This window comes from Paenibacillus sp. GCM10023250 (assembly GCF_042653205.1).
Classification (GTDB): domain Bacteria; phylum Bacillota; class Bacilli; order Paenibacillales; family Paenibacillaceae; genus Paenibacillus_Z.
In genome coordinates, this window is the sequence record NZ_JBHSHY010000008.1 from 1 (window position 1) to 57,671 (window position 57,671).

The window sequence follows — 57,671 nt, forward strand, 5'->3', positions numbered from 1 at the left end:
GGCGCGGACGCGCCCGCGGCGGCGGCAGTGCCCGCCGCCGCCGAGGCGCTCGCGCCGCAGCGCGAGGCCGCGGAGCGGCTGAGCCGTGCCGCCGCGCTGTTGGCGCCGCATCCGGCGCTGGCCGCGACAGTGGCCGGCATGCGCGAGAAGGCGGAGCGCCTGCGCAGCAGCCGCTTCACGATCGCGCTGTTCGGCGCGTTCAGCGCGGGCAAGTCGTCGCTCGCCAACGCCCTGCTCGGCGAGCCGGTCCTGCCGGTGTCGCCGAATCCGACGACCGCCGCGGTTAACCGGATCGTGCCGCCGGCGGCGGACCGTCCGCATGGCACGGCCAGCGTCGTGATGAAGGCGCGCGAGGCCATGCTGGACGATCTGCGCTATTCGCTCGGCCTGCTCGGCGAAGAAACCGGGAAGCTGAGCGAAGACGGGCTGCTGCAGGCGATCCGCAAGCTGTCCCCGGACGGCGTGCATGCCGGCGGGCGTCCGCACTACAGCTTCCTGAAGGCGGCGGCCAAAGGCTGGGCGGAGCATGCATCGCTGCTCGGTCAGCGGTTCGCCGTGTCCGGCGAAGACTACCGCCGCTACGTGGCGGAGGAATCGCGTTCCTGCTTCGTCAGCGAGATCGAGCTGCATCACGCGAATCCGCTGACCGCGCAGGGCATCGTGCTCGTCGACACGCCGGGCGCCGATTCCGTCAACGCGCGCCATACGGGCGTTGCGTTCAATTACATCAAGAACGCGGACGCGATCTTGTTCGTCACCTACTACAACCATGCCTTCTCGCAGGCGGACCGGCAGTTCCTGATGCAGCTCGGCCGCGTGAAGGATCAATTCGAGCTCGATAAAATGTTCTTCCTCGTCAACGCCGCCGACCTGGCCGCGAGCCGGGAAGAGCTGGAGGGGGTGCTCGCGCATGTCGAGCGCAACCTGCAGCAGCACGGCATCCGCTTCCCGCGGATGTTCCCCGTCTCGAGCCTGCAGGCGCTGGACGGCAAGCGCACGGGCGTCGCGCGGCTGGTCGAGGAATCGGGCATCGCCGCGTTCGAGGAGGCGTTCCTCGGCTTCACGCGCGGCGATCTCGGCAACCTGGCCGTCGCCTCGGCCGAGCAGGAGCTGGAGCGCGCACGCCGGACGATCGCGAACTGGCTGGAGGCCGCGTCCGGCGACGAAGCGACTCGCGCCCGTGCCCGCGAAGCGCTGACCGCGAGCAAGGAGCGGGCGTTCCGGATCGCCGCGGCGCTGGCGGAGCCGAAGCCGCACGCGCAGCTGCAGCAGGAGCTGAAGGAGCTGGTCTTCTACGTGCTGCAGCGGGTGCAGTTCCGATTCGGCGACCATTACAATTTCGCCTTCAACCCGGCCGCGCTGCAGGATGACGGCAGAGACATGAAGAAAGCGATGTGGACGTCGTGGCTGGAGCTGCAGCGCCTGCTGCAGATCGAGCTGGCCCAGGAGCTCGAGGCGACGTCGCTCCGTCTCGACAACACGCTCAACCGGCTCGCCGCGAAGCTGTACGCGGACGCCGCGGAGGAAGCCGCCGGCGCGCTGGAGGGCTTCGCGCCGTCGCCGTATAAACCGGCGGAGCTGCCGACGCCGGAGGAACGGACGGCCTGGACGGCGCCGGACGTCGACCTGAAGCTGCTGTGGGGCAAGTTCAAATCGCCGAAGCATTTCTTCGAAGGCGATGGTAAGGCCGCGCTGCGCGCGGTGCTGGAGAAGGAGATCGCGGCACCGCTGCAGGACTGGATCCGGGAAGCGGAGCTGGAATGGAGCGGCCGGTACGACGGCTTCATGCGGCTGGCGTCCGCGGGCGCGGCCGAGTCGCTGCGGGACGAGATCGCGGCGTTTGCCGAAGGCAAGCTGGCTTCGTTGTCCGGCGGCGCGGATCTCGCCGGGCTGCAGCGGCTGCAGGCGGAGCTGAACGCGATTTAGCCCTCTGACGCTGACGCAGGTCGCGGCGATCCGGCATTCATTTTTCCGCGCATATACGACCCGAAGAAGCTTGCCGGGCGCCTCGCCAGAGGCGTTCGGCAAGCTTCTTCGCCGTGCTCGGAAATCAGGCTCGTCCGAGGCCGGGGCGTCCTACCGCGAACGGCTGGAAAGCCGCGCCGCTGCGGGCTTTTTTGGAAGCCCTTACAGCGTGTAAGAAATAAATCATGCAAAAATGGAGGCAAATGTGCAAAAACGGAGGAATATGGCCCTATATGCCACGATTTCCGACGATTTCGAAGAAACCCCCCTTACTTTCGGGCCAGAAGGAAGCGCAAGCGAATATTGTCAATAATATGCCCTCGCACTCTGTTTGCCGTGCCGCAATCATGCTGTTAATATTCAGTCATATCTAGAAGAAACGGCCGAAAGCGCCTGCTGCGGCGCGGCTTGTTTCATCGGATGACGCCTTGCGGCGGCCGGATGGGACCGATGCCCGTACCTGGACGCAAGGCCGATAAACAAAAAAAAGCGTCACAAAACAGCACAGGGAGAGGGTTACCCAATTGGAAGTCTTCAGGCAGCTTAAACCGTTTTACTGGGTCGAACGCAAGAGTTTGTTTGCTTCGATCATCTTCATGATGTTCGCCACCGCGCTTGGCCTCGTTTATCCGAACCTGCTTCGCGTCCTCATCGACGATGTCATCGTTCCCAAAAATTTCACATGGGTGCCCGGGCTGTCGCTCGCCGTGGTCGGGGTCGTGTTCATTAAGGGCAGCATGTCGTTTCTGTCGGGCCTCTTCGGCGGCCGGCTGGGCAACCGGGTGGCGTTCCGCCTGCGCAACGCGTGTTACGAGAAGCTGCAGACGCTGTCGTTCCAGTATTACGACACCGCGAAGACCGGCGATCTCATGTCCCGTCTGACGGCGGACCTCGAGGCGGTCCGGAACTTCATTGGTTTCGGCTTCACGCAAATGCTGAACATGTTCTTGATGGTGATCTTCGGTGCGGCCATGATGTTCTCGATCCATTGGCAGCTGACGCTGATCACGCTGTGCACGATGCCGTTCCTGGCGTTCACTGCGATGCGCTTCGAGAAGAAGATCCACCCGGCGTTCCGTGAAATGCGCCAGGCGATGAGCAACCTGACCACGTCGGTGCAGGAGAACATCACCGGCGTGCGGACCGTCAAATCGTTCGCCCGCGAATCGTTCGAGATGGAGAAGTTCTCGGACCGCAGCGGCTTGTACAAAAACAATCAAATCAAGGCGTCGGGCCTCTGGGGCCGGTACTTCCCGGTCATGGAGCTTCTCGGCAGCCTGTGCGTCGTCATCTTGCTCGTCGCCGGCGGACGTCTGGTCATCAACCACTCCATCACGCTGGGACAGATGGTTGCCTTTTACTCCATGCTCTGGTACATTATCGGCCCGATGTGGAGCATCGGCTTCCAGATCAACAACTATACGCAGTCCAAGGCATCCGGCGAACGGCTCGTCGGCCTGCTGAACGAATACATTCACGTGAAGGACAACGACCATCCGGTCGACTTGGACGAACGGACCGCGCAAGGCCGTGTCGAGTTCCGGAACGTGACCTTCAATTACGCCGACAAATCGCCGGCTCTGACCAACGTCGACATCGACGCGAAGCCGGGCATGGTGATCGGGCTGCTCGGCGCGACGGGTGCCGGCAAATCGACGATCATCCAGCTGCTGATGCGCGCGTACAACGTCAAAACCGGCCAAATCCTGATCGACGGCATCGACATCCGCGACCTGTCGCTCGAAAGCCTGCGCCGGCAAATCGCGATCGTGTTCCAGGAAACGTTCCTGTTCTCCTGTTCCATCCGCGACAACATCGCGTACGGCATCGAGAATGTGACGATGGAACAGATCGTTCACGCCGCCAAACTGTCGAAGGCGCATGATTTCATCATGGAGCTGCCGGACGGCTACGACACGATCGTCGGCGAACGCGGCATGGGCCTCTCCGGCGGCCAGAAGCAGCGGATCGCCATCGCGCGGGCGCTCATCAAGAACCCGCGGATTCTCGTACTTGACGACGCAACGAGCGCCGTCGACATGGAGACCGAGCACGAGATTCAAGCCGGCTTCAAGGAAGTCATGGCCGGCCGCACGACTTTCGTCATCGCGCACCGCATCTCGTCCCTCCGCCATGCCGACGAAATCATCGTCCTGGAGGAAGGGCATGTCGCGCAGCGCGGCACGCACGATCAGCTGGTGAACGTTCCGGGACGTTACCGGGATACGTACGACATTCAATATGCCGACCGTCCTTTAACCGCTGACGAAATCATCGCAAGAGTGGAAAGAGGGGTCGTACAGTGAGCGAGCAAGAAACGAAGAAACCGCGCGGCGCGCACGAACGCTTCGTCTACAAGGACGACGACGCGATCGAGAAGCCGTTTAACTGGGCGCAGGTCCGGCGCCTGTTTACGTACATGAAGCCTTACCGCAGGCAGCTGTTGCCGGTCATCCTCGTGACGATGGTGCTCGGCACGGCGACGCGGCTGGCCATTCCCGCGCTGTTCATCCAGGCGATCGACGAAGCGATTCAGCCGAAGGACGGCGGCGCGCCGAGCCTGACGAAGCTGTACCTGTACGCCGCGGCGATGCTGGCCCTATATCTTATTCAGTGGGCCGCTAACACGTACCGGATCCGCTATACGAATATGATCGGCCAGCAGGTCATCTACGATCTGCGCCACGATTTGTTCCGTCACATCCAGAATCTGTCGTTCCGCTTCTTCGACAAACGGCCGGCGGGCTCCGTGCTCGTGCGGGTCACGAACGATGTCAATGCCCTGCAGGATTTGTTCACGAACGGCGTTGTCAACCTGCTGATGGACTGCATCCAGCTCGTCGGCATCGTGCTCATCCTGCTCATCTGGAACTTCCAGCTCGGCATTGCGATCATGATTACGGTGCCGCTCATGTTCGTCGTCTCGACGGCGCTGCGCCGCCGGATCCGCTTCGCCTGGCAGGACGTGCGGATGAAGCAGTCGCGGATTAACGCGCACTTGAACGAGAGCATCCAGGGGATGCGCGTGACGCAGTCGTATACGCAGGAGAAATCCAACTTCGCGTTCTTCCAAAGCGTCAATCAGACGAACATCAAAGCGTGGAACAAGGCATCCGCGCTGAACCAGGCGTTCGGCCCGATCATCGAGGTCACCTCCGCGATCGGCACGCTCATTCTGTTCTGGTTCGGCTCGCATCTGATCATGACCGGCGCGATCACCGTCGGCGTCCTCGTCGGCTTCGCCAACTACGTCGGCAATTTCTGGGATCCGATCAACCGGCTCGGCCAAATGTACGCGCAGCTGCTCATCGCGATGGCGTCCTCGGAGCGGATCTTCGAATTCATCGACGAGAAGCCCACGGTCGGCGAGCTGCAGGAGGCGCGCGAGCTGCCGCGCATCTTCGGCGACGTGCAGTTCGAGAACATCGTCTTCGAATACGAGAAGGGCCGTCCGGCGCTGAAGGGGATCGACCTGCACGTCCGGGCGGGAGAGACGATCGCGCTCGTCGGCCATACGGGCTCCGGCAAGAGCACGATCATGAACCTGCTCTGCCGGTTCTATGATCCCGTGCAGGGCGCCGTGAAGGTCGACGGCATCGACATCCGCACCGTCACGCTGGAGAGCCTTCGCTCCCAAGTCGGCGTCGTGCTGCAGGATACGTTCATCTTCTCGGGCACGATTCGCGAGAACATCCGCTTCGGCCGCCTGGACGCGACCGACGACGAGATCGTGAAGGCCGCGACCGCCGTCGACGCCCACGACTTCATCATGAACCTTCCGGACGGGTACGACACGGAGGTTCAAGAGCGGGGCAACATCCTGTCCATGGGTCAGCGGCAGCTGCTGTCGTTCGCCCGCGCGTTGCTGGCCGATCCGCGCGTCCTCATCCTCGACGAGGCGACGGCGAGCATCGACACCGAGACCGAGCTGAAGATCCAGGAAGCGCTCAAGAAGCTGCTTCAGGGCCGGACCTCGTTCATCGTCGCGCACCGGCTTTCGACGATCCGCAACGCCGACCGCATCGTCGTGCTCGACCACGGCGAGATCGTCGAAATCGGCAGCCACGACGAGCTTATCCGTCATAAGGGCACGTACAACGGCTTGATCGAAGCGCAGTACCGCTTTTTATCGGCATAATTCTTGCATTTTCGGCACGGAACCTCCACAATGGAAGAAAAAACGCGTCCGGCGGAACGGAAACCGTTCGTCTCCGCCTCCGCCGGCGCGATCTTCCCGGGAGGTTCTTTTTGTCTTATGTATGGATCGCCTTATTCCGCCAACGCCCGTAAAATCATGCTGCTCGGTTCCGGCGAGCTCGGCAAGGAGGTCGTCATCGAAGCCCAGCGCCTCGGCATCGAGACGATCGCCGTCGACCGTTATCCTAACGCGCCCGCGATGCAGGTCGCGCACCGGTCCTATGTGATCGACATGCTGGACGCCGACGCGCTCCGCGAGCTTATTCTGAAGGAGACGCCGGATCTCATCGTCCCCGAGATCGAAGCGATCGCGACGGGCGCGCTCGTCGAGCTGGAGCAGGAAGGCTGGGGCGTCATTCCGACGGCGCGCGCCGCGCTCCTGACGATGGACCGCGAAGGTATCCGCCGGCTGGCGGCGGAGACGCTCGGCTTACCGACGGCGCCGTACCGGTTCGCCGACACGCTCGAGGAGATGCGGGCGGCCGTGGCCGAGCTGGGCACGCCGTGCGTCGTCAAGCCGATCATGAGCTCCTCCGGCAAAGGCCAGAGCGTGTGCAAAACCGAGGCGGACGCCGAAGCCTGCTGGCACTACGCAATGGAAGGCGGCCGCGCGAAGAAGCAGCGCGTCATCGTCGAAGGCTTCATTACCTTCGAGTCCGAAATCACGCTGCTCACGGTCCGCTCCGCTTCCGGCACGTCGTTCTGCGCGCCGATCGGCCACGTGCAGAAGGACGGCGACTACATTGAGTCGTGGCAGCCGCACGAGATGTCGGCGCAGCAGATCGCGCAGGCCGAGGAGATCGCCCGCAAAGTGACGGACGAGCTCGGCGGCTACGGCATCTACGGCGTGGAGCTGTTTCTGACGAAGGACGGCGTGCTGTTCAGCGAAGTGTCCCCGCGTCCGCACGACACCGGCATGGTCACGATGGCGACGCAGGACCTGTCGGAATTCGCGCTGCACGCGCGCGCCGTTCTAAACTTCCCGATTCCGACCATACGGCTGCTGACGCCAGGCGCGACCTACACGCTGAAGGCAGACCGCGACGCCGAGTCGTTCCGGATCGACGGCCTGCAGCACGCGCTTGCCGTTCCGAACACGCAGGTGCGCGTATTCGGCAAGCCCGTCACGAAGCCGGGACGCCGCATGGCCGTCGCCCTCAGCACGGCGGCCGACGCGGAGCAGGCGCGAGCGCTTGCGAAGCAGGCCGCGCAGTCGCTCGTCATCCGATATGACGAATAATCCGCTTTGATTGTTATCCGCGCATGTCAATGCGCGGCCGTATCCCGGGAATCCGGACGATCGGCCGCGGACATGCACGGATTTTTTTATCGTCGGCCGCGCTTCGCCTTTCCTAGAAATGGGTGGAATTTGCAAATTGACTTCGAAAGCATTACTTTAAAAAGACTAAGCCTTTTGTGAAAGCCATTGATTTCAAACAATAGGAGAGACCACACAGATGAGACCGTTATCCTCCGGAAGCTTATGGAAAATCATCGGGATATCCGCCGTTTTGTCGACCCTGCTCCTGCTCGCGGGGTTCGCTTACGCCGTCAAGGACATGCTGTATCCGAAAGGCGAGGCGTTCGCGGGGAGCGCGAACGTGCCGGCTCTGCCGGCGGGAGGCAAGCTGAGCGAGGGCAAAGAGATCTCGATCACGGCCATCGGCGACTCGCTGACGAAAGGAACCGGCGACGGATCGGGTGAAGGCTACGTAAAGCAAGTCGTCGCGCTGCTGAAGAAGAAGTACCCGGACACGACCGTCCGGCTCAACAACAACTTGGCCGTCAACGGCTTGAAAGCCGACCGGCTCGAGCAGCTGCTCGACACGGACAAGGGCTACGGCTTCGCGCTCAGACAGGCGAACGTGATTCTCTTCACCATCGGCGGGAACGATCTGTTCCAGGTGGCCTCGGGCACGAGCCCGGACAAGGCGGCGGGCATGCTGAGCCTGGATAAGCTGAAGGCCGAGCTGCCGCAGGGCTTGAACCGGCTGGCGCAGGTCGTGAAGCGGCTGCATGCGATTAATCCCAACGCGCAGATCGTATACGTCGGCTTGTACAATCCGTTTTACGACATCCCGGAATACCGCGACGGCTCGCTGCAGATCCAGCAGTGGAACGACCGTGCGTACGAGCTGCTTCACCAGTACCCCAACATGACGATGATCCCGACGTTCGATCTGTTCGAGGACGCGATCGGCCGGTACCTATCGTCGGACCATTTTCATCCCAATCACGACGGGTACGCGCAGATCGCCGCCCGCATCATGCAGTCATTGGAATAGGAGGGAATGCGCATGCAACACGCGAGACAGGAGGCCGGGCGAACGGCTAATCGAGACGCCGTGCTGTCCGTCCGGAACGTCAAGAAGCACATCGGCGGCAAGCCGATCATCAAGGACGTCACGTTCGAAGTTAGGGCCGGCGAAATCTTCGGGTTTCTCGGGCCGAACGGCGCCGGCAAAACGACGACGATCCGCATGCTCGTCGACCTGATCAAGCCGTCTTCGGGCGAAATTCTGATCTGCGGCGAAGACATCCGCCGCCATCCGGAAGCCGCGCTGCGGCACGTCGGCTGCATCGTGGAAAATCCCGAAGCCTATACCTATTTGACGGGCTGGGAAAATCTCGAGTACTTCGCGCGGATGCAGCGTGGCATCGACGACGCGCGCATTCGCGAGGTCGCCGCCATCGTCGGCCTCGACGCGCGCATCCACGATAAGGTGAAAACCTATTCGCTCGGCATGCGGCAGCGGCTCGGCATCGCGCAGGCGCTGCTCGGCCGGCCGAAGCTGCTCATCCTGGACGAGCCGACGAACGGGCTCGATCCGAAGGGCATCAAGGAGCTGAGGGAATTCGTCCGCATGCTGGCGAACCAGGGCATGAGCCTGTTCATCTCGAGCCACCTGCTGAGCGAGATCCAGCTGATGTGCGACCGCGTCGCCATTATCAGCCGCGGGGAGGTGCTCGCCGTCGGCACGGTAGACGAGCTGATTCACGGCGCGGACAATTACGTCGTCTGGCAGTTCGAGCAGCCGGAGGCAGGACGGCGGCTGCTCGCGGACGAGCGCGGCGTCGAGCTCGTGCCGGAGCACGAGCACTGGATCGACGAGAGTTTGCTCGCGGGGATGAAGGAAGCGCTCATCACGGCGATGAATCCGGAGCGGATCTCGTCCTTGGTCGAGAAGGCGGTGCGCGCCGGCATCGGCATCGTCTCGGTGCAGAGCGTCGCGCCGACGCTGGAACAGTTATTTTTACGGATGACGGAAGGTGAAAGCATTGGATAGACTGCTCCCGCTCATACAAAACGAGACGCTCAAGATCTGGAAGAAGAAGCGGTTCTTCGTCATCGTGCTCGTGCTGGTGATCCTGATCCCGATCTTCACGTACGCGCAGCTCCGCATCGCCGAGACGAACAAGAAGAATTTCCAGGATTGGCGCAATCAGCTCGTGCAGCAAATCAGCGAATACCAAAACATGCTCTCGAGCGATCGGATCCCGGACGAGTGGAAGCGTTCGCGGCGGATCGCCGTGCAGCAGCTCCAATATTACCTCGATCACGACGTCAATCCGAACTCGCCGGACGGCGTCACGTTTACCCGCAGCTTCCTGTCGAACGCGGTCACGCTGTTCTTCCCGCTGCTCGTGCTCGCCCTCGCGTCTGATCTCGTGTCGGGCGAACGCACGTCGGGCACGATCAAGATGCTGCTGACGCGGCCCGTGCGCCGATGGAAAATCCTGTTTAGCAAACTCGTGGCGCTCAGCCTCTATGTGTCGTTGACCGTTGTGGTCAGCGCCGTTCTCTGTTATCTTATATCAGGCGCGGTATTCGGCTACAGCGGGTGGGACCTGCCGGTGTTTACGGGTTTTGTCATCAACGGTTCCTCGGTCGAAAGCGGCTTCGTCCACGCGATTCCGCAATGGCTCTATCTGCTCATGGAAGCCGGGCTGATCTGGATGTCGGCCATGACGGTGGCCCTGCTCGCGCTGATGGTGTCCGTCCTCGTGCGCAGCACGGCCGCGAGCATCGTGACGATGATGGCGGCCGTCATCTCCGGCACGATTTTATCGAACATGGCCTCTTCCTGGCATAGCGCGAAATTCATCTTCTCCGTCAATTTGCAGCTGACGGACTACTTGGCGGGCTCGCCGCCGCCGATCACGGGCATGACGCTCGGCTTCTCGCTTGTTGTTTTGGCCTGCTGGGGGATCGCTTCCCTGGCCGTTTCGTTCTCCGTCTTTACGAAACAGGACATCTTGAATTAGAATAGCTTGAAGCGAGCGGCGCGCGCGGTTGGCGCGCGATTTCGAAGCGAATCGCGGGAACGGAGCAGGATTATGCAGCTTCCCCGATGAAGTTATATCGCAATTGTTGCGGCGGCATCGCAATTAACTAAGCATAAGCTTTCGAAGCGAGTTAATTGCTCGCATGGAAGAAATACAAAGCAGTAATCGCAATTAACTAAGCATAAGCTTCCGAAGCAAGTTTTTTGCTCGCACGGAAGTGAATCATTGAAGTAACTGCAAAAAACTTAAGCATAAGCTTCCGAAGCAAGTTAATTGCTCACATGGAAGCAACGCAAAGCAGTATCGCAATTAACTTTTAGGAGGCTCTCTATGACTGATCAGCTGGATCTGTTCGCGGGCGGGAACAATACGGCAGCCGGCAGCTACGACGCGGATGACATTCAGGTGCTGGAAGGGTTGACCGCCGTCCGCAAACGCCCTGGGATGTATATCGGGAGCACGAGCACCTCGGGTTTGCATCATCTCGTCTGGGAGATCGTCGACAACGCGGTGGACGAGCATCTGGCGAAGTTTTGCAGCGCGATCGACGTCACGATCAACGGCGACGGCTCGGTCACGGTGCGGGACAACGGCCGGGGCATTCCGACCGGCATGCACAAGACCGGCATTCCGACGCCGCAGGTCGTCTTCACGATGCTGCACGCGGGGGGCAAGTTCGGCGGCGGGGGGTATAAGAAATCCGGCGGCCTGCACGGCGTCGGCGCGTCCGTCACGAACGCGCTGTCGGAATGGCTGGAGGTCGAGATCTTCCGGGACGGCAAAATACATAAGCAGCGCTTCGAATATTGGGTCGACAAGAACGGCAAGGAGCATGTCGGCGAACCGGTGACCGGCCTCGAGGTCATCGGCAACACGAACCGGACGGGTACGAAAATCACGTTCAAGCCCGATGGCCGCGTCTTCCACGGCAACACGTCGATCAACTACGAGACGCTGTCGGAGCGGCTGCAGGAGATCGCGTTTCTCAATTCCGGCCTGAAGGTGACCGTGAAGGACAACCGGAGCGGCAAGGAAGAGCAGTTTTATTACGAGGGCGGCGCGAGTCAGTTCGTGCAGTTTTTGAACGAGGGCAAGACGGTGCTGCACGACGTCATCCACTTCACCGGCGAGAAGGACGACATCGAGGTCGAAGTGGCGCTGCAGTACAACGACGGCTATACGGAAACGATGGCCTCGTTCGTCAACGCCATCCCGACGCGGGGCGGCGGTACGCACGAGACCGGCTTTAAAACGGCGTATACGCGCGTCATGAACGATTATGCCCGCAAGAACGGCCTGCTGAAGGAGAAAGACAAGAATCTCGACGGCAACGACTTGCGTGAAGGCATGATGGCCGTCATCAACATCAAAATGGCGGACGTCGAGTTCGTCGGCCAGACGAAGGACCAACTCGGCAGCTCGTCGGCCCGCAGCGCGGTCGACGCAATCGTGTCCGAGAAGATGCAAGTCTTCCTCGAAGAAAACCCGCAGGTCGCCCAGCTGCTGCTGAAGAAAGCGGTGCAGGCGGCCAAAGCTCGCGAGGCGGCGCGCAAGGCGCGCGACGAAATCCGCAGCGGCAAGAAAAAGAGCGAAAGCTCCAACTTGAACGGCAAGCTCTCGCCCGCGCAGTCGAAGGACGTGTCGCGGACCGAGCTGTTCATCGTGGAGGGCGATTCCGCCGGCGGTTCCGCCAAGCAGGGCCGCGACTCCAAATACCAGGCCATTCTCCCGCTCAAGGGCAAACCGATGAACCCGGAGAAGGCGAAGCTGCTCGACATTCTCAAAAACGACGAATACAAGGCGGTCATCGCGGCGATCGGCGCCGGCATCGGGCCTGAGTTCGACGCGGAATCGTGTAATTATAGCAAAATCATCATTATGACCGACGCCGATACGGACGGTGCGCACATTCAGGTGCTGCTGCTGACGTTTTTCTACCGCTACATGAAGCCGTTGATCGACTCTGGGCGCGTCTTCATCGCCCAGCCGCCGCTCTACAAGATCACCCGCAAATCCGGCAAGCTGGAGACGGTCCGCTACGCCTGGTCGGACGAGCAATTGCAGAACTACTTGAAGGAATTCGGCAAAAACTTCGAGCTGCAGCGGTACAAAGGACTCGGCGAAATGAATCCGGAGCAGCTGTGGGAGACGACGATGAATCAGGAATCCCGGACGCTGCTGCAGGTGCAGATCGAGGACGCCGCGAAGGCGGAGCGCCGCGTCTCCACGCTGATGGGCGACAAGGTCGATCCGCGCAAGCGCTGGATCGTGGAGAACGTCGACTTTACGGAGTTTGAGGAATAACCAACGAGGAGAGGTTCGGCATGAGTACGCTCGAACAGTTTTTACCGGCGTTTCTGGAGGAGGTCGTCGGCGACCGCTTCGGACGCTATTCCAAATACATCATTCAGGACCGCGCGATTCCCGACGTCCGCGACGGGCTGAAGCCGGTGCAGCGGCGGATCCTGTACGCCATGTACGATGCGGGCAATACGCCGGACAAGGGCTACCGCAAATCGGCCAAGACGGTCGGCGACGTCATGGGCAACTACCACCCGCACGGCGACTCGTCGATCTACGAGGGCATGGTGCGCATGGCGCAGCCGTGGAAGATGGCGCATCCGCTCATCGACGGCCACGGCAACTGGGGCTCGATCGACGACGACCCGGCGGCGGCGATGCGCTATACGGAAGCGCGCCTGTCGCCGATCGCGATGGAGCTGCTGCGCGACATCGAGAAGCGTACGGTGCTGTTCAAGGATAATTTCGACAATACGACGAAGGAGCCGGTCGTGCTGCCGTCCCGTTACCCGAACCTGCTGGTGAACGGCGTCAGCGGCATCTCGTCCGGCTTCGCGACGGAAATTCCGCCGCATAACCTGCGGGAAGTCATCAATGCATGCATGGCCATGATGGACGATCCGGATATCGACCTGGCGCAGCTCATGACGATCGTGAAGGGACCGGACTTCCCGACCGGCGGCCTGATCATGGGCGAGGACGGCATTCGCGACGCGTACCAGACCGGTAAAGGCCGCATTTACCATCGGTCCAAGACGGAGATCGAGGAGCTCAAGGGCGGCCGCCAGCAGATCGTCATTACCGAAATTCCGTTCCAGGTCGTCAAATCCCGGCTCGTCACCGCGATGGAGAATATCCGGATCGAGAAGCGGGTGGAGGGCATCGCGGAGGTACGCGACGAGAGCGGACGTAATGGTCTGCGCATCGTCGTGGAGCTGAAGAAGGAAGCCGACGCGCAGGGGATCCTGGCCTACCTGCTGAAGAAAACCGACCTGCAGGTGGCCTACAACTTCAACATGGTCGCGATCGTGAACAAGACGCCGATGCAGCTGGGGCTCAAGGCGATGCTGAGCGCGTACATCGACCACCAGAAGGAAGTCGTCACGTTCCGCTCGCGCTACGAGCTCGAGAAGGCGGAGGACCGCGCGCACGTGCTGGAAGGTTTGGCCAAGGCGCTGAACCTGCTGGACGAAGTCATCGCCACGATCAAGGCGTCGAAGAACCGCCAGGACGCGCAAAACAACCTGGTCGCCAAGTTCGCGTTCTCGGAGCGCCAGGCGGACGCGATTCTGACGCTGCAATTGTACCGGCTGACGAACCTCGAGATCACGTCGATCGAGAAAGAGCTGAAGGACATCCGGAAGCGGATCGCGTACCTGCGCTCAATTCTCGACAGCGAGAAGAAGCTGCTCGGCGTCATCAAGGACGAGCTGACGGAGATTCGGGAGAAGTACGGCATCGACCGCCGCTCCGGCATCCAGGGCGAAGTCGAGGAGCTGAAGGTCAACCTCGAAGTCATCGTCGCGGCGGAGGACGTGTTCGTGACGCTCAGTCAGGACGGTTACATCAAGCGGACGTCGAAGCTGTCGTTCACCCGTTCGGGCGGGGAGCTGGCGAGCGCCGGCGTGAAGGAAGGCGACGTCATCCGCACGTTGCTCGACGTGAACACGATCGACCAGCTGCTGCTCTTCACGCGCAAGGGCCAATATTACCAGCTGCCGGTTCATCTCATTCCGGAGTTCAAGTGGAAGGATACCGGCACCGCCGTCGTGAACGTCGTGCCGCTGCCGAAGGACGACAGCATCGTCAGCGTCGTGCCGGTGAAGGACTTCGATGCGCCGGGACGCTCGCTCGTCTTCGTGACGAAGCGCGGCCAGGTGAAGCGCTCCGAGCTGAAAGACTACAAGTCGTCGCGTTCAACCTCGATCGCCGCCGTCAAAGTCGCCGAAGGCGACGACGTGCTGCGCGTCCTGCCAAGCGATAACGGCAAGGAACTGCTGCTCCTCACGAAGGGCGGCATGAGCATCCGCTTCGCGGAAACCGAAGTGAACACGATGGGCCGCGTCGCGGCCGGCGTGCGCGGCATTGCACTGCGCGAGGACGACGAAGTCGTCGCCGCGGACATCGTCGGCGGGGACGAGGGCGAAGTGCTCGTCCTGACGGATCTCGGCTATGGCAAACGCTCGCTGCTGCTGGACTATCCGGTGCAGGGCCGGGGCGGCAAAGGCGTGGCGACGTTCGAATTCAAGGAAGGCAAGCGCGTCCGTCCGAACGGCGAACGGCTCATCGGCGGCCTGCACTGCAAGGACGAGAAGGAGCTTGTCCTGCTCACGGCTTCGGGCGCCGTGATCGCCGTCTCGACGGAGAAGGCGCCGATCGAGGACCGCAGATCGACCGGCCGCGCGCTCGTGCCGGTCGATAAGAAAGACGGCCTCGTCACGGCGTTCGTCCGCGCGGATTTGCAGCAGCAGCAGCCGGATTAATCGAACGGCTGACCCGGGGATTCCCGCTGTTCGAGCATCGACACCATCATTTCCAGCACGACCCACAATGGGGCCGGCTCATCGAGCCGGTCCAGCCATTGCGGGTCTTTTTGTATGCCGAGCCGGTTGAGCTTGCGCAGCAATTCCAGCTTGCGTTCCTCCATGTCCGTTCACGCCCCTGATCGAGATTCGAGCCGGTACAACAGCCTATGTCTTCAATCTATGTCTAACGATGTCAAATGGTTCTCTTTTACCTCGATTAAGGAGACAAAATATTAACTGCGTTAACCTTAAATTCGACATCGGCACATGGTATAATGAGGTATAAGCCCAAATCGGACAGAAAGCAGGTGATGGTCATCGTTTCTGCGGAATTCGCCCGGCTGTGGATGAAGATGACGAAGGAATGGAAGACGCATCTGGAGGATGAACTGGCGCCGAATTTGACGGAGGGACAGCTCGTCGTGCTGGAGCTGCTGCTGCAGCATCAGCCGATGAAACCGTCTGACTTGCTCGGCTACTTGGAGACGACCCCGGCCGCGATCACGACCTTGCTCGACCGGATGGAGCGCGGCGGCCTCGTCGTGCGCAACCGCGACGAGAGCGACCGGCGGATCGTATGGGTCACCGTGACCGAGAAGGGGAAAGAGGAGGCCTCGCGCGGCGTCGCGATCCGCGATGCGTATATCAGCGAGGCGCTCGACCGGATATCGCTTCATAATCAGCAGCTGCTCGTGTACTTGCTCGGCAAAGTCGCGAACGCGTGACCTGGCCTGCCCGTAAACGCAAACCGCCCCTTCCGTTCATACGAACGAAAGGGGCGGTTTTGCGCGGCGTCAAGGGATCGCCTGCAGCTCGACCGGCACGCTGCGCATGGCGTCGATCCGCTTCGCGACCTGCGCGTATGTGCTCTTCAGCGTCGCATAGTCGGCGGCGCTCAAATCCTTCAGCGATTTGGCGGCTAGGACGTCCGCGATCGGCACGACCTCGTAATGCCCGACGCCTTTGACCGACGTCCGGTGCACCCAGGTCGGAATCGCTGTGACGTCGCCGATCGTCGTGACGCCATGCTCCTTATGGATGCGGACCTTATAGATGACCCCGTAATCCTTCGTGTCGCCGCGCTGATTGGAAATGAAATTGCCCATGGAATAAATGATGAGGCCCTTGCGAACAGAGCCGTCGGCATGTCTCACTTCGGCGAATTCGTAGGGCTGCACGACGTGCGGATGGGAGCCGGCGATGATATCGGCCCCGGCGGCGACAAGATCGCGCGCCAGTGTCTTCTGCGCGTCGTTCGGCATCGTCTGGTATTCGATGCCGAAGTGCAGGGCGACGGCGACGAAGTCCGCGCCGGCCGCCTTCAGCCGCCCGATGTCGCGGATCATCGCTTGTTCGTCGATGAGCGAGACGGCGTACGGCTGTTCCTTCGGCAGCGGAATGCCGTTCGTCCCGTACGTGTACGCGAGCAGGCCCATCGCGATGCCGTTCGCCTTCACGATCGTCAGCTTGTCGGCTTCCGCCTTGGAGCGGGCGGTGCCTTTCGTGGCGAAGCCGAGCTTCTGCAGCTTCTCCAGCGTCATGGCGATGCCTTGCGCCCCCCGGTCCATCGCGTGGTTGTTGGCGTTCGTCACCGCCGTGAAGCCGGCGTAGCGGAGCGCGTCGGCAAGCTCGGGCGGCGCGTTGAAGCGCGGATAACCGGACAGGCCGAGCGGCTTGCCCGCGATTGGCGTCTCCAAATTCGCGAGCGTCCAGTCGCCCTGCTCCAGGATCGGCTTTACCGGAGCGAAGAACGGCTTGAAATTATAGCGTCCCGTCTTCTCGTCGTAGGCGCCGGGCAACTGCGGCATATGCATCATGACGTCGCCGACGGCGATCCAGGTCGCGTCGCGGGCGGCGTCGGCGGGAGGAGCCGCATCACCGGACGGCTTGCCGCCGGCGTCGCCGCCTTGTCCGCCAGGCTGTCCGGCGCCATCGCCTTGCCCGGCGTCAGCGGCCCCGCCGGGCTGCCCGTTCCCCGGCAGGCCGCCGCTTGACTCGCCCAGGCCCGGACCGCCGCTGCCGCCCGAGCCGTTCGGAGCCGGTTCGCCGGCCGGCGGCTTCGACGCGTCCGCAGCCGGGTCGGGCTTCGCGGGCTCAAGCTTCGGCGGCGTCGTGCAGCCGCCGATAAGCAGCAGCGCGAGCAAGCCGGCGGCGAGCCAGCGGAAGCGCTTCGCGGCGCGGCGGCTCATCGGCCGCCGCCTCTCTCGGGGCCGAGCAGGGTGAGCGCCGAGGCGTAATCGCTCTCCGCGAAGCGGGTCCAGGGCTCGGCTGTGGGCGGCTGCGCCACAACCGTGAGCCATTCCTTGGTGACCGGATGGGCCACCCCGACGGACGTCGACCAGAGCGCGATGTCCCGCTCGCCCTGCACCGGAGGCGCGCCGTACTTGCGGTCGAAGACAAGCGGACAGCCGATGGCGGACAGTTGTGCCCGGATCTGGTGCGACCGGCCGGTCAGCAGCTTAACCGCGACCAGCGCATACGGGCCTTTCCGGGCGGCGACGGCGTAATCGAGCACCGCTTCCTTGGCGTCTCCGACCGGCTTGTCATGAACGGTCACGACGTTGCGCGCGGCGTCCTTGCGCAGATAATGCTTCAGGCGGCCGGAGTGGGCCGCCGGAGCGCCGTGCACGACGGCGAGGTATAACTTGTCGAAATTACGGCTGCGAACGGCCTCCGAGAGCCTGGAAGCCGCCTTGGACGTCTTGGCGAACAGCATCGCCCCGCCGACCGGACGGTCCAGACGATGGACAAGCCCGACATAGACGTTGCCGGGCTTGTCGTAACGGATTTTCAAATCTTGCTTCAGCAAGGTGACCATATCGGCCTCGCCGGTCTCGTCGGCTTGCGACAGGATTCCGGGCGGCTTCACGACGGCCAGCAAATGGTTGTCCTCGTACAGCACGGGCAGCAGGGGGGCGGGCGTCGTCCCGCCGTTGCCGCTCATGCTAGCGGCCCTCCCAGCGTCCCAGGATGCCGCAGGGCAGCGTCAGCCCCGTAGCCGTGATCGGAATGCCGATCTCGCCGCAGTGGATCGAACCGTCGAACTTGCGTCCGACCGTCAAGCGCAGCATATTGTCCAGCACGGTCGGGGAGAGGCCGGTCGTGTAGGAGTTGACGAGCACGAACAGCGGGTTCTCGGACAGAATCGTCGTACAGAAATCCAGGAACGGATACAAGTTTTGCTCCAGCTTCCACATCTCGCCGTTCGGCCCGCGCCCGTAGGACGGCGGATCCATGATGATGGCGTCGTATTTCTTGCCGCGGCGCTCTTCGCGCTGGACGAATTTGAACACGTCGTCCGTGATGTAGCGGATCGGCGCCGTGGCGAGGCCGGACAGCTCGGCGTTCTCTTTCGCCCACTGTACCATGCCCTTGGCGGCGTCGACGTGGCATACTTCCGCGCCGGCGGCTGCCGCGGCGACCGTCGCGCCGCCCGTGTACGCGAACAGGTTCAGCACCCGGATCGGCCGGCCGGCGTTGCGGATTTTGTCCATCATCCACGTCCAGTTGACGGCCTGTTCCGGGAACAGCCCGGTATGCTTGAAGCTGGTCGGGCGGATATGGAACCTCAGCTCGCCGTAGGAGATCGTCCAGCGGTCCGGCATCTTCGTGCGGAACTCCCATTCGCCGCCTCCGGCGGAGCTGCGGTGGTAGTGGCCGTCGGCCGTCTTCCAGCGGCCCGTCTCGTTTGCGATCGGCCAGATGACCTGCGGGTCGGGCCGGCGGAGCACGTAGGACCCCCAACGCTCCAGTTTTTCGCCGTTGCCGGTGTCGAGCAATTCGTAATCTTTCCATAAATCGGCTTTATACATGCGGGTTTCCTTCCTTGATGCTGAATTTGTAGCCGACGCCGCGCACCGTCACGATATAGGTCGGGTTGGCGGGGTCGGGCTCGATTTTTTTGCGGAGGTTGCTGACGTGTACCATGAGCGTACGCGTGTCGCCCATGCTGTCGTGTCCCCAGACGATCGTATACAGGTCGTCCAGGGCGAAAGCGCGGTTCGGGGACTTCGCGAGGCGAACCAGCAGCTCGAATTCCTTCGCCGACAGAAACACTTCCTTGTCGCCGACGTGGACGGTCCGCCCGGGCAGATCGATGACGAGCCTGTCGAAGCGAAGCACCTCGTCTGCCGCGCGCCGCCGGTCGTTCACCGACTGCCGGCGGAGATGCGCCTTGACGCGCGCGACCAGCTGGCTCGGGCTGAACGGCTTCGTCATATAATCGTCGCCGCCCACGGTAAGACCATGTATAATGTCAGTATCGTCGTTTTTGCAGCTGACGAACAAGATCGGGACGTCCGATACGGAACGGACCTGCTTGCAGACGTCGAAGCCGTCCATGTGCTTCAGCTGAATGTCCAAAATGATCAAATCCGGCCGGAACGAGGCCGCGAGCGCCACGGCGTCCTCGCCGTTGTCCGTCGCGCGCACGAGATAGCCTTCGCGCTCCATATATAAGCTAATGAGCTCGGTAATATCCGCCTCGTCGTCGACGACTAATATTTTGCTCCCAGTCATCTTCCAGATCCCCCTCTTCCTCGCACTATTATAGCGAATGGAGGGAGGGGTGGGCAATCTGCGTTTTCAGGAGGGTTCCGCCATTCGCCGCCTATTCGCTCTTCTCTCGATCCTCTTCTTATTCGCCGCTTTCCTGACCGGCTGCACGGCAAGCGCCGACGGCACCGCGCCGACGGCCAAGGACGGCGTCATCGACCTGCGTAACTGGTCCTTCGCGGAGCGCGGGCAAGTCGCGCTGTCGGGACGCTGGGCGTTCTACGGCGACCGGCTGCTGGCACCGGGGGATCCCGGGCTCGCTCGGGACGCGCGCTATGTCAACGTGCCCCGCTCGTGGAACAGCTACAAGGGCAAGTTCGGTCTGCAGGACGGCCAGGGCTACGCGACGTACAAGCTGACGGTGCTGCTGAAGCCGGACGAGCGCGTCCTGGCGCTGCGGGTGCCGAATATTTTCAGCAGCTACAAGCTGTGGATCAACGGCAGCCCGGCGGCGGAGCAGGGCCGGGTCGGGACGAGCCGGGAGACGTCGACGCCGCAGCAGTACCCGCGGATCGTCTCGTTCTCGCCGAACACAGACCGTGTCGAGCTCGTCATCCAAGTGTCCAATTTCCAGCATCGCAAGGGCGGCATCTGGGTGCCGGTCATGCTCGGCGACAGCGACACGATCGTGCGCGCGCAGATGAAAGAAACGGCGAAGGAAATGCTCATTCTCGGCAGTCTCATTATCATCGGCGTCTACCATATCGGCCTCTACGCATTCCGCCGGCAGGAGCGCTTCACGATCCATTTCGGCCTGCTCTGCCTGTTCGTCGCGGCGCGGGCGAGCGTGACGGGGGAGAACTACCTGCTGCAGATGTTCCCGATCCCGTGGGAGGGCGGCCTCAAGATCGAATACTGTTCCTTCGCGCTGAGCGCCGTCACCGGCTACCTGTACGTATACCGCTTGTTTCCGATGGACGCGTCGAAGAAGGTCATCCGGTACGTCATCGCCGCCGGCGTCGCGCTGTGCGCGTTCGTGCTCGTCTGTCCGGCGGTCGTCTACTCCAGGCTGCTGTGGGCGTTCCAGCTCTACGTCATGGCGGTCAGCGTCTATACGCTGTGCGTGCTGATCACCGCGAAGCTGCGGCGGAGGGTCGGGTCGGCGTTCGTGCTCGCGGGCGTGGCGGTCTTCGTCGTCACCGTGCTGAACGATATGCTGTTCTACAACGAATGGCTCGTGTACGCACAGCTCGTCCCGCTCGGCCTGTTCTTCTTCATGCTAATGCAGTCGTTCATCATCTCCAAGCGGTTTTCGAACGCGCTGTACCAAATCGAGCACGTCTCGAACGAGCTGCGGGAGCTGAATGCGCATCTGGAGGAGCGGATCGAGGAACGGACGGTGGCGCTGAGCGAGGTGAACGCGTCGCTGGCGCAGACCAATCGGGATTTGGAACGGTCGGAGACGTCGCGCCGGCAGCTCATGACGAACATCTCGCATGATTTGCGAACGCCGATCACGCTGCTGCAAGGGTATTTGGAGGCATTTCAGGACGGCGTGGTCAAAACGGAGGAGCAGCAGCAGCGGTACATCCGCATGATGCTGGGCAAGCTCGGCGGGCTCAATCGGCTCATACGCGATCTATTCGAACTGACGAAGCTGGAGGCGGGGCAAACGCGGTTTGATTTCGGAGAGGTGCCGCTCGGGCAGTGGATCCGGCAGGTGCATGACCTGTACGAGATCGACATCATCAGCAGCGGGCTGCGGTTCAGCTGCGACTACCTCAGCGATAACGTGCCCGCGGAAGGACAGGCTCGCGAGATCGAGCAGCAGAACCGCATCCGGCTGAGCTTGGATCTGTCCCGCATGGATCAAGTGATGGCGAACATCATTTACAATGCGATTAAGCATACGCCGAGAGGCGGAGAGATAACGCTTTCGTTTTATTTCGAAGCGTCCACGAACCGGGTCATCGTCACCGTGAGCGACACGGGCGGCGGCATCGACGAGGAGCATCTGCCATTCATTTTCGACCGGTTCTATAAGATCGAAGCGTCCCGCAATTCCGCCGACGGCGGCAGCGGACTCGGGCTTGCGATCGCGAAGGAAATCGTCGAAGCCCACGGCGGCACGATCGGCGCGGTCAGCGCGAAGGATAAAGGCACCATGATCTGGTTCATGCTGCCGTGCACCGTCATCTAACCTCAATCGGCTTGTTTCAGGACGGCCATCATCCGGTCGATGGACTGCTTGCGCCGTTCCTGATCCATCCCGTTCAATATGCGGATGATCTCGATCGTTTCAGGCGTCACGGACGTTTCCGGCTTGACGGGTTCGCCGCCGATAATGTAATCCAACGAGACGTTGAAGAGCGCCGCCAGCTTTTTCAGCGTTTCGTACACGGGCTGGCGGTTGTTGATTTCGTAATGGCTGTACGCGGACCGGGTGATGCCGATCTGCTTGGCGACTTCTTCTTGCGAAATGTTCATGCGCAGTCTCAGTTCTCTCAATCGATCTCCCATCGTCATGGTTTGAGTCTCCTTACGTCAATCTAGCCAGCTCGTACTCATACAGAAGGGCCTGGCGGCTTTTCACCTACTAATTTATGATACAAAATGTATCAATGTCAAGGAATTTGTAGAATCCGAGAGGCAGATTAACGTTTTCTAACCAACGGTGAGGCGAGGCCGCCGCGAATTGAGTGTTGAAATGAAAGCCCTCTCAGCGTACAATGAGTGAAGTTAGTGGTTGTACGTACAAGTTGGAGTCGAGGATTGAGCTGTCATTCGGGTTGTTTGGTCCGAACGATCACGCGCAACCAGCCGTCGATTCATGACGGCAGTCTATCCTGTTCGTACAAGTGGATTGCACTCATCGATTCCGTGAAGGAGGAGTTGTTCATGCTTACCGCAACGCCTTATCAATTCTGGTTCGTCACCGGCAGCCAGCATCTGTACGGCCCGGAAACGCTGCTCGAGGTCGCGGAGCATTCCCGCGCCATCGCCGAAGGATTGGACCGCGACGAAGCGGTGCCGCACGAGGTCGTATTCAAGCCCGTCGTGACGACGCCGGAGGACATCCGCGCGCTGTGCGCCGAGGCGAACGCGGACGCCCGGTGCGCGGGGATCGTCACGTGGATGCACACGTTCTCGCCCGCCAAAATGTGGATCGCCGGCCTGGCGGAGCTGCGCAAGCCGCTGCTGCACCTGCACACGCAGTTCAACCGCGACATTCCGTGGGATACCATCGACATGGACTTCATGAACCTGAACCAGTCCGCGCACGGCGACCGCGAATACGGCTTCATCGGCGCCCGGATGGGCATCGCCCGCAAGGTCGTCGCCGGTTATTGGGAAGACCCGGCCGTGCGCGGCCGCATCGCCGGCTGGATGCGCACGGCGGCGGCGTTCACGGAGAGCCGCTCGCTGAAGGTCGCGCGGTTCGGCGACAACATGCGCCAAGTAGCAGTGACGGAAGGCGACAAGGTCGAGGCGCAAATGAAATTCGGCTGGTCGGTGAACGGCTTCGGCATCGGCGATCTGGTGGCGTCCATGGCGAAGGTCACGGAAGCGCAGGTGGACGCGCTGATGGACGAGTACGCGTCGCGCTACGAGATCGCGCCGGAGGTACGGGGCGACGCGGCTGCTTGGGCGGCCATCCGTGAGCAGGGCCGGACGGAGCTCGGCCTGAAGGCTTTCCTGGAGGAGGGCGGCTATACGGCGTTCACGACGACGTTCGAGGATTTGCATGGCATGAAGCAGCTGCCCGGCCTCGCCGTGCAGCGGCTGATGGAAGCGGGGTACGGCTTCGGCGGGGAAGGCGACTGGAAGACGGCCGCGCTGACCCGGGTCATGAAGCTGATCGCGGGCAACGCAGGCACGTCGTTCATGGAAGATTACACGTACCATTTCGAGCCGGGCCGGGAGATGATCCTCGGCGCGCACATGCTGGAGATCTGCCCGACCATCGCGGCAGACCGTCCGCGCCTCGAGGTGCACCCGCTCGGCATCGGCGGCAAGGCCGATCCCGCGCGCATGATCTTCAACGGCCGCAGCGGAAAGGCGGTCAACGCCTGCCTCATCGATCTGGGCAGCCGGTTCCGCCTGATCGTGAACGCGGTCGACGCGGTCGACGTGCCCCTCGACATGCCGAAGCTGCCGGTCGCGCGCGTGCTGTGGAAGCCGCAGCCGTCGCTGAACGAATCGGCCGAGGCGTGGATCCGCGCGGGCGGCGCGCACCATACCGTCTTCTCGTACGAGGTGACCGTGGAGCAGCTGACCGACTGGGCGGAAATGGCGGGCATCGAGTGCGTCGTCATCGACGACAAGACCGACGGGTACGCGTTCCGCAACGAGCTGCGCCTGAACGACATGTACTGGCGGATGCAGCGGTAAGACCGGCGCCGGTCGGAACGGCCGCCGCGCGAATGGTCCGCGCGGATGCGCCGCGCCGCCGCGATCGAAGGGAGATTCCGGGAGCGCGTTCGCTCCGCAGGGGTCTCCTTTTTTTCGCCCTGTAATCGTGCGGAGCGACCGGTTCAAGGGGCGTCGGCCGGCGCGCCGCCGTATTTGTCGCGATAATGCGCGAGCGCGAGCAGCGGCCAGACGAGCGAATAGCTGTCATAGCGGACATAGAGGCAGCCGGGCAGCCCGCCGCCCGTCGGGTAATCGGTCTCGGGACCGGACCGCTTCAGCAGGTGGCGCAGCAAATACTCGCAAGCCCGTTCCATCGCGGGAAGCGGCTTTGCATGCACGGCGGTCAGCGCGTCGAGCGCCCAGGCGGTCTGCGACAGCGTGCCGTGATGGAGCGGCGTATAGCGCCTGACGCGGTCGCTGGCGCACGATTCGCCGAAGCCGCCGTCCGCATGCTGGATGCCGAGCAGCCATTCCGCCGCTTTGCGGACGCGCGGATGATCGTCCGGCACGCCGACGGCGGACAGCCCGGTCAGAGCCGCCCACGTGCCGTAAATATAGCAGACTCCCCAGCGGCCGTACCAGGAGCCGTTCTTCTCCTGGCGGCGGTACAGCCATTCCGCCCCGCGGCGGACATAGGCGTGCGCCGTCGTCAAGCCGGCGCAGCGTCCCAGGTATTCGAGCGTCCGCCCGGTCAGGTCCGCGGTGGAAGGATCGGTGGCGGCGTCTTCGGCGCCGTCGAGCGGCACCCAGCGGATGAGCGGATGGTCGACGTTGCGCTCGAACGCGGCCCAGCCTCCGTCGTCGTTCTGCATCGCGAGCAGCCACTGCAAGCCGCGGTCGACGGCCGCCCTGCCGCGATGGCCGGGAAGGCCGCGGACGGCCCGGAGCGCGGCGGTCGTGTCGTCGATGTCGGGATTGAGCGCGTTCACGTCGGAGAAGCCCCAGCCGCCGGCCACGGGCCGCTTCATGCCGCGCCTCCAATCGCCGAGCTTCCCGTGCTGGCGGGCCAGCAGGTAATCGCCGGCCTTCTCCACCGCGGGATGGCCGGGCGGCACGCCCGCGTCCTGCAGCGCATGGCTGATCAGCGCGGTATCCCATACCGCCGACGTCGTAATCTGCATCGACGTCCCGGAGGTGCAGGCGAAGTCCGGCGCCGTCAGCGATTCCAGGCCGCGCACGGCTTTCTCCACGACGGGATGCGAGGTGGAATAGCCGAGCGTCCGCAGGGCGTGCAGCATCAACAGCGTCGTGCTGGAATAGCTGTACAGCGTGCCGTCCGCCTCGATCCGCTCGAGGATGAACCGCTCGGCGCGGTCCGTCGCCAGCTCGCGGATCTTGGCGGTCGGGTTCCACGGTCCTTTGCGCCGGTCTTCGGACAGGCTGCGGACGGTCTCGCCGAAATGCGCGTGCCAGCCGCGCTGCAGCCGCTTCAGCTCGGCATCGCTTCGCGCATCCGGGGTCAGCGGCCGGATATGCGGCTGCTTGTCGATCGGCTTCCGGTCGGCGAGAATGAGCATCGGCGCCATATGGACGCGGGCATAGCCCGAGAATTGAAAGAAATGGAGCGGAGACGAGGGGGGCAGCAGCAGAATGCCGATCGGGACGGGAAACCAGCGCGGCCACGGATAGCGGCCGATGAGCGCGAGCTGGAATTTGGTCAGCAGGCTCTCGATCCGGCCCAGGCCGCCGATGTCGGCGAACGCCTTGCGCGCCTTGCGCATGAACGGTTCGTCCGGCGAGATGCCGGCGTATTGGAGCGCGTAGTAGCATTCCGCCGTCGCGGACGCGTTGCCGGTCTTCTCGTCGGGGTAGACGCGCCAGGCGCCGTCGTCCGACTGCTTGGCGAGCATCCGCTCCGCCAGCGCCTTCACGAGCTTCGGCCGGGCGATGCCCGCATTCTGCAGCTGGAGCACGGTCGCGGCGTCGAGCGACGTGCCTTGCTCGATGAACCCGAGCCGCCAGCTGCCGTCCGCCGCCTGGCCGCGCAGCAAGCGGGCGACGAGCGCGTCGATGCCGGCCTGCAGCCGTTGTTGCATGCGAATCCCCTCGTTTCGTCGCGAATCGCGTAATGGTGCCGGAACCGCCGGCATCGGTCCGTCTCCCCGGGCCGAAGGACGCGGGCGCGATGGCCCGGAACTCCGGTACGGCGGCGCGAACCGCCTTTCTCGTAGTGTATGACGGCATCCGCCCGGTTCATGATGGTTCGGCCGAAGTCGAGTTGCCGATCGCGCGCGAGGCGTCCGCATGGATCGCCGGGCCGCTTCCGCGCGGGGTTATCGGCGGATTAGGGAATGGACAGGACGTTCCTAACCCGATACAATTGCTAGTAATTCTCATTTAGGGCGAGGCTGCGGCGCTGCTTCCGCCCCGCTTCGCCGCGCCGGCGGCGCCCGGCCGTTCCAGCCGCCCGCCGTTCCGATGCCCGCCGTCCGCCGGTTGCCGCCGCGCCGCAACACGAAGGGGGAAAGGTTTTCATGCTGTCACGCTTCATCGCGTACTACAAGCCGTACAAGAAACTGTTTTATCTGGATTTTTTCAGCGCGATCCTGGCCGGGTTCCTTGAGCTCGGCTTTCCCGTCGCCGTCAATCAGTTCATCGACAAGCTGCTCCCGGGCAAGGACTGGAGCCTGATCGCCTGGGCTTGCGCGGGGCTGCTGCTCATCTATGCGCTGAACGCGTTTTTGAACTACGTCGTTACCTACTGGGGCCATATGCTTGGCATTAACATCGAGACGGACATGCGCCGCAAACTGTTCGACCACATCCAGAAGCTGAGCTTCCGGTTCTTCGACAACACGAAGACGGGTCATCTCATCGCCAGGCTGACCAACGACCTGATGGAAATCGGGGAGATGGCGCATCACGGACCGGAGGATCTGTTCATCGCGGTCATGACGCTGATCGGCGCGTTCGTCCTCATGCTGCTCATCAATTGGAAGCTGGCGCTGCTGACGTTCGTCGTCGTGCCGCTCATGATCTGGCTCGCCGTCTACTTCAGCGCGAAGATGACAAAGGCGTTCCGCCGGCTCTTCTCGGACATCGCCGACTTCAACGCCCGCGTCGAGGACAATGTCGGCGGCATGCGCGTCGTGCAGGCGTTCGGCAACGAGGAATTCGAGAAGAAGCAGTTCGACGAGAACAACCTGCGCTTCCGCGCGACGAAGCTGCTCTCCTACAAAATCATGGCCTTCAACACGTCCTTCAGCTACATGCTGAAGCGGCTCGTGACCTTGTTCGTCATGATCTGCGGCACGTGGTTCGTCGTCCGCGGCGAGCTGACCGCCGGCGAATTCGTCGGCTTCCTGCTGCTCGCGAACGTCTTCATCGGCCCGATCGAGAAGATCAACGCCGTCATCGAAAGCTATCCGAAAGGCTTCGCGGGCTTCAAGCGCTACACGGAGCTGATGGACACGGAGCCGGACATCGCAGACCGCCCGAACGCGGTCGCCGTGGACGACTTGCGCGGAGACATCGTCTTCCGCGACGTCAGCTTCGGATACGAGAACGACAAGCACGTCCTGCGGCATATCAGCCTGACGATCCGCGAAGGCGAGACGGTCGCGTTCGTTGGCCCGTCCGGGGCAGGCAAAACCACGCTCTGCAGCCTGCTGCCGCGATTCTACGAGGTGTCCGGCGGCAGCATCGCCATCGACGGCCGCGACATCCGCGACATGAAGCTCGCCTCCCTGCGCAAAGGCATCGGCATCGTGCAGCAGGACGTGTTCCTGTTCTCCGGCACGCTGCGCGAGAACATCCTGAACGGCAAGATGGACGCTTCGGAAACCGAGCTGCGGGCGGCGGTCAAGCGCGCCCAGCTGGAAGGGTTCGTCGCGTCGCTGCCGGACGGGTTGGACACGATCGTCGGCGAGCGCGGCGTGAAGCTCTCCGGCGGGCAGAAGCAACGCGTCGCCATCGCGCGGATGTTCCTCAAGAACCCGCCGATTCTCATCCTCGACGAGGCAACCTCCGCGCTTGACACGGAGACGGAGTCGGCCATCCAGCAATCGCTGGCGGAGCTGTCGCAGGGCCGCACGACGCTCGTCATCGCGCACCGGCTCGCCACGATCAAGAACGCCGACCGGATCGTCGTTGTGACCGAGAACGGCGTGACCGAGCAGGGCAAGCACGAGGAGCTGCTCGCCGCGGGCGGCCATTACAGCCGGCTGCACCTGGCGCAATTCCTATCGTAAGCGCAGGGCGTAGACCAGCAGGACCGTTCCTGACCGGACGGTCCTGTTTTCGTTTTGCAAGCCGCCGGGGCGCGCTGGTATAATGACTACGCAATCCGGTAAATTATGGCGTTCATACGAACCGCAAAAGGAGACCTGTCTATGAAAACATTCCAACAACGGCTCGAGCAGTATGCCTCCCTGGCCGTCGAAGTCGGCGTCAACGTGCAGCCCGGGCAGAAGCTGTATGTCATCGCGCAGACCGCCGCGGCGCCGTTCGTCCGCGAGGTCGTCAAGCGCGCATACAAGCTCGGCTCGCCTTACGTACACGTAGACTGGAACGACGAAGGCGTGACTCGCGCCCGGCTGGAGCATGCGCCCGAGGAGGGGCTCTCGATTCATCCGGCGTGGTACGTCGGAGGACGCGTCGCGATGGCCGAGGAGGGCGCCGCCTTCCTGTGGGTCGAATCGACTGATCCCGATCTGCTAAGCGGCATCGACGCCGCACGCTCCGGGGCTGTCTCGAAGGCGCAGCAGCAGATGCTGACGCCGTTCCGCAAATTCACGCTGAACAACGAGGTCTCGTGGTCGATCGTCGCCGTGCCGTCGAAGGCGTGGGCGGATAAGGTATTCCCGGACCGCGCGGAAGCGGAGCGGGAGGGCGCGCTGTGGGAAGCGATCTTCGCGGCCGTCCGCGTCGACGCGGAAGATCCGGTCGCCACGTGGCGGCAGCACGCCGCTGGCCTGCGCGCGAAGGCGGACCGGCTGAACGAGCGGCGCTACAAGGAACTCCGCTACCGGAACGCCGCGGGTACGGACGTTACGATCGGGCTTCCGGAAGGCCATATTTGGGTGAGCGCCGGCACGCAGAACAAGCAGGGGACGACGTTCATCCCGAACATGCCGACGGAGGAGGTCTTCACGTCGCCGCTGCGCACCGCGGTGAACGGCAAAGTCGCGAGCAGCAAGCCGCTCAGCTACAATGGGAACCTGATCGACCGGTTCGCGATTACGTTCGCGGAAGGCCGCATCGTCGGTTACGAGGCGGAGACGGGCTACGACGCGCTGCGCGAGGTGATCGAGACGGACGAAGGGTCGCATTACTTGGGCGAAATCGCGCTCGTGCCGTTCCGTTCCCCGATCTCCGACACGAACGTGACGTTCTACAATACGCTGTTCGACGAGAACGCGGCCTGCCACCTGGCGATCGGCTTCGCTTTCCCGTTCTGCCTGGAGGGCGGCTTGGCGATGAGCAAGGAGGAGCAGCTCGCCGGCGGGCTCAACCAGAGCTTGACGCACGTCGATTTCATGATCGGCACGGCGGACTTGGACATCGACGGCGTGCGGGCGGACGGAACGGTCGAGCCGGTCTTCCGCGGCGGCAACTGGGCGTTCTAAGCAGCGGCGGCGTACCCGCGTAGCTAAAAAAAGCATGCGGACGACAAGAATCGTCCGCATGCTTGTTCGCGCGTGGCCGTTAATCGCGGGCCAGCGGTTTCTCGTACAGGCAGAAGCCGCTCGGCGACGTGCCTCGATACGTATAGCCGAGACCTCGGTAGAAATCGTTCAGCCTCGGGTTGCTGGCGATGCAGTCGAGCCGCATCGTCGTCTTGCCCGGGAAGGAGATGCCGGTTTCCGCCCAGCGCACGATGTCCGCGCCGAGACCTTGGCCGGCATATTCGCGGTTGATGGCGAGCCGGTGCAGGTACACGTTCGGCTCGTGGCCGTCCGATCCCCAGAGGTCGAGGTCCCACTGCTTCGGCGTCTGCATGAGCAGCACGATGCCGGCCAGCGTGCCGCCGTCCTTGAACAGGAACAGCTCGCCCGCGGCGATATGGCTGACCACGTCGTGATGATCCTCGCCCTCCAGCAGCGCGCTCCACTGTGTCGAGCCCTTGCTCTGCAGCCACCGGGCCGCGCCGGCGAGCAGTTCCATGACTGCGGGTGCGTCGCCCGGCTTTGCCTGGGAAACCGCGATGCGCGGGTTGACGTGATCGTTATGAAGGATGAAGTTCAGCATGTTGCATTTCCCCGTTCGCGAGTAATGGTCGTACAGGCCTTATTGTACCACCGGGGCGCGTCGCGATTCAAACCCTCCGTTTCCTTGCGGCGCTCTGCGTCCTAGTGCTCGTATGGATAACGCTCTATCTGATGGAGCCAATACAGCCTATCTCGCCGTTCGCGGACACGAAAAAAAGCGCCCGGATTCGGGCGCTTCAACCATGCGGATTCCGATGCGCCGCAGGGAGTCCGCTTAGTCTTTCTGGATGTTTTTGCCGCCTCGTTTGGCGTTCTGTCCGCCTTCGTTTGCATACGTGCCGATGTTGCGGTTGATCTGCGCGTTTCCGCTCGCCCGCTGGTAGACCGTAATGTGCTTGTTGATCGTGACATAGTAGACCGAGATGTGCTTGGCTCCGCGCTTTACCCGTTTCATAAACATTGTCCCAACCTCCATGCGATGACTTTGTTACAGCATATGAGCACGGAAAGGACTTGCTTATGCCGGTGTCCCGTTCCCGGCAAGATGGGTGAGGCTGCCGGACGAACGGCGGGGAAGGGCATCCGGCTAACGCGCGGTTCAGAACAGCATGGATATCGCGACGTTTGCGCTGTCCTGCAGCGTTTGGCGCTCCGGCGCGGTCTTGGCCAGCACGTACAGGCCGCTGCGCACGGTCACGAGGAAGCGGGAGAGCTCCCGGAGGGAATGCTTGCTGCGGAGCTTGTTCTGCGCTTGCGCCTGCAGCAGGAACGTATAGAACCGCGACTCGATGTCGACGGAGTAAGCTTCGATGCGGCTTGAGATCGCCGGGTCGACGGCGCCGCGCTCCATGGCCGTGTTGGCGATGAAGCAGCCTCTGCGCGCGCTGTGGTTCATGGCGGAGTCGATGACGGATTCGAAATAGCTGATCAGCAGCTCCTTGGGCTCGCCCGGGCCTTCGAGCAGCTTGAACCGGGCGCTGGCGTTCTGCCTGAACCGGTCGAGGCAGGTCAGGAACAGCTGGTTCTTGTCGCCGAACGTATCGTAGAGGCTGCCCCGGTGGACGCCGGTATGCTCGACGAGGTCCTGAATCGACGTCCGTTCGTAGCCTTTGCTCCAAAAGAGCTCCATCGCCTTGTCGAGCGCGAGCTCTTGATCGAATTCTCTGGGACGCGGCATGAAGAAAACCTCCTTTTTGTCCAGTATAGCGATTGAAGAACGAACAGTCAACAATGCGGACAAGGCGGTTGACGAGCGAAAGCTGTAAATTTGGAGGGAATTCCTAGATTACGGTTGATCGCAATCGCGGTGACGATAGGAACGACAACCAGTACGACCGGAAGATATAGGACTGAACGTTCTTAAAAGAGGCAGTTCCGATTGACTTGGCATGGCCGATGGGCTATGATGGCTTTGGATTTACTAAATCAGTAACGCACTAAATGTTAATACACGCAATCCTTCAACGAATAGGAGCCCGACTATGAAAATTCCGACGACCTTAAAGCATAAACCCGTCATCGTCTCCGAAAACTACGAGCATATCGACGGCCGATACGCCAATCATTCCGACGCGAAAGGGCTGTCGCTCGGCCTCGCCCAGTGGAACGACCGCGGCAAGCTCGACATTTCGGCCAAGGTATGGCGCTATACCGGCGAGAAATGGTCCCGCCAATCCGAGGAGCTTCCGCTGCACCGCGTGCTGGACCTCGCGATACTCGTGAGCCGCAGCCTGCTGCATTTCCGCGAGGCGTACCGGTACAAGGAGCTGTACGACACGGCCAATCCCGTCATCGACCGGGTCGGCCTGCAGGGGGACGCCATGACGATCGCCGTCGCGACGGAGAACGAGAAAATTCTCGAAGACCTCAAGCTCTTCAGCCAGGCGCTCAGCGACGACGACGAGCTGATCGGCGAACGGCTGCGCGCGCTATCCCAAATGCTGAAGGAGCTTGGTTATTAAGCGTGATTCACGCACGATATATCGGGCGGCACTGCGCATGCATCACGAATTGCGGCGCTGCGAGCCCGCGGCGCGATGAGCGGCAACCCGGATTTTGGCCTGTCGGCCGGGATCCGGGTTGTTTGTGTGCGGCGGCGAAGCTAGGGCTAACCTTGCAACTCCCGGCCGGTTGCCCTGAATATTTCTCCTATGCAAACGGGCGAATAGCGGATAGAATGGGGACAAAAACGCTTACAAAAAGGGTGCGCGCATGAAAAAGCTGCTGTTTGTCACGGTGTTCGCGGGCAGTCTGGCCGCGCTGGCGGCGACGTTGTATATGATGCTGACGATCGACCGCGGCAGCCTAGGTGCCTCTGTCGGCTCACCGCCCGCCTCGGCGTCGGAGCGGATCGTCGTCATTTCGCAAGAGCAGGGCAGCTACGTCATGAACGAGATGCAGAAGGGGGCGCGCGAAGCAGCCGCCATCCACGGCATGCGGATCGACTTCTCCGGCGCGTACCGTTCGAACGTCGGGGAACTCCTCAAGCAGATCGATATTGCAATCGCTTCCAAAGTGGACGGCATCATCGTCGAGGGCGTCGACCGGCCGGACTTCGCGCGCATGGTGAACAAGGCGACCGAGAAGGGGATCCCCGTCATCACGATTAACTCCGACGCGCCGGGCAGTCTGCGCAAGACGTATATCGGCTCCGACCATTACCAGGAAGGCATCCTCATGGGGCGGCATCTCGCGGAGACGCTGGGCGGCGAGGGCATCGTCGGCGTCGTCACGAACGCGGACAGCTCGGATACCGACCAGCTGCGGCTGCGGGGATTGCGCGAGGCGCTGCGGACGTACCCGGACGTGCGGCTCGTCTTCGCCGCCGCGGACGCGGCCAAGCAGCAGGCCGGGGTGCAGACCGACGACATGCTGAACCGCCATCCCGGCGTCGCGGCGTTCATCGGGCTGCCGGCCGATTCCGGCAAGCGCATTGTCGCAGCGGCCGATTCGCGCTCCAAGCGCAGTTCGCGCCGGGTGTTCATGTTCGACGGCTCGCCGCAGACCGAGGAGCTGATCCGCTCCGGAGCCGTGCAGGCGGGGCTGTCGCAGCATTACGAGGACATGGGGAAGATGAGTGTCGATCTGCTGAAGCGCTGGCTGGACGGCGACCGGCTGCCGCTGTCGCCGAGCTATTTTACGCCGATCAGCGTGGTGACGGCCGCAGAGGCGAAGGAGGGGGCGCCGTGAAGACGATCCGCAACAAAATGATGATGCTGTCGCTGATCATCTGGATCATCATGGCGTTCATCTGGATCTCCATGAGCATCTTCAACCAGCATACGGTCGAGAAGTACAACGGCATCCTGCAGCGCTACCTGCTGATGAACCAGGCGTCCGAGTTGAGCCGTCAGGCACTGACCTCGCTGAACGAATACCGGATCTCGCCGACGGAGGACCGGCTGCGCCGCTACGTCGCGGACAACAATCGGCTGCTGCGGACGAAGCTGGACATGCGCGCGCTGCGCAACGCGAATAACGCCATGCTGCTCGATAATTTCCAGAACATGGTGGACAGTCAGTCGGAAGCGATGGAGCTGGCCGTCCGCTTCCAGCGGGAGCATGACGAAGAAGCCGTCGCGGCGCAGTTCGACGAAGCCTCGAACATCTCCGCCTACATCGCCGAGACGACGCTGGCGCTGATCAGCGGCGAACAGCGCACGTACGACGCGTTTTACCGGCAGATCATCCGGCGCAGCGACGTGATCAAGACGCTGGGCTTCTGGGCGCTGGCATTTGTCTCCGTACTGCTGCTGCTGTTCTCGTACCGGTTCGTAAGCAGCGTGACGCGGCCGATCCTGAAGCTGACGCAGTCGGCTAGGGAGCTGTCGCGGGGCAATTTCCAGAACCCGATCGTCGTGCATCAGAACGACGACATGGCGTTCCTCGCCAAGACGCTCGACAGCATGCGGCTTAACATCGGCAGCCTGTTCGACGAGATCCAGAGCAAGGCCCAGCTGGAATACGATCTGCACAAGCACAAGCTCATGCTGAAGGAAAGCGAGCTAAAGAGCCTGCAGAGCCAAATCAACCCGCATTTTTTGTTCAACACGCTCAATATGCTGTCCAAGGAGGCGTATTTGGCGGGCGCTGGCAAGACGAGCGAGCTGATCAGCTCCGTCGCCGGGATGCTGCGCTACAACCTCCGCCGGATGGACAGCCGGGTGACGCTCCGGGAGGAGATCAACGTGCTGGAGGAATATTTGGCGATCCAGCAGGCGCGCTTCGGCGACCGGGTCCGCGTCGTCCGCGACATTGACGAGGCGGCGCTGGACGTCGAGGTGCCGATCCTGATCCTGCAGCCGCTCGTCGAAAACGCGTTCATCTACGCGATCGAGCCGTCCGAGGACGGCGGAACGCTGACACTGCGCGTGCGGGGCGAGGCGGAGCGGGTCGTCGTCGAGGTGCGGGACGACGGGCCGGGCATGGCGCCGGAGAAGCTCGCCGGCCTGCTGGGCGACCCCGATCCGGCCGAGCGCCGGGGGCACGCCACCGGCATCGGGCTGCGCAACGTGCTCGACCGGCTGCAGCTGTTCTTCGGCGCGGAGAATCTGCTCGCGATCGATTCCGCCGCCGGGTCGGGCACCTGCATTACGCTGACATTGCCAAGGGGGGCGAGCGCATGATTACGCTGTTGATCGTGGACGACGAACCGATCGAACGGACCGCCTTGCGGCGCATGATCGAGCAGGGCTTCGGCGACATCGCGATCGTCGGCCAGGCGTCGAACGGGCGCGAGGCGATCGAGCTCGCGGAGCAGCTGAAGCCGGACCTGATCACGATGGACATCAAGATGCCCGGCATCGGCGGGCTGCAGGCGATCGAACGGATCCGGGAGGCCGGCGGCGACGCTGCGTTCATCGTCGTGAGCGCGTACGACACGTTCGAATTCGCACAGCAGGCTCTGCGTATGGGCGTGCGGGACTATCTGCTGAAGCCGAGCAAGACGGCGGTCGTGCTGGAGACGGTCGGCAAAGTCGCCGATGAGGTCAAGGCGTCGCGCCGCGAGCGGGAGAGCCGCGCACGCGACAAGGAACGGCTGTGCCGGATGCTGCCCGTCGTCGAGGCCGATATCGTCTCGCAGCTGCTGTTCGACTACGCGCCGTCGGTACATCTGAACGAGCTGATCGCGCTGCTCGGGGCGCCGGAGTTCGGCGAAGGCTTCGTCCTGAACGTGCTGCTGCTCGAGGGCAGCGCGGGCGAAGACCGCCCGGGCGGTCAGGAGGAGCTGCAGGCGCGGCTCTCGGAGCTGCTGGAGACGTCCGGCGTGCCGGGCTGGATCGGCAGACTGTCGGGCAGGCAGCTGCCGATCGTCGCGTTCCAGGAGCCGGGCGCCTCGTACCGCCAAACCGCGGTCGGGCTCGGACGGCGGCTGGTCCAGGCGCTGCGGCGCGGGGGCGGGCCGGAGCCGTTCATCGGCATCGGCGGGCCGAGCGCGGGATTGAACGACCTGCGCCGCTCGTACCACGAAGCGCTGCTAGCCGCCGTGGATCCGTCGCTGCCCGCGCGCTTTTGCCTCTACGAGGACTTGGCGCGGCATGACGCGCCGTCCGCCGGCGACCGGATGCCGGAGCTGGAGAAGGCGATTCTCGAGGACGTGCGCCGCGGCGGCTGGGAAGCCGCGGCGGCCGGCGCCATGCGGCTCGTCGATCTGCACGAGAGCGCCGGTCTGCCGCTCGGCATCGCCCAGCAGCGGATATTCGAGGTGCTCGTCATCGTCGCCCGGATGCTGGAGGAAATGGGCTACGAGGCCGGCAAGCCGTATTATTCCCGCCCGGCGGCGAGCTTCGTGCAGCTGAAGGCGGAAACCGGCGTGCTGCTCGGCCGGTTGGCAGAGAAGACGGCGCTGGCCGCGGGCGAGCCCGATCCGGGCCTCGTGAACTCGATGAAGAAGTTCATCAAGGACCACGCGAGCGAGGACCTGTCGCTCGAGCGGGTCGCGGCCGCGGTGGACCGGAACCCGTTTTATGTCAGCAAGCTGTTCAAGTCGCATTTCGGCATGAATTACATCGACTATCTGACGGAATGCCGGATGGAGGCGGCCAAGCAGCTGATGCGGGACACGGACAAGAGCCTGAAGGAGATCACGTTCGACGTCGGCTATCACGATCCGAATTATTTCAGCCGCGTGTTCAAGAAGATCGTCGGCCATTCCCCGTCGGATTACCGGAAGACGCTGCTCCGGCCGGCGGGCCGAAGCTGATGACGCACGTACGCCAGAGAGGAGTGTCGGCATGAAGGGGCGTATTGGAAGACGCGCTATAGGGAGCCGACTTGGCACGATTGGCGCGGTCGCGGCCATGCTGCTGTTGTCCGCCTGTTCGCCGGGCGGCGCGAACGCGGGGTTGGCCGAGAACGCGGGCGGACCGAGCGGGGCGGCGGAGGCGCAGCCGGCGCGGAAGCTGGTCGTCGGCCTGTCGCTCGACACGCTGCTCGAGGAGCGGTGGAAGAAGGACCGCGACCTGTTCAAGGCCGCGGCCGAGAAGCTCGGCGCCGAGGTCGACGTCCAGGCGGCGAACGGCGACGACGCCAAGCAGATCGCGCAGGCGGAGAACATGATCTCGCGGCGTGTCGACGTGCTCGTCGTCGTGCCGCACGACGCGGAGGTCTCGGCCGCCATCGTGGCGAAGGCGCACCGGGCCGGCATCAAGGTCATCTCGTACGACCGCCTCATCCTGAACGCGGACGTCGACCTGTACGTCTCGTTCGACAACGAGAAGGTCGGCGCGCTGGCGGCGCAGGCGATCGTGGCGCAGGCGCCCCGCGGCAACTTCGTCCTGATCGAAGGCGCCGATACCGACAACAACGCGCATATGATCAAGCGGGGGCAGCTGAGCGTGCTGCAGTCGCTCGTCGACCGCGGCGACATTCAGATCGTCTACGACCGGTTCACGAAGGAATGGAAGCCGGCGGAGGCGCTCGCGAACATGCGCGCGGCGCTTCAGGCGAACGGCGGCGCGGTCGATGCCGTCCTCGCGGCCAACGACGGCACGGCGGGCGGCGTCGCGGCGGCCTTGGCGGAGCGGGGGCTGGCGGGGAAGATCCCCGTCTCCGGCATGGACGCGGAGCTGGCGGCCGCGCAGCGGATCGTGGAGGGCACGCAGACGATGACGGTGTACAAACCGATCCGCAAGCTCGCCGAGACCGCGGCCGAACTCGCCGTCCGGATGGCCAAGGGCGAGCGGGTGAGCACGGACCGGACCGTCTTCAACAAGAAAATCGACGTCCCCGCCATTCTGCTCGAGCCGATTGCGGTGAACCGGTCCAACATCGACGCGACGATTATCGCGGACGGCTTTCACAGCCGCGAGGATGTGTATCGCCATGTGAAGGAGACCGCGGCGACCGGCAAATGATGCCTGCTGGATCGAGCCTCCCCTGAATTCGGTCTTGAAGCCATTGCATTCGCATAACCGAACGGCGCTTCCGCTTACCGCGGAGGCGCTGTTTTTTTTGCGGACAAGCCTGCGTCAAAATAGTGCAGACGATCCAAAAAAAGTGCTAGCGGACAGCGCTTTCCCATCCTGACGCCGATGCTATAGTTGCTCATGCAAGCGCTTCAGAACTTACCGAATTGAGAGGGGTATCGGAAATGGGAAATGGATGGAAACGGATATCGCTGCTGCTGGTCGTCATGATCTTGGCGGTCGCGGTCGCGGCATGCGGCAAGAACGGAAACGGCAAAGTGAGCGTCGGCATCGTGCTGCCGACGAAGGACGAGTCGCGATGGGTCCAAGACGAGCAGCGGTTCAAGGACGCGCTTGACGGTACGGACTATACGACGGAAATTTTATTCAGCCAAGGTTCTTCCGCGAAAGAGAAAGAAAACGTCGAAACGCTGATCAACAAGGGCATTCAAGTGCTGATTATTTGCCCGCAGGATGGCGATGCGGCTGCGGCCGCCGTCGAATCGGCGAAGAAAGCCGGCGTTACGGTCATCTCCTACGACCGCCTGATAACCAATACGGACGCGGTCGATTACTACGTCACCTTCGACAGCGTGGCAGTCGGCAAAGCGCAAGCTCAATATTTGGTCGACAACGCGAAAGGAAGCGGCGAACCGCTCTACTTGTACGCCGGTTCCGCTTCCGATAACAACGCGTTCCTGTTCTTCCAAGGCTCCTGGTCCGTCCTGCAGCCGAAAATCGCCGACGGTACGTTCAAGATCGCCAATTCCAGCGAAGCGGTCGCGTTACAGGACAAAGCCGAACTGTCTCGCGCCGAGATGAGTAAAATCATCGGCCAAGTGACCACGAACTGGGATGCCAACGAAGCGAAAAACAAAGCTCAGACGCATTTGACCGCAGCCGGCGCCGATATGAAAGGCGACGTTGCGATTCTGGCGCCAAACGACGATACCGCGCGTTCGGCCGCGGACGTCTTCGCATCGGATAAAGCGGTGACCAGCTTCACGGTGACGGGTCAGGACGCCGTCAAAGCTTCGGTTCAATACATCGTCGACGGCAAGCAGTCCATGACGGTGTTCAAGGACGTCCGCAATCTCGTGAAGGACGCGATGGGCATGGCGGTCTCGATTCTCGACGGCGGCACGCCGGAAACGACGGGCTCGTACAACAACGGCAAGATCGACGTCAAAGCGAAGCAGACCGAGGTCATCGTCGTCGACAAGTCGAACGTAAAAGAAAAGCTGATCGATTCCGGCTACTACGAAGCCGGCGATTTCACCGGCCTGTAACCGGCCGCGCGGCGCGAGGCTCGGGGAGGCGGGCGCGGAGCGATCCGCTGCTGCCTCCCGGTATGCAGGACTGGTCCCGTAAGGAGCGATGAAGCATGGGCGGCACGATATTGGAAATGAAAGGCATCTCCAAGACGTTCACGGGCGTCAAGGCGCTCTCGAACGTGAATTTCAAGGTCGAGCAAGGCGAGATCCACTGCCTGATCGGCGAGAACGGCGCGGGCAAGTCCACGCTGATGAAGGTGCTGAGCGGGGTCTATCCGCACGGCGCGTACCAGGGCGACATCGTCTTCGAAGGAAGCGTGCAGCGCTTCGGCAAGATCAGCGACAGCGTCAAGGCGGGCATCGCCATCATCTATCAGGAACTGGCGCTGTTTCCGGACCTGACGGTGTACGAGAACATTTTCGCCGGCAACGAAATCAAGCAGGGCGCCTTCGTCGACTGGAACCGGACGATCGCGCAGGCGAAGGACATGCTGCGGAAGGTCAAGCTGAACGTGAATCCCGAGACGCCGGTCAAGGAGCTCGGGGTCGGCAAGCAGCAGCTCGTCGAAATCGCCAAAGCGTTAAGCAAGGACGTGAAGCTGCTCATCCTCGACGAGCCGACGGCGGCGCTGAACGAGGACGACAGCGAGAATCTGCTGGCACTGCTGCGCGAGCTGAAGGCGCAGGGCATGACGTGCATCATGATCTCGCACAAGCTGAAGGAGGTCATCGCGATCGCGGACAAGGCGACCGTGCTGCGCGACGGCCGGACGATCTGCACGCTCGACGCCGCCAAGGGCGAAATCAGCGAAAGCGTCATCATCAAAAACATGGTCGGCCGCGAGATCGACGACATCTATCCGAAGCGGCCGCACGCCAGCTTCGGCGGCAACGTGCTCGAGGTCCGCGACTGGACCGCGTACGATCCGAGGCTCGGCAGGGCCGTCGTCAAGAACGTCGACCTGCATGTGAAACGAGGCGAAATCGTCGGCATTGCCGGCTTGATGGGCTCTGGACGGACAGAACTGGCGCTAAGCCTGTTCGGTAATCCGAAGGGGTATAAATTGCAGGGCGAGCTGCTGCTGGAAGGAAACCCGCGTGCCTTCAAGCACCCGCGCGACGCCATCAAGGCGGGCATCGCCTACGTGACCGAGGACCGCAAGGGCGACGGGCTGTTCCTCATCCAGGACATCAAGAGCAACATCGCGGCGGCGAATCTGGGGGCGGTCGCGGAGCGCGGCGTCATCAACGCCAACGAGGAAGTGAAGATCGCGAACGGCTACAAGCAGTCGATGAACATCAAGGCGCCGTCCGTGGAACAGCTCGTCGGCAACCTGAGCGGCGGCAACCAGCAGAAGGTGTCGCTCGGCAAATGGCTGTTCGTCGGGCCGAAGCTGCTCATCCTCGACGAACCGACGCGCGGCATCGACGTCGGCGCCAAATTCGAAATTTACACGATCATGAACAAGCTGATCGGCGAAGGCATGAGCATCATCATGATTTCCTCCGAGCTGGGCGAGGTGCTCGGCATGAGCGACCGGATCTACGTCATGGCGGAGGGCCGCATGAAGGGCGAGCTGACCGCCGAGGAAGCCGATCAGGAGAAAATCATGCATTTCGCGACGCAATAGGGGGAAGGCAGTATGAATTTCATGAAGGAAGCAAGGTCGCTCGTCAAGGTCAACATCCGCGAGTACGGGATGTACATCGCCTTATTCGTCATCATGCTGACATTCTCGATCTTGACGGACGGCCTGTTCATGTCGTCGCGCAACATCAGCAATCTGCTGGACGCGACAGGTTATATCGCCGTGCTGGCCGTCGGGATGACGCTCGTCATCGTAATCCGGCACATCGACCTGTCGGTCGGGTTCGCGGCCGGGTTCATGGGGGCCATCGCCGCGATATTCTTGACGCAGCTGGGCGTGCCGGTCTACCTTACGATCCCGATCATTCTCGTCATGGGCGTCGTCATCGGCATGTTCAACGGCTTTCTCGTCGCGCAGATCGGCATTCCGTCGTTCGTCGCCTCGCTCGCGGGCATGCTCATCTTCCGAGGGGCGCTGCTGCGCGTGACGGAGGACACCGGCACGATCATCGTCAAGGACGCGGGCTTTAACGCGATCGGCAACGGATTCATCCCGGCGATCGCCAAGGTCGGCGGGCTGAACCTGCTCTCCCTGATCCTCGGCGCCGTCGTCATCGTCCTGTTTCTGTACGGCGAGGCCGCGAAGCGGCGCAGCAAGCTGAAGTACAATTTCGAGGTCATCTCGAACCGGATGTTCGCGCTGAAGCTCGTATTCGTCTCCGCGATCATCGCGTACATCACGTACATCATCGCCGGCTACAACGGCTTCTCCTGGACGGTCATCATCATGGTGCTGATCGTGGCCGTTTATCACTTCCTGACGACGCAGACCGTGCTGGGGCGGCATATTTACGCCGTCGGCAGCAATCCGGAGGCCGCGCACCTGAGCGGCATCAGCGTCAAGAAGATCACCTACGTCGTGTTCGGCTCGATGGGCATGCTGTCCGCGCTGTCCGGCATTCTGTTCACGGCGCGGCTGCAGTCCGCGACGACGACGGCGGGCACGCTGTTCGAGCTTGACGCCATCGCGGCGGCCTACGTCGGCGGCGTATCCGCGGCGGGCGGCGTCGGCAAGGTGACGGGCTCCATCATCGGCGCGATCGTCATGGCGTCGCTGTCGAGCGGCATGAACCTGCTCGGCGTCGGCATCTCGTACCAGTACATGATCCGCGGCGCCGTGCTGGCGATCGCCGTCGTCTTCGACGTCATGACCCGCAAGAAGAGGGCGTAGACTCGTAAGACGCACCTTTCGGGAACCCGGCGGCCGCCGGCTAGACGGCTGCCGGATTTTTTGCGTTATTCGGGCGATGAAGGACAAATTATGCTCCCGGGCTCGGTCCCGAGGCCGGACACTGAACGCGCGATCGGCGATGTCTAGTTTGATTGTCCGCAGGCGCCCGGCGCCGGGGCGCGAGGCAGGACGAATTGCGGTTCGGAATTGGTAAGCTTGGGAATCGCCGGGTATAATGGTACATAGGAAACACTATCGCATCGCGCAGGCATACCGTATCAGCAAGCAAACCTATTCCGAAGGAGTCGTGGATGGCATGAAGGATACGATCGGGAAAGCGATCACGCTGGGCCTCGGCCTGGCGCTCGCCGGCAAGGAGCAGGTCGAGAAAACGTTCGACGAGCTCGTGAAGAAAGGCGAAATCGGCAAGGCGGAGTCCAAGGCGCTCGTCGATGAGCTGCTCGTGAAGGGCGAGGAGCTGCGCCGGCAGGTGGAGACGATGGCGCGCGAACGCGTGCAGGCGATCCTGGGCGAGCGGGAAGGCAAATACGCCACCAAAGCGGACATCGCGCGCATCGAGATGCGTCTGGACGCGCTGGAGCGGGAGCGGCGGAACCCTACCGAGCCGTGAGGGGAGGCCTCCGATGAGCGCGGGTAAACGGCTGCGGCAGCTGCAGCGCTACCGGACGATCGCTTCGGCATTTGCACGCGGCGGACTGGGCTACTTCTCCCACGAGGTGGGCCTGACCGACAAAATCATGTTTTTCCGGAGCGACGAGCGGAAGGAACTGCTGAACAAGAGCGTCGGGGAACGCATCCGCCTGCTGCTGGAGGAGCTCGGTCCGACGTTCGTGAAGCTCGGGCAGATCGCGAGCACGCGGCCCGACCTCATCCCGGCCGACATCGTGGCGGAGCTGGAGCGGCTGCAGGACAACGTACCGCCCGTCCCGTTCGCGGACATCGCGAACATCATCGAAGAGGAGCTCGGCGCGCCGGTCGGCCGGCTGTTCCGCTCCTTCTCCGAAGAGCCGCTGGCCGCGGCTTCGATCGGGCAGGTGTACGAGGCGCGCCTGTTGGACGGCACGCGGGTCGCCATCAAGGTGCAGCGTCCGGGCATTCAGAAGATCATCGATACGGACCTCGACATCCTGGCGGACTTGGCCCGGCTGGCCGAGGGCGCGCTTGAATGGGCCCGCAATTACCGTTTGGGCGAGATCGTCGACGAGCTGGCCCACACGCTGCGCCGGGAGCTGGATTACAACCTCGAGGCGCGCAATGCCGAACGCTTCCTGGCCCAAGACCAGCCGAACATCGTAGTGCCCGAGGTCTATTGGGACTACAGCTCGAAGCGCGTGCTGACGATGGCGTTCGTCGAAGGCATCAAGCTCTCCGACCGCGGCCAGCTGGAGCGGGCGGGACTCGACGCCGGCCAGCTGGCGAGCCGGTTCGCGACGACGATCCTGCACCAGGTGCTCGTCGCCGGCCTCTACCACGGCGATCCGCATCCCGGCAACGTGCTCGCCTTGCCCGACGGCCGTCTCGCGCTGCTCGATTTCGGCATGGTCGGCCGGCTCAATCCGGGGATGAAGAAAGAATTCGTCTCCTTCGTCATCGCCATGCGGAACCAAAGCTCGAAGGGCGTCATCCGGGCGATTTCCAACATGGGCGTCATCCCGGAGGACGCGGACCTCGACGCGCTCGGCGCCGACGTGGACGAGCTGCGGGAGAAGTACTACAAGGTGCCGCTCAACCGGATCGGCTTCGGCGAAATCGTGGGCGACCTGTTCGCGCTGTCGTTCCGGCACCGGATTCGCATCCCGTCGGAGATGACGCTGCTCGGCAAATCGCTGCTGACGATGGAGGGCGTCGTCACGGCGCTCGACCCTTCCTTCAGCGTGTTCGACGTGGCGGAGCCGTTCGGCAAGCGGCTGTTCCTGGAGCGGCTCGATCCCCGCAATATCGTCAAGGGCTGGCTGGAGGATATCCCGGACCTCTTCGATCTGCTCGGCGAAGTGCCGCTCAGCCTGAAGCAGCTGTCGCGCATCATCCGGCAGGGCAAGCTGCGCGTCGAGTTCGTCTCGCCGCAGGCGGATCTGCTCGCGAAGAAGCTCGACCGGATCAGCAACCGGCTGTCCTTCAGCATCGTGCTGCTGTCGCTCAGCATCCTGATGGTCGGGCTCATCATCGGCTCTGCCCTGACTCATACGCAAGCGCTGATCTGGCGGATTCCGATCATCGACATCGGGTTCATCGCCGCGCTGTTCATGTTTCTGTGGCTGATCTTCGCGATTTTCCGTTCGGGCCGCTTCTGAAGCGAGCAGCTTACAGGCGAGCGGTTTACAGGTCCTTATCCGCATATGTGACTAGCCCCGAATTCGCTTCGGGGCTTTTTCCGATCATCCGAAGCACGAGGAGGGAACGCCGCTGGATACGAACGCCATCATCGCGGCGCTGACGCGGGCTCCAGGCCGCAAGGCGCTGTTTCATTTTACGCGGGCGGACAATCTGCCGGCGATCGCGCATGCCGATGCGCTTCGGTCCAGTCTGACGATCACGGGGGACGATTCCGGGATACGACGGCCGTCGGCCGTTACCTCGCACGAGGACGGCCGGGCGGTGACCGTTAACGCGCATCTGCGCATATCTCCGGCCATGATGGCGCCGGGCTGGAGCGTCGAACGGTTCCGGGCCTGCCTGGACCGGCACGTGTTCTTCTGGCCGACGCGGCGGGACTGCCTCGCGATGCTGGAGACATACGCGCGGCGGGAGCCGGGCGGGCGGTTCGCCGTGCTGGAGCTGGATGCCGCTTCGCTGCTCGCGGCCAATCAGGACGCGGCGAAGCTGTCCAAGTACGATTCCGGCAGCTCGCCCCGCTTCCCGAAGCGCTGCGGCTATTTGAAGAGCCCGGCGATGCTGCTGCCGCTGGCGGCGTTCGGCACGCCGTCGGACGCGCCGGTGCCCGCGAAGCCGTCCGAGGTGAAGGAGGTGCTGGTGGAAGGCGCCGTACGCGAAGTGAGCCGCCACCTCAGGCGACTCTACGTCAAGGACGCGGCCGACGCGCCGGACCGCTGGGCCGGCCTCGCCGCTTCGCTGGACGACTTCGCCGCGGACGCGCCGGTCCGCCGGTCATGAGCCCCGGCCGAAACTATGACGGTGCCGTCATGTCAGCTAGATTGCCATTTCGCCCTGCTATCCCCATATGAAAACGCCGCCGGCGAAGAACCTCCGCCTAGAGCTTTGAATAGGATATAACCTATTCGAAGCTCTTTTTCGCGTTTACGGAGAGCTTGCGAATATAACCGGTTCCGGGCGAACCGTTCACATACACCCCCGAAACGCGGACATCCGCAGTTCATCAGATGAAGGAGAGAAAGATATGAGCAGAACGATGAAGCCCGTCCTGCTGCTGCTGGCCGCCCTGCTGCTCGTCATGGCCGCGGCCTGCGGCCAAGACTCGGGCAAGGGCAAGGACGAATTGACAACGGTGAAATTTTCCGAAGTCATCCGGTCCATCTTTTACGCGCCGCATTACGTGGCGATGTCGCAGGGCTTTTTCGAGCAGCAGGGGCTGAACGTCGACATGAACACCGCGCAGGGCTCCGACAAAGGCGCGGCGGCGCTGATCGCCGGCACGGCGGACATTTCCCTCGTCGGACCGGAAACGACGATTTACATTTTCAACCAGAAGGGCGAGAAGATGCTCAAGGCGTTCCATCAGCTGACCGCCAAGGACGGCTCGTTCCTGCTGTCCCGGGAGAAGCTCGACGATTTCGCCTGGAGCGACTTGGCCGGCAAAACGGTCATCGGCTGGCGTCCCGGCAGCTCGCCGCAGATGGTGCTGAACTCCGTGCTCCTGAAGGAGCAGATCGAAGGCGTCAACGTCGTCACGAACATCGCCTCGACCGCGATGGCAGGGGCCTTCACGAGCGGCCAAGGCGATTTCATTCAAGTGTTCGAGCCGGTCGCCTCGACGCTCGTGAACGAAGGCAAGGCGTATCTGGTCGCATCGCTCGCCGATGGGTTCGGCGATTATCCCGAGACGTCGTACGTGGCGACGTCGGATTACATCCAGGGGCATCCGGAGGTCATCCAGAAGTTCACGGCGGCGGTGACCGAAGGCGCGAAATGGCTGAACACCGCGTCGGACGACGACATCGTAAAGGCGCTGAAGCCGTTCTTCGACGGCACGCCGGACGATCTCATCCTGCAGTCGGTCAACCGTTACAAGGAGGCTGGCGTGTGGCCGACCGAGCCGGTGCTGACACAGGCGCAGTTCGATATCCTGCAGAACGTCCTCGTGGAGAACGGCGTGCTGAAGGCGGAAGACAAAGTAACGAACATGGAAGACGTCGTCGACATGAGCTTCGTGCAGAAGCTCGGAGAGACGGATTGAGCCATGGCAGCGGAGGGGAGCGGCATGCGGGAAGCGCGTGAGGAGCATATCCGGCTGAGCGGCGTCGGGCTGAGCTATTTCACGCCGAGGGAAGAGACCGAGGCGCTGCGCGGCATCGACCTATCGATCGGCAAGGGCGAGTTCATCAGCATCGTAGGGCCGAGCGGCTGCGGCAAAAGCACGCTGCTCTCCCTCGTCTCCGGCATGCTGAAGCCGACGCGGGGGAACGTCGCGATCGACGGCGCCGAGGTGACGGGACCTTCGGCCAAGGTCGGCTACATGCTGCAGCACGACCATCTGTTCGAATGGCGGGACGTGCTCGGCAACGTCACCGTCGGGGCCGAGATCCGGCGGATGGAGAAGGCGGCCGCGCGGCGGAAAGGGCTGGAGCTGCTCGAGCGGTACGGACTCGGCGACTTCGTCCGCCATTCTCCTGTCCAATTGAGCGGCGGCATGCGCCAGCGGGTGGCGCTGATCCGGACACTCGTGGCGGAGCCGGATATTTTGCTGCTGGACGAACCGTTCTCGGCGCTCGACTACCAGACCCGGCTGACGCTGTCGGAGGAAGTGTTCCGCATCATCAAGGACCAAGGCAAGACGGCGGTGCTCGTCACGCACGACCTGTCGGAAGCCATCAGCATGGCAGACCGGGTCATGGTCATGTCCAAGCGGCCGAGCACGATTTCGGCGATCCACGACATCGTCTTCGACGAAGGGCAATTGTCGCCGTGGAGCAAGCGGCAGGCGGCGAAGTACCACGATTATTTCAACGCGATCTGGAAGGAGCTCGAGGACCATGCCGTCTCCGCTATATGAACGTTATCTTCGCATCCAGAAGCGCCGGCAGCGGCTGATCTGGCTCGTCCGGCTCGCGCTGCTGGCCGCCTTCCTGGCGATCTGGGAGCTCGCGGCACGCGCGGGCTGGGTCGATTCCATGCTCACGAGCAGCCCGTCCCAGATGTGGACGTCGTTCCGCGAGCAGGTCGCGGAGGGCACTGTATTCCGTCACCTGCTCGTCACGACGCGAGAGACGCTGGTCGGCATCGTCGTCTCCATGCTCGCCGGCATGGTCATCGCGACGCTGTTCTGGTGGTCGTCGTTCGCGTCCAAGGTGCTCGACCCGTACATGGTCGTCCTGAACGCGCTGCCTAAAGTCGCGCTCGGTCCGATCTTCTTCATCTGGCTGGGCGACCAGTACTCGGTGTACGGCATGGCGGTCGCAATCTCGATCATCGTGACGATCATCATGATCGAGAACGGGTTCAAGGATATCAGCCGCACGAAGCTGAAGCTGATGGAATCGTTCGGCGCGACCAAGGCGCAGATGCTCGGCATGGTGCTGCTTCCGGCCAGTGTGCCGCATCTCATCGCGACGCTGAAAGTGAACGTCGGGCTCACGCTCGTCGGCGTCATCATGGGCGAGTTTCTGTCGTCGAAGGCGGGGCTCGGGTACTTGATCATCTATGGCGGCCAAGTGTTCCAGATGAATCTCGTCATGGTGAGCATCGCCATGCTGGCGCTGCTGTCGGTCGTGCTCTACGGGCTGGTGAACGTGCTCGAGCGGTTCGCGCGCAAGAGGTACCATTACGAGCCGTGACGGCGGGAGCCGAAAGGGATGAGAACACCGATGCGTAGTATAGCCCCATATAACTCGCAGCCGCATCGGGATCCCGCCTGGGACGATGCGGCTGTTCGATGTTTGTGCCGGCGTCGCAAGCGGTCGGAAAGGCACTGCGGCGATGGCCCGAAGCGGGCCGCGCGCCGAACGGATAGGCTTCGCCGAAAACGTAAACGCCCCGGGCTCCATCCGATGGATGGCAACCTGGGGCGTTCGCGTTTGTCGTGCTGCGGCGGCGGAATGGCGCCGCGGCGGCCGACCGGCTTTCAAGAGCGCCGGCGGGCTGTCCGCCTCCGCTTGGCGCCTAGCCTCCGGCGGCGTAGTAGCCGCGCAGCGCGTCCTTGATGCCAAGCGGATTGCCGCGCAAATCCTTGGCGCTGAAGAACACGTCGCCGTCCACTTCCGGATGCGACTTGCCGTAGTCCAGCTGGCGGATGATTTCGTTCGCGGACTGCCAGCCCGCCTCCGATGTGCCGAGCTTATACGGCGAATGGCCGATGTAGAGGTCCACGTTCGTGCCCTTCACTTCATTCGACCACCAATCGACGAGCTTGCCGTACGGCGCCGCCAGCGTGTCGAAGCTCCAGTACAGCTGCGGCGCGACGTAATCGATCCAGCCGTTCTTGATCCAGGTCCGGACGTCGGCGTACATGTTGTCGTAGTCGGTCACGCCGGCCCGCGTCGGCGAACCGGTCGGGTCGACGTTGTTGTTGCGCCAGACGCCGAACGGGCTGATGCCGAAGCGGACGCCCGGCTTCGCGGCATGAACCGCTTGGCCGAGTTCGCTCACGAACGCGTTGATGTTGGCCCGCCGCCAATCGGCGAGCTTCAAGTTCAGCGGATTATTGGCCGCGAAGGCAGTGGAATCCGGAAAATCGGCGCTCGTCGGATAGAAGTAATCGTCCAGGTGGACGCCGTCAATGTCATAGTTCTTCACGGCATCCATGATCGCGTCGATAATGTGGCGGCGAGCATCGGGCAGGCCCGGATTCAAATACGGCTTGCCGCCCGAGAGGACGATCCATTCCGGATGCTGCAGCATGACGTGGTTCGGGGCGAGCCCGCCCGTCTTGGCGTCGAGGCCGGCGCGGAACGGGTTGAACCACGCGTGAAATTCCATGCCGCGTTTATGCGTCTCCGCGATCATGAACGAGAGCGGATCGAACGTCGGCGCTTTGCCCTGCGTCCCGGTCAAGTACTTGGACCACGGCACGAGAGCGGACGGGTACAATGCGTCGCCGGCCGCGCGCAGCTGCACGAATACCGCGTTCAGCCCCATGCCTTGCAGATCGTCCAGCAGCTGCACGAACTCGGTCTTCTGCTTATCCGCGTTGCCGGCCGAGGCCGCGCTCGGCCAATCCAGATTGTACACCGTGGATATCCAGGCGCCGCGCAGGCCCGCCGTGCCGGCACCCGGGTTCGAACCGGGGTTCGTGCCCGGATTCGAGCCGGGTACGGAAGGTCCGGCACCGGGATCCGAGCCCGGATCCGGTACGGCGACGTCGGGATCGTGCAGCGAGATCGAGCGGGCGGCCGGATCCCAGGCGACCGTCAGGCCGAGCGACTCGCCGACGAAGCGCAGCGGCACCATGACCCTGCCCGAGACGACCTGAGCCGCGCCGTCCAGCTTGACCTGCGCCCCGTCAACGACGGCGGTCGGTTGGCCGCTGCTCAGCGTAATGAGCGTATCCGCCTGACGGATCGTCACGGTTCGCGCGGCCGGCGACCAGTCGACGGTCGCCCCGAGCCCTTCGCCGATCACGCGCAGCGGCACCATGGCCAGATTCAGTTTCGGCACGATATACGGCGGCACGTCCGAGTTCAAGCGCGCGCCTTCGAGGTAGATGGCGATTTCGCCGGGCGCGCTCCCGGACGCGGCAGCCGCGAAGCGCGGCGGCAGCGCGAGCGACAGGACGACGAGCAGGGCGGGCAGCAGCCGGCCTGCCCGCGGACGGCGAAACGAGGTGCGAGAGATAAGCGGTTTCATAAAGCCTCCTAAAAGTTACTAATCCGTTAGACGTGCCGGAGGGGCGCGAAGTTGCGCACGAACGCGAAATCTGTCGGCGGCGGCTGACCGTGAACGACCCCGCGAACGATCCGCGAACGGCCCGATACGAACGAAAAGCCCCGGACCGGCGCGCTGCGGAAACCGCAGCCCGAAGCCAGTCCGGGGCTTGTATACATCGCGTTAATGCGGCGAACCGCCTTTAGTTCATGACCGCTTTCATGTGCGCGGCCGTGATGGACCAGTGGGAAGTGGTCCAGTACTTGGCTTTATCTTTGATCAGGATGATTTGCGGCGACTCGTGCTTGACCGCGATATCTTCCGCGATTTGGTTGGAGACCGGGCGGGATTCGATGACCTTGACGAGCACGTAGTCCGTGTTCGTGTCGGCGTCGCCGCCGTTCAGGTAACTCGTGAATTCGTTGTACGCGTTCGCGCTTACCGGACACGTGGTGCTGTGCTTGAACACGACGAGCGGGCGCGAAGCCGAACCTTCCAGCGCGGCTTTCCATTCTTCGACCGTTTGAATTTCCTTGTATGGCTGCGACATGGCGCATTCTCCTAACTGTTATGAAATGAGTTACAGTACCTTCGCTTCACATCATACCATAACCGCATCCGAAGCACCACTCGTCCGGTCCGGCGCTATTTCAGCGTCAGCAGCGCCGGCCACAGCTCGGCCTGCTCGAAGCCCAGCCGCCATGCCGCGACTCCGGCGAGGTCGTATTTCTTGGCGATGGCGACGCGCGCCTTGACCGTCTCGGCCGTCTCGGACCAGAACACGTGCGTGTAGCCGTCGCTGCCGGCGTACCGGTATTTCGTCTGGCCGGAAGCGGCATCGAAGACGCCCTTCGCGCCGGTGGATTGGATGAGCGCGCCGACACTCTTCATGAGGAGCGCCTTGCTGTCGACGAGGCCGCCGGCAGCATCGACGCGCCATTCGCGCGCATAGAATGGAATGCCGAGCATCAGCTTGCCGTGGGGAATGCCGTAGGCCAGAAATTGCCGCACGCCTTCCTCGGTCCAAGCCAATCCCGCGACGGAGCCGGCCTGGTCGCTGCCTTCCCAATGCTGGTCGTACGCCATCAGGACGATCATATCCACGATGCCGGCCAGCGCGGCGTGGTCGTAGGCGGTCTGCGCGTCCCACAGCACGTCGCCGCGCGGCAGATCGACCGACACGGTCAGCCCGGACTTATGGGCGGCCGACGTCAGCGACCGGAGGAACGCCGTGTAGCGGTCGCGGTCGCCGCCGGCGAGGCCCTCGAAGTCGACGTTGACACCCGCGACTTTCAGCTGCGCGAGCCTGGCGACGAGCTTCGCGATGAAGCTGTTTTGCGCCGCGGGATCGCGCAGGAACGCGCTCGTGAGCTTGGCGTCGAACTGGTTGCTCACGAGCGGCGTTAGCTTGATGCCGGAGGCGCGCACGGAGGCGGCCAGCGCGGGATCGGAATCGTCCGTGAACGATCCGTCCGCGGCCGCGAGTTCGAACCAGGACGGGGAGTCGATGTCCAGCCCTTGCGTCCGGCCGAGCTGCGAGAGCACCGTGTCCGTATCGGAAACGCCGTTCCAGCCGAGGAACGTCAGCGTCTTGGCGCTGCTCCAGATCGTCCGGCCGTCCGCCGTCACGACGGAGGCGTTCTTATAGCCGGCGGCGTACGCCACGGCGCTCTTGCGGGCGTTGAAGGTCCGCAGCAGCTTATCGCCCTGGAACACGGACAAGTAGGGCAGGTTCGTCCACCAGGTGAGACCGTCCTTCTTGACGGCAGCGCCGGCCAGCTTCTTGGCGTACGCGATCGCGCCGTCAATGCCGAAGAAGGACTTGACCGCCGGGCCTGACTGCATGACCGTGAACGTCGGCGTATTGCGGTGCACGACTTGGCTGGTCGAGGTATTCACGACCGTCGCGCCGGGCAGTCCGTTCGCGGCGCGTTCCGCGTCGAGCAGGAAGCCGTATCCCTTATCGCCGACCAAAACGCCGTCCTTCACAACGCTGTACGCTGGCTTCGACTGCCGCAGCGCGGCGGCGCGGGCATCGGAAATATTGTCCCACACCCATTGGTTCGTGGACAAGTCGATGATATGCGCGCCGGCGTATGTGCCGGCCGCTTTTTTGGCTTCGGCAAGCGTCGCGAACGACCCGCTTGCGATGGTTTTGTCTCCTTGATAGACCTGGAAATGCGGGAATTTACTCTCGACGAAGCCAGGCGCCTCCAGATCGCGGATCTGGGCGAAGCGGGTCTTGGCGGCGAACTGCTCCGCTTCCCGCAGCGTCCGGAATTCGCGGCCCGGGGACGACACCCCGTTCTCGTACACCTTGTAGCGCGGAAAATCGTCCCAGATCCATTGGCGGCCCGTGATGCGCTCGACATGGGCGTACGCGTATCCTTTGGCATAGGCGATGGCGCCGGCGCTTGTCTGAAAGTCGCGGATGGGCTTGTCGTTCTGATAGACCCGGTAATTCTTCGTTCCGTCGGCGGCGCGCGCGGCCGGAACGGCGAACGCCGCCAAGCCGGCCTGCACGGCCAACGTTAGGGCGATCACGGCTGTCCATTTGCTGCGATTGTGCATATGCGAGTCCAACACTCCTCTCCCGGTGTATAGCGTTAAACGCGCCAATCGGGACGAGGTTGCGGAAGTTCGACAATTTTCGTAGAAGAAACAGCGCGTTCGGACGCTCGGCGACTCGCGTCAGTATCCAGCTGCCGCCGGCGCGCGACAAAAAAACGGGGCAGCCAGCGGCTGCGCCCGTTCTATTCATAGCATCAATCCTCGATGTCCGCCCAAAATTCCTCGTCGGCGTCGAGCGTAATCTGGGAGCGGTATTTGCGCAGGTTGTACTGCTTCAGCAAATATTGTTCGATCGCTTCCAGCAGGTTCGCTTCGATGAGAAACTGGCTGCGGCCCTTCACCCAAACCTCCGCGGTATAGCCGTATTGCTCCTCCCAGGACAACTGCACTTCGACATCTGTCGGCGAAACGCCTCGGCGCTCCGCCATGTGGAGGCACACGGCGTTAATGATCTCGTCCGTGTAAATCCGCATGATTAATAGGGTCTCCGGTTGCCGGGATGCGCCGGCTTATTGCGGTTTCGGAAGTAGCGCACGATGCCGCTGATCAGCACGATGACGACGTAGATGGCCAATACGTTGACCAGCAGGCCGATGATATTGCCTAAGAAGCCCATGTTGCCGAACAGCCCGCCGAACAGCATGCCGGCGAGACCGCCGATCATCAGGCCCTTCATAAAGCTGCCGCCGCTGAAAAATCCGCGGTTCGCGTTCGTCGCCGCGCCTGATTTCGTCGTGCCCGTCTGGGTCTTCGTCACGTTATCGGCCGGCTTGGACGGCGTCTGCGTGAAACTCTGACGCGGAGATTTGAATCCGCCCCCCCGCGGTTTCGCGTCGGCTGCCGACGCGGTGAACGCGAAGAACAGCGCGAATGCCATCAATACTAGTAGCCCCTTCTTCATATGCTTGTCTCCTCCTGTGTTTTTTGGTTGCTATGGACTTATTGCGCTTCGGTACTTTTACGTCTAATATAATCAAAGGTTTCAGATTTCATTCTTTCATCGGGCACGACGTCGGAAAAACGGGGGATCACGATGGAAAAGGAAGAGTATCCGGACGATTACGAGGCGTATCTATACGAGTTTCACGCGACGCGGGACTATTTCGAGTGCCACGAGCTGCTCGAAGCCTATTGGAAGGCGCATCCCGGCGACGGATTCGGCGAGACGTGGGTGGGATTGATCCAGCTCGCGGTCGGCGCGTACCATCACCGGCGGGGGAACTTGCGGGGCGCGGTGAAAATGTTCGCGCAAGCCCGGCGGCGGCTCGCGCCGGAGCAGCTGGACCGCCTGGGCCTCGACGGCGGCGCGCTGCCCGGCATGATCGACGAACGGCTCGCGGCCCTTGAGCGGCGCGAAGCGTTCGCCGACCCGACGCTGCCGATCGCGGACGCGCGCCTCCTCGCGCGGCTGCGGCAGCGGGCCGCGTCGGCCGGCCTCGGATGGGCGCTGCCGAGCGGGACGGAGCCGGCGCTCGTCCATCGCCACGCGCTTCGCGACCGCAGCGAGGTGATCGCCGCGCGCGCGGCCGCGGCGGTGGCGAAGCGCGCCCGGGACGCGAAGCCGCGGAACGGCTGAGCGCGGCCGTCGCATCCGGCCGTAGGGCTGGCCGGGGCGCCGCGCCTGGCATAACGGCAAAAAGCTTCGCGCCGCACGGGTACGTCCCGTCGGCGCGAAGCTTTTTTTGCGGAACGGCGGACGGCTTATTCGCCGTAGCCGTCGACGACGAGGTCCAGCTTGCCCGTCGTCGGATCGATGATCATGCCGTGCACCGGCGTTCCGGCCGGCAGAAGCGGGTGGTTCTTGATGATGCCGACGCTTCGCTCGACGCTCTCCTGGACGTTGTCGAAGCCGGTCAGCCAACGGTCCAGCTGAATGCCGGAATTGTTCAGCGTGCGGACCGTGTCCTCGGAAATGCCGCGTTCGTGCATATGCGAGACGACGATCTTGGAGTTCAGGCCGGTCATGCCGCAATCATGGTGCCCGATGACGACGACCTCGCGGGCGCCGAGCTCGTAGACGGCGACCAGGATGCTCCGCATGATGTTCCCGAACGGCTGGGTGACGATCGCGCCGGCGTTTTTGATGATTTTGGCGTCGCCGTTGCGCAGGTTAAGCGCCTTAGGCAGCAGCTCAGTCAGCCGCGCGTCCATGCAGGTGACGATCGCGAGTTCTTTTTCGGGAAATTTGTCGGTCCGGTACTGTTCGTATTCGCGATTCTCCACGAACCGTTCATTGAAGGCCAACATGTTGTCGATCGTGCTCAAGCCGGTTCCTCCTCAATTCGCAGTTCTGGCGGAGGGCTGCTCCGCAATATAGGCGGCGGGTTACTCAGCAGCCGCAGGTTCGCCGTGTAGATCTGGCTGTCGCTCTTCAGCACGAAGGCGTTGCGCGCAATGTTGTAGTCGATCTTCAACTCGGGTTCGAAGAACACCTCGTAATTGGGCTCGTACCAGACGGAGTACGGGGATCCTTCGCCGAGCTTGTCGTTCGGATCCGGCTCGCGGACGATCGCGAGCGTCGGCACGCCGTTCATGACGCAGCCGCAGCCTTCCGTGTCGTACAGCAGCTTCAGGCTTTTGCCGGTATCGGCGAGAGGGCCTTCGAGCTGGCCCACGGCGTCCGGCGTGAAGGTGAATTGCATGATGAGGGCTCCTTTCCGCGCAGGTTGGCGGGTAATCGAAGACGAGCGCTTGGATTAAAGTTGATTATACGGCGTGCAAAAAGTATGATCAAGTAGAAACCAAAACGTAACCCTAGGAGAGGTGGACGAAACGTGACGAAAGCGAATGAAAACGAAGCGCTGCAGCGGTTTACGGAACGCATCGCGCTAATCAAGAGCTACGAAGAAGCGCTGGCCCTGCTGTATTGGGATTTGCGCACGGGCGCGCCGCGCAAAGGCGTGGAAGTCCGCTCGGAGGCCATCGGACAGCTGTCCGGGCAGTCCTTCAAGCTGTCCACGGCGCCGGAGCTGGGCGAATGGCTCTCCGCGCTGGAAGCGCCGGATACATACGAGACCCTGACCGAGACGCAGCGGCGGCTCGTGACGGAGACCCGCAAGGATTACGACCGCAGCGTCAAAATCCCGCCGAAGCTGTACCAGGAATACGTGGTCCTGACCTCGCAGGCGGAGTCCATGTGGGAAGAGGCGAAGGCGAAGAGCGACTACGCGTCGTTCGAGCCGTACCTCGACAAGATCATCAACTATACGAACCAGTTCATCGATCTATGGGGCGTGAAGGGCACCCGCTACGACACGCTGCTCGACATGTACGAGCCGGGCATGACGACGGCGCAGCTCGACCGCGTGTTCGGCGGCCTGCGTGAGAAGCTCGTGCCGCTGTCCGCGGCGATCGCGGCGTCCCCGCATCAGCCCGATACGAGCTTCCTGAAGCAGGACTATCCGAAGGATGCGCAGAAGCAGTTCAGCAAATTCATCCTTGAGCAAATGGGCTTCGACTTTGCGGCCGGCCGTCTCGATGAGAGCGTGCATCCGTTCGCGACGGGCCTGAGCCCGGGCGACGTGCGGATTACGACGCGCTACCTGGCGGATGACGTGACGAGCGCGCTCTTCGGCACCATTCACGAGGGCGGTCACGCGCTGTACGAGCAGAACATCAGCAAGGACCTGGTCGGCACGACGCTCGCGACCGGCACGTCGATGGGCATCCATGAGTCGCAGTCCCGCTTCTGGGAGAACGTGATCGGCCGCTCCAGGAGCTTCTGGAGCCGTTATTACGGCGACCTTCAGCGCCATTTCCCGGGCCAGCTCGAAGTGCCGGTGGAAGACTTCTACCGCGCGACCAACGTCGTCCGGCCTTCGCTCATCCGGATCGAAGCGGACGAACTGACGTACAACCTGCACATCATCATCCGGTACGAGATCGAGAAGCTGATCTTCAACGAAGGCGTGAAGGCGTCCGAACTGCCGGCGCTGTGGAACGCGAAGTACAAGGAGTACCTCGGCATCGAGCCGGAGCATGACGGCGAAGGCGTGCTGCAGGACGTCCACTGGTCGGGCGGCGCGTTCGGGTACTTCCCGTCGTACTCCCTCGGCAACATGTACGCGGCGCAAATTACGGATACGCTGGAGCGCGCGCTGCCGAACGTCTGGGAGCTCGTCGAGGCCGGCAACCTGATTCCGATTAAGGATTGGCTGACGGACAAAATCTACCGCTTCGGCAAGCTGAGAACGCCGTCCGAGCTGATCGAGGGCATCACGGGCAAGCCGCTCGACCCCGATTACCTCGTGGCGTACCTGAAGAAGAAGTACGCCGACATTTACAAGCTGTAGCCTCAGCGCCGCAGCGCGATGAATCGAATACAATGAAGAAACAGATAATGAAGAAACGAATAAATGAAGATACGAAGAAGGCCGCTTTCGCCCCGCGCGAAAACGGCCTTCTTTTTTAATGCAGGGAGTCGCTCCGCCGCTCCTTGGCCATGAGCTGCCGGAGCTTCGTCTCGGTCGGGGAGTCTGGATCCGGCGTATAGATGCTGACGCGCAGATCGGTATCGCCCTGCAGCTGCAGCGACGTGAGGTGGAACAGCATCTTGCCCGCTTTGGCGTGCCGGAATTCCACCAGTACCTCCGGCGCCGCGCTCACGCGGCTTTGTTCCCACAGCGGCTGGAAATCGGGGTATGTCGCGGTCATGTCGCGGAGGAAGGCGTCGTACCAGTCGTCGTCGACGTACTGTCCGTAATAGGCGCGGAAGATCGCCAGGTAGCCGCTGATGAAATGCTCCCAGTTGCCGGCGAGCCGGCGGAATTCCTTGCGTTCGAACAGCAGCGCGATCATGTTGCGCCTCGCCTCCGGGATGCGCTCGAAGTCCATGAACACGTGGGACGCCGCCTCGTTCCAGCCGACGATATGGCAGTGCCGGTCGGAGACGATCGTCGGGCAAGCCTGCAGCTCGTCGAGGATGCGGCGGAGCGGCGGGCCGATGCGGGCCGTCTCCTCGCGCTTGGCCGCAGAGCCGGCGGCGGGCAGCTCCAACGCGAGGGAGAACAGGTACTTGCGCTCGTCGGTATTGAGCCGAAGCGCGGAGGCGACGGCCTCCAGCACGGACGCCGACACCTTGATGTCGCGTCCCTGCTCCAGCCAGGTATACCAGGTCGGGCTTACGCCGGCGAGCTGGGCAACTTCTTCGCGGCGAAGCCCCGGCGTTCTGCGGCGCGTGCCGGCGGGCAAGCCGGCATCCTGCGGCGTCAATTTGGCCCGCTGCGCCGTCAGGAAGCTCGAGAGCGCCTTCAAT

Annotated in this window: 48 protein-coding genes (1 of these 48 running past the window's edge); 30 read left to right on the forward strand and 18 right to left on the reverse strand. The window is 62.8% G+C overall.

Features of this window, described 5'->3' with window-relative positions:
* From ACFPB1_RS09085 to gyrA, 9 genes are all read left to right on the forward strand, one after another.
* The coding region (locus ACFPB1_RS09085) for a dynamin family protein (protein WP_379224258.1) at nt 1-1,926 on the forward strand (1,926 nt) is incomplete at its 5' end.
* A gap of 563 nt (nt 1,927-2,489) precedes the next feature.
* Nucleotides 2,490-4,271, forward strand: coding sequence for an ABC transporter ATP-binding protein (locus tag ACFPB1_RS09090; RefSeq protein WP_379224260.1), 1,782 nt, complete (start codon nt 2,490-2,492; stop codon nt 4,269-4,271).
* Nucleotides 4,268-6,103: an ABC transporter ATP-binding protein gene (locus tag ACFPB1_RS09095; protein ID WP_379224263.1), complete on the forward strand. Its 1,836-nt coding sequence runs from the start codon at nt 4,268-4,270 to the stop codon at nt 6,101-6,103. The genes ACFPB1_RS09090 and ACFPB1_RS09095 overlap by 4 nt, the downstream gene beginning before the upstream one ends.
* Nucleotides 6,104-6,220: 117 nt before the next feature.
* A complete protein-coding gene (gene purT, locus ACFPB1_RS09100; RefSeq protein ID WP_379224265.1) occupies nt 6,221-7,402 on the forward strand; it encodes a formate-dependent phosphoribosylglycinamide formyltransferase in 1,182 nt (393 codons plus the stop codon).
* A gap of 217 nt (nt 7,403-7,619) precedes the next feature.
* The gene (locus tag ACFPB1_RS09105; RefSeq protein ID WP_379224268.1) at nt 7,620-8,447 is read left to right on the forward strand and encodes a GDSL-type esterase/lipase family protein; all 828 of its coding nucleotides are present in this window, start codon (nt 7,620-7,622) and stop codon (nt 8,445-8,447) included.
* A gap of 12 nt (nt 8,448-8,459) precedes the next feature.
* Nucleotides 8,460-9,449, forward strand: a complete 990-nt coding sequence (locus ACFPB1_RS09110; protein ID WP_379224270.1) for an ABC transporter ATP-binding protein — start codon at nt 8,460-8,462, stop codon at nt 9,447-9,449.
* Nucleotides 9,442-10,428, forward strand: coding sequence for an ABC transporter permease (locus ACFPB1_RS09115; RefSeq protein WP_379224273.1), 987 nt, complete (start codon nt 9,442-9,444; stop codon nt 10,426-10,428). The genes ACFPB1_RS09110 and ACFPB1_RS09115 overlap by 8 nt, the downstream gene beginning before the upstream one ends.
* Nucleotides 10,429-10,779: 351 nt before the next feature.
* Nucleotides 10,780-12,753, forward strand: a complete 1,974-nt coding sequence (gene parE, locus ACFPB1_RS09120) for a DNA topoisomerase IV subunit B (protein WP_379224275.1) — start codon at nt 10,780-10,782, stop codon at nt 12,751-12,753.
* Between the two features lie 20 nt (nt 12,754-12,773).
* Nucleotides 12,774-15,233, forward strand: a complete 2,460-nt coding sequence (gyrA, locus tag ACFPB1_RS09125) for a DNA gyrase subunit A (RefSeq protein WP_379224277.1) — start codon at nt 12,774-12,776, stop codon at nt 15,231-15,233.
* Here gyrA and ACFPB1_RS09130 read toward each other — a convergent pair.
* Nucleotides 15,230-15,397 (reverse strand): hypothetical protein, encoded by a 168-nt coding sequence (locus ACFPB1_RS09130; protein WP_379224279.1) that lies wholly within the window; start codon nt 15,395-15,397, stop codon nt 15,230-15,232. The two genes, gyrA and ACFPB1_RS09130, sit on opposite strands and share 4 nt — an antisense overlap.
* 195 nt (nt 15,398-15,592) lie before the next feature.
* Between ACFPB1_RS09130 and ACFPB1_RS09135 the strand changes: the two genes are divergently transcribed.
* Nucleotides 15,593-16,000 carry a MarR family winged helix-turn-helix transcriptional regulator gene (locus ACFPB1_RS09135; protein ID WP_379224539.1) on the forward strand — a complete coding sequence of 136 codons (408 nt, stop codon included), beginning with the start codon at nt 15,593-15,595 and terminating at the stop codon, nt 15,998-16,000.
* Between the two features lie 69 nt (nt 16,001-16,069).
* Here the strand turns inward: ACFPB1_RS09135 and ACFPB1_RS09140 are convergent, their stop codons facing one another.
* Genes ACFPB1_RS09140 through ACFPB1_RS09155 form a run of 4 tightly spaced genes read right to left on the reverse strand, consistent with a single transcriptional unit; the run spans nt 16,070 to nt 19,793 of the window.
* Nucleotides 16,070-17,464 carry a CapA family protein gene (locus ACFPB1_RS09140; protein ID WP_379224281.1) on the reverse strand — a complete coding sequence of 465 codons (1,395 nt, stop codon included), beginning with the start codon at nt 17,462-17,464 and terminating at the stop codon, nt 16,070-16,072.
* Nucleotides 17,461-18,219 carry an RluA family pseudouridine synthase gene (locus tag ACFPB1_RS09145; protein ID WP_379224283.1) on the reverse strand — a complete coding sequence of 253 codons (759 nt, stop codon included), beginning with the start codon at nt 18,217-18,219 and terminating at the stop codon, nt 17,461-17,463. Before ACFPB1_RS09145 ends, ACFPB1_RS09140 begins: the two co-directional genes overlap by 4 nt.
* Nucleotide 18,220: 1 nt before the next feature.
* Nucleotides 18,221-19,087: a class I SAM-dependent methyltransferase gene (locus tag ACFPB1_RS09150; RefSeq protein ID WP_379224285.1), complete on the reverse strand. Its 867-nt coding sequence runs from the start codon at nt 19,085-19,087 to the stop codon at nt 18,221-18,223.
* Nucleotides 19,080-19,793 (reverse strand): response regulator, encoded by a 714-nt coding sequence (locus ACFPB1_RS09155; protein ID WP_379224287.1) that lies wholly within the window; start codon nt 19,791-19,793, stop codon nt 19,080-19,082. Before ACFPB1_RS09155 ends, ACFPB1_RS09150 begins: the two co-directional genes overlap by 8 nt.
* A gap of 49 nt (nt 19,794-19,842) precedes the next feature.
* Here ACFPB1_RS09155 and ACFPB1_RS09160 point away from each other — a divergent pair, with 49 nt between their 5' ends.
* The gene (locus ACFPB1_RS09160; RefSeq protein ID WP_379224289.1) at nt 19,843-21,969 is read left to right on the forward strand and encodes an ATP-binding protein; all 2,127 of its coding nucleotides are present in this window, start codon (nt 19,843-19,845) and stop codon (nt 21,967-21,969) included.
* A 2-nt stretch (nt 21,970-21,971) separates the two neighbouring features.
* Here the strand turns inward: ACFPB1_RS09160 and ACFPB1_RS09165 are convergent, their stop codons facing one another.
* Nucleotides 21,972-22,295 (reverse strand): helix-turn-helix domain-containing protein, encoded by a 324-nt coding sequence (locus ACFPB1_RS09165; RefSeq protein WP_379224291.1) that lies wholly within the window; start codon nt 22,293-22,295, stop codon nt 21,972-21,974.
* Between the two features lie 372 nt (nt 22,296-22,667).
* On the opposite strand from ACFPB1_RS09165, the gene araA reads away from it, so the two are divergent.
* Nucleotides 22,668-24,161, forward strand: coding sequence for an L-arabinose isomerase (gene araA / locus ACFPB1_RS09170; RefSeq protein ID WP_379224293.1), 1,494 nt, complete (start codon nt 22,668-22,670; stop codon nt 24,159-24,161).
* A gap of 143 nt (nt 24,162-24,304) precedes the next feature.
* On the opposite strand, the gene ACFPB1_RS09175 is transcribed toward araA, so the two are convergent.
* Nucleotides 24,305-26,218, reverse strand: a complete 1,914-nt coding sequence (locus tag ACFPB1_RS09175) for a prenyltransferase/squalene oxidase repeat-containing protein (RefSeq protein WP_379224295.1) — start codon at nt 26,216-26,218, stop codon at nt 24,305-24,307.
* Nucleotides 26,219-26,656: 438 nt separating this feature from the next.
* On the opposite strand from ACFPB1_RS09175, the gene ACFPB1_RS09180 reads away from it, so the two are divergent.
* Nucleotides 26,657-28,372 (forward strand): ABC transporter ATP-binding protein, encoded by a 1,716-nt coding sequence (locus tag ACFPB1_RS09180; RefSeq protein ID WP_379224298.1) that lies wholly within the window; start codon nt 26,657-26,659, stop codon nt 28,370-28,372.
* Nucleotides 28,373-28,513: 141 nt separating this feature from the next.
* A complete protein-coding gene (locus ACFPB1_RS09185) occupies nt 28,514-29,749 on the forward strand; it encodes an aminopeptidase (protein ID WP_379224300.1) in 1,236 nt (411 codons plus the stop codon).
* 79 nt (nt 29,750-29,828) lie between these two features.
* On the opposite strand, the gene ACFPB1_RS09190 is transcribed toward ACFPB1_RS09185, so the two are convergent.
* The 3 genes from ACFPB1_RS09190 to ACFPB1_RS09200 form a co-directional block, all read right to left on the reverse strand.
* Nucleotides 29,829-30,371, reverse strand: a complete 543-nt coding sequence (locus ACFPB1_RS09190) for a GNAT family N-acetyltransferase (RefSeq protein WP_379224302.1) — start codon at nt 30,369-30,371, stop codon at nt 29,829-29,831.
* 234 nt (nt 30,372-30,605) lie between these two features.
* Entirely contained in the window at nt 30,606-30,791 is a 186-nt protein-coding gene (locus ACFPB1_RS09195) for a hypothetical protein (protein WP_379224304.1), read from the reverse strand.
* A 138-nt stretch (nt 30,792-30,929) separates the two neighbouring features.
* Nucleotides 30,930-31,508, reverse strand: coding sequence for a TetR/AcrR family transcriptional regulator (locus ACFPB1_RS09200; RefSeq protein WP_379224306.1), 579 nt, complete (start codon nt 31,506-31,508; stop codon nt 30,930-30,932).
* A 304-nt stretch (nt 31,509-31,812) separates the two neighbouring features.
* Here ACFPB1_RS09200 and ACFPB1_RS09205 point away from each other — a divergent pair, with 304 nt between their 5' ends.
* The 14 genes from ACFPB1_RS09205 (at nt 31,813) to ACFPB1_RS09270 (ending at nt 47,820) form a co-directional block, all read left to right on the forward strand.
* A complete protein-coding gene (locus ACFPB1_RS09205; RefSeq protein WP_379224308.1) occupies nt 31,813-32,292 on the forward strand; it encodes a DUF6530 family protein in 480 nt (159 codons plus the stop codon).
* 250 nt (nt 32,293-32,542) lie between these two features.
* Nucleotides 32,543-33,520, forward strand: a complete 978-nt coding sequence (locus ACFPB1_RS09210) for a sugar ABC transporter substrate-binding protein (protein WP_379224310.1) — start codon at nt 32,543-32,545, stop codon at nt 33,518-33,520.
* Nucleotides 33,517-34,956 (forward strand): sensor histidine kinase, encoded by a 1,440-nt coding sequence (locus ACFPB1_RS09215; RefSeq protein WP_379224312.1) that lies wholly within the window; start codon nt 33,517-33,519, stop codon nt 34,954-34,956. The genes ACFPB1_RS09210 and ACFPB1_RS09215 overlap by 4 nt, the downstream gene beginning before the upstream one ends.
* The gene (locus ACFPB1_RS09220; protein ID WP_379224314.1) at nt 34,953-36,533 is read left to right on the forward strand and encodes a response regulator; all 1,581 of its coding nucleotides are present in this window, start codon (nt 34,953-34,955) and stop codon (nt 36,531-36,533) included. Before ACFPB1_RS09215 ends, ACFPB1_RS09220 begins: the two co-directional genes overlap by 4 nt.
* 31 nt (nt 36,534-36,564) lie before the next feature.
* Complete coding sequence (gene xylF / locus ACFPB1_RS09225) at nt 36,565-37,686, forward strand: D-xylose ABC transporter substrate-binding protein (protein ID WP_379224316.1); 1,122 nt, start codon at nt 36,565-36,567, stop codon at nt 37,684-37,686.
* Nucleotides 37,687-37,922: 236 nt separating this feature from the next.
* Nucleotides 37,923-39,026: a sugar ABC transporter substrate-binding protein gene (locus ACFPB1_RS09230; RefSeq protein WP_379224318.1), complete on the forward strand. Its 1,104-nt coding sequence runs from the start codon at nt 37,923-37,925 to the stop codon at nt 39,024-39,026.
* A gap of 95 nt (nt 39,027-39,121) precedes the next feature.
* Nucleotides 39,122-40,642 (forward strand): ATP-binding cassette domain-containing protein, encoded by a 1,521-nt coding sequence (locus ACFPB1_RS09235; RefSeq protein WP_379224321.1) that lies wholly within the window; start codon nt 39,122-39,124, stop codon nt 40,640-40,642.
* Between the two features lie 12 nt (nt 40,643-40,654).
* A complete protein-coding gene (locus ACFPB1_RS09240) occupies nt 40,655-41,830 on the forward strand; it encodes a sugar ABC transporter permease (protein ID WP_379224323.1) in 1,176 nt (391 codons plus the stop codon).
* A gap of 316 nt (nt 41,831-42,146) precedes the next feature.
* Entirely contained in the window at nt 42,147-42,461 is a 315-nt protein-coding gene (locus tag ACFPB1_RS09245) for a phasin family protein (protein ID WP_379224326.1), read from the forward strand.
* Between the two features lie 13 nt (nt 42,462-42,474).
* Complete coding sequence (locus tag ACFPB1_RS09250) at nt 42,475-44,142, forward strand: ABC1 kinase family protein (protein WP_379224328.1); 1,668 nt, start codon at nt 42,475-42,477, stop codon at nt 44,140-44,142.
* Nucleotides 44,143-44,308: 166 nt separating this feature from the next.
* Nucleotides 44,309-44,962, forward strand: coding sequence for a DUF7002 family protein (locus tag ACFPB1_RS09255; protein ID WP_379224541.1), 654 nt, complete (start codon nt 44,309-44,311; stop codon nt 44,960-44,962).
* 244 nt (nt 44,963-45,206) lie between these two features.
* Nucleotides 45,207-46,223: an ABC transporter substrate-binding protein gene (locus ACFPB1_RS09260; protein ID WP_379224330.1), complete on the forward strand. Its 1,017-nt coding sequence runs from the start codon at nt 45,207-45,209 to the stop codon at nt 46,221-46,223.
* A 24-nt stretch (nt 46,224-46,247) separates the two neighbouring features.
* On the forward strand, nt 46,248-47,039 hold the full coding sequence (locus tag ACFPB1_RS09265) for an ABC transporter ATP-binding protein (protein ID WP_379224332.1): 792 nt from the start codon (nt 46,248-46,250) through the stop codon (nt 47,037-47,039).
* A complete protein-coding gene (locus ACFPB1_RS09270) occupies nt 47,020-47,820 on the forward strand; it encodes an ABC transporter permease (protein WP_379224334.1) in 801 nt (266 codons plus the stop codon). Before ACFPB1_RS09265 ends, ACFPB1_RS09270 begins: the two co-directional genes overlap by 20 nt.
* Nucleotides 47,821-48,145: 325 nt before the next feature.
* Here the strand turns inward: ACFPB1_RS09270 and ACFPB1_RS09275 are convergent, their stop codons facing one another.
* From ACFPB1_RS09275 to ACFPB1_RS09295, 5 genes are all read right to left on the reverse strand, one after another.
* On the reverse strand, nt 48,146-49,828 hold the full coding sequence (locus ACFPB1_RS09275; RefSeq protein WP_379224336.1) for a family 10 glycosylhydrolase: 1,683 nt from the start codon (nt 49,826-49,828) through the stop codon (nt 48,146-48,148).
* A gap of 220 nt (nt 49,829-50,048) precedes the next feature.
* Nucleotides 50,049-50,396 (reverse strand): bacillithiol system redox-active protein YtxJ, encoded by a 348-nt coding sequence (gene ytxJ, locus ACFPB1_RS09280; RefSeq protein ID WP_379224339.1) that lies wholly within the window; start codon nt 50,394-50,396, stop codon nt 50,049-50,051.
* 95 nt (nt 50,397-50,491) lie between these two features.
* The gene (locus tag ACFPB1_RS09285) at nt 50,492-52,417 is read right to left on the reverse strand and encodes a glycosyl hydrolase family 18 protein (protein ID WP_379224341.1); all 1,926 of its coding nucleotides are present in this window, start codon (nt 52,415-52,417) and stop codon (nt 50,492-50,494) included.
* 194 nt (nt 52,418-52,611) lie between these two features.
* Nucleotides 52,612-52,890, reverse strand: coding sequence for a YxcD family protein (locus tag ACFPB1_RS09290; protein ID WP_379224343.1), 279 nt, complete (start codon nt 52,888-52,890; stop codon nt 52,612-52,614).
* A 2-nt stretch (nt 52,891-52,892) separates the two neighbouring features.
* Entirely contained in the window at nt 52,893-53,318 is a 426-nt protein-coding gene (locus tag ACFPB1_RS09295) for a hypothetical protein (protein WP_379224345.1), read from the reverse strand.
* A gap of 132 nt (nt 53,319-53,450) precedes the next feature.
* Here ACFPB1_RS09295 and ACFPB1_RS09300 point away from each other — a divergent pair, with 132 nt between their 5' ends.
* Nucleotides 53,451-53,993 carry a DUF309 domain-containing protein gene (locus ACFPB1_RS09300; protein ID WP_379224347.1) on the forward strand — a complete coding sequence of 181 codons (543 nt, stop codon included), beginning with the start codon at nt 53,451-53,453 and terminating at the stop codon, nt 53,991-53,993.
* A gap of 125 nt (nt 53,994-54,118) precedes the next feature.
* On the opposite strand, the gene ACFPB1_RS09305 is transcribed toward ACFPB1_RS09300, so the two are convergent.
* Nucleotides 54,119-54,682, reverse strand: coding sequence for a beta-class carbonic anhydrase (locus ACFPB1_RS09305; protein ID WP_379224349.1), 564 nt, complete (start codon nt 54,680-54,682; stop codon nt 54,119-54,121).
* Entirely contained in the window at nt 54,679-55,059 is a 381-nt protein-coding gene (locus ACFPB1_RS09310) for an iron-sulfur cluster biosynthesis family protein (protein WP_379224351.1), read from the reverse strand. Before ACFPB1_RS09310 ends, ACFPB1_RS09305 begins: the two co-directional genes overlap by 4 nt.
* A 132-nt stretch (nt 55,060-55,191) precedes the next feature.
* On the opposite strand from ACFPB1_RS09310, the gene ACFPB1_RS09315 reads away from it, so the two are divergent.
* On the forward strand, nt 55,192-56,709 hold the full coding sequence (locus ACFPB1_RS09315; RefSeq protein WP_379224354.1) for a carboxypeptidase M32: 1,518 nt from the start codon (nt 55,192-55,194) through the stop codon (nt 56,707-56,709).
* Nucleotides 56,710-56,824: 115 nt separating this feature from the next.
* Here the strand turns inward: ACFPB1_RS09315 and ACFPB1_RS09320 are convergent, their stop codons facing one another.
* Nucleotides 56,825-57,671, reverse strand: partial view of a helix-turn-helix transcriptional regulator gene (locus tag ACFPB1_RS09320; protein ID WP_379224356.1) — the 3' portion only. Its footprint extends 17 nt past the window's final position; the window shows 847 of its 864 coding nt (coding positions 18-864); its start codon lies beyond the right edge, outside the window — the gene reads right to left on this strand; its stop codon occupies nt 56,825-56,827.

Coding starts and splice junctions, on each gene's coding strand:
- ACFPB1_RS09130 (WP_379224279.1), bottom strand. CDS start 15,397: ATGGAGGAACGCAAGCTGGAATTGCTGCGCAAGCTCAACCGGCTCGGC.
- ACFPB1_RS09140 (WP_379224281.1), bottom strand. CDS start 17,464: ATGAGCCGCCGCGCCGCGAAGCGCTTCCGCTGGCTCGCCGCCGGCTTG.
- ACFPB1_RS09200 (WP_379224306.1), bottom strand. CDS start 31,508: ATGCCGCGTCCCAGAGAATTCGATCAAGAGCTCGCGCTCGACAAGGCG.
- ACFPB1_RS09180 (WP_379224298.1), top strand. CDS start 26,657: ATGCTGTCACGCTTCATCGCGTACTACAAGCCGTACAAGAAACTGTTT.
- gyrA (WP_379224277.1), top strand. CDS start 12,774: ATGAGTACGCTCGAACAGTTTTTACCGGCGTTTCTGGAGGAGGTCGTC.
- ACFPB1_RS09145 (WP_379224283.1), bottom strand. CDS start 18,219: ATGAGCGGCAACGGCGGGACGACGCCCGCCCCCCTGCTGCCCGTGCTG.
- parE (WP_379224275.1), top strand. CDS start 10,780: ATGACTGATCAGCTGGATCTGTTCGCGGGCGGGAACAATACGGCAGCC.
- ACFPB1_RS09275 (WP_379224336.1), bottom strand. CDS start 49,828: ATGAAACCGCTTATCTCTCGCACCTCGTTTCGCCGTCCGCGGGCAGGC.
- ACFPB1_RS09105 (WP_379224268.1), top strand. CDS start 7,620: ATGAGACCGTTATCCTCCGGAAGCTTATGGAAAATCATCGGGATATCC.
- araA (WP_379224293.1), top strand. CDS start 22,668: ATGCTTACCGCAACGCCTTATCAATTCTGGTTCGTCACCGGCAGCCAG.
- ytxJ (WP_379224339.1), bottom strand. CDS start 50,396: ATGTCGCAGCCATACAAGGAAATTCAAACGGTCGAAGAATGGAAAGCC.
- ACFPB1_RS09230 (WP_379224318.1), top strand. CDS start 37,923: ATGGGAAATGGATGGAAACGGATATCGCTGCTGCTGGTCGTCATGATC.
- ACFPB1_RS09175 (WP_379224295.1), bottom strand. CDS start 26,218: ATGCAACAACGGCTGCAGGCCGGCATCGACGCGCTCGTCGCCCGCTTG.
- ACFPB1_RS09270 (WP_379224334.1), top strand. CDS start 47,020: ATGCCGTCTCCGCTATATGAACGTTATCTTCGCATCCAGAAGCGCCGG.
- ACFPB1_RS09195 (WP_379224304.1), bottom strand. CDS start 30,791: ATGTTTATGAAACGGGTAAAGCGCGGAGCCAAGCACATCTCGGTCTAC.
- ACFPB1_RS09285 (WP_379224341.1), bottom strand. CDS start 52,417: ATGCACAATCGCAGCAAATGGACAGCCGTGATCGCCCTAACGTTGGCC.
- ACFPB1_RS09235 (WP_379224321.1), top strand. CDS start 39,122: ATGGGCGGCACGATATTGGAAATGAAAGGCATCTCCAAGACGTTCACG.
- ACFPB1_RS09290 (WP_379224343.1), bottom strand. CDS start 52,890: ATGCGGATTTACACGGACGAGATCATTAACGCCGTGTGCCTCCACATG.
- ACFPB1_RS09295 (WP_379224345.1), bottom strand. CDS start 53,318: ATGAAGAAGGGGCTACTAGTATTGATGGCATTCGCGCTGTTCTTCGCG.
- ACFPB1_RS09165 (WP_379224291.1), bottom strand. CDS start 22,295: ATGACGATGGGAGATCGATTGAGAGAACTGAGACTGCGCATGAACATT.
- ACFPB1_RS09265 (WP_379224332.1), top strand. CDS start 46,248: ATGCGGGAAGCGCGTGAGGAGCATATCCGGCTGAGCGGCGTCGGGCTG.
- ACFPB1_RS09205 (WP_379224308.1), top strand. CDS start 31,813: ATGAAAATTCCGACGACCTTAAAGCATAAACCCGTCATCGTCTCCGAA.
- ACFPB1_RS09150 (WP_379224285.1), bottom strand. CDS start 19,087: ATGTATAAAGCCGATTTATGGAAAGATTACGAATTGCTCGACACCGGC.
- ACFPB1_RS09260 (WP_379224330.1), top strand. CDS start 45,207: ATGAGCAGAACGATGAAGCCCGTCCTGCTGCTGCTGGCCGCCCTGCTG.
- purT (WP_379224265.1), top strand. CDS start 6,221: ATGTATGGATCGCCTTATTCCGCCAACGCCCGTAAAATCATGCTGCTC.
- ACFPB1_RS09310 (WP_379224351.1), bottom strand. CDS start 55,059: ATGCAATTCACCTTCACGCCGGACGCCGTGGGCCAGCTCGAAGGCCCT.
- ACFPB1_RS09185 (WP_379224300.1), top strand. CDS start 28,514: ATGAAAACATTCCAACAACGGCTCGAGCAGTATGCCTCCCTGGCCGTC.
- ACFPB1_RS09245 (WP_379224326.1), top strand. CDS start 42,147: ATGAAGGATACGATCGGGAAAGCGATCACGCTGGGCCTCGGCCTGGCG.
- ACFPB1_RS09300 (WP_379224347.1), top strand. CDS start 53,451: ATGGAAAAGGAAGAGTATCCGGACGATTACGAGGCGTATCTATACGAG.
- ACFPB1_RS09240 (WP_379224323.1), top strand. CDS start 40,655: ATGAATTTCATGAAGGAAGCAAGGTCGCTCGTCAAGGTCAACATCCGC.
- ACFPB1_RS09155 (WP_379224287.1), bottom strand. CDS start 19,793: ATGACTGGGAGCAAAATATTAGTCGTCGACGACGAGGCGGATATTACC.
- ACFPB1_RS09210 (WP_379224310.1), top strand. CDS start 32,543: ATGAAAAAGCTGCTGTTTGTCACGGTGTTCGCGGGCAGTCTGGCCGCG.
- ACFPB1_RS09110 (WP_379224270.1), top strand. CDS start 8,460: ATGCAACACGCGAGACAGGAGGCCGGGCGAACGGCTAATCGAGACGCC.
- ACFPB1_RS09190 (WP_379224302.1), bottom strand. CDS start 30,371: ATGCTGAACTTCATCCTTCATAACGATCACGTCAACCCGCGCATCGCG.
- xylF (WP_379224316.1), top strand. CDS start 36,565: ATGAAGGGGCGTATTGGAAGACGCGCTATAGGGAGCCGACTTGGCACG.
- ACFPB1_RS09250 (WP_379224328.1), top strand. CDS start 42,475: ATGAGCGCGGGTAAACGGCTGCGGCAGCTGCAGCGCTACCGGACGATC.
- ACFPB1_RS09220 (WP_379224314.1), top strand. CDS start 34,953: ATGATTACGCTGTTGATCGTGGACGACGAACCGATCGAACGGACCGCC.